Consider the following 56,437-nt stretch of genomic DNA (forward strand, 5'->3'; position numbering starts at 1 on the left):
ATGTATTTCTTGCCGGCAGGGAGACGTGTTTAAGTCGACAGGATTGATCTGAGATCAATCCGCTGAGATTCTCACGAAGGCCGTTTTTTGCTTTTCTTCAAGGATATGAAACATGCGATTGCCCTGGAGCGTCTCCCCTATCAGCCCGGATCGTCGACCAAAAACGCCGACAGGGGCGAATCCTCGACCAGCGAAAGGGCCTGGTCCTTTTCACTGCGGATGTAGGCGTCGACGGCGCGGACGCCCTTGTCCGGGTCCCGTTCGTGCAAGGCCTCGACGATGGTTTCGAAATAGCGGCAGTTGTTCTTCAGGGCGTCCTGGTTGTTTTTCAGCATGATGGCGATGTACTGAAGCCGCTGGAGGTTGGGCATGATGCTCATCACCACCTGGAAAAGCACCGTATTTTTCGTCGAGGCGATCCCGGCTTCGGTAAAATCCAGAAGAGCCCGGTAAAAATCCCGGTTGTCGAACCGTCCGGCCGCATCTTCCATCCGGTCCAGGGCTTCGATCAATGCCAGGCGATGAGCCTCATCGCAGGTTTCGATTCAGCGCCGGACCACATGGCCGAAAAGCAGGGCGAACACATCGCAGTAAGACTCGATGCTCTTTTTCGACAGACCCGTGACCCGGGCCCCGCAGCGGGGAACCAGTTCGACCAGCCCGGTTTTTTCAAGAATCCGGAAGGCCTCCCGCACCGGAGACCGGCTGACGCCCATTTCCTCGGCCACCTTCTGCTCGTAAATCCTCTCGCCCGGCGCGATGTCGAACCGGATGACCTTGTCGATCAAATGATCGGCAATCTGATCGGACAGATTTTTCGACAGGCTGAACCCCATGCCGCCCCCCGCTTTTCCCTGTACTGTGGTTGATAACCGGCAAGATCCCCCATGATGGGTGCACGTTTGTTTTATCCAATATCCCGGTAAAGATCAACACCGTTCACAGAACGGGGAGCCGGGCGTCAACGATGGGCCGCCCGGACTACCCCGTCGGTCTTTCGGAACGTATCGTACACGGTCACCGCGCGGACGGTCTTGGCATCGACGTCAAAATCAACCGGTTTTTTTCCTCATGATGGCTGATTATGATTTCAACCCCAAGGGGGGTGCGTATAATTGACGATCTCGTAAAAAGCATCACATGACGGCAAAGAAAAACGTTCGAGTTCAAGACGTCGCGAATCCGAAAGGATGATGGGTACTCAGGGTACGACGCAGTGACGAGGGATGAGGCGCAACGCTTAAAATCGGACGTTTTGCCAAGTCGCCGGCATGGGGCCGTAAGCCTGCCGATTTACCTATTTTTTTACACATATGAAAAAACCTGCTGAAAAAGTCCTTGACAGCCTGCGCCTGCCATGCCAAATTGTCGACAAAAGACAATCTACACAAAAAACACAATGCACGACCCGTTTGATCCGGCGCAGAAAATGGCCGCATCGCTGTTCTGTTGATGGGCGTCAACCACCATGAAGGAGCATGAGACATGAAAACACCTCGTTTTGAAGGGGAGTCCCAAGGGATCCGAAATGGCGGGTCCCACGACCTGTCCGCCGTCATCGCCGGTCTTCTGAAGGCTCGTGAAACACGGGGACTTGTGGCGGATGTGGTGCCGGACATCGTGGAGGCCTGGGCCGGTCAAAATCGGCTGAAAAGAAAAATCGCGGACCAGATCGAAGGCTTTGTCCGGAAAAAGATGAACGGCCATGGGCCGGGAGTCCATCCGGGCCTTGCCGAGCTGATGCAGGATGCGGCCTTCACCGGCTCTGCGACCCGGTTTCTCCCCTCGGTGCTGACCGTGACGGTTGAGGCCCTGAATGCCCTGACCGATCATCTGGAAACGGCCGGCGAGGAGGACCGGAAACGGTTCGTCTCCGAGTTGCTGGACAGCCTGGCCCAAAGCCGGCTCGGCGACAGCGTAAGCGTGATCCTGAAAACCCTGAACCGCTGCTACGAGGAAAACCCCGCCTTTCTGTCCGAAAAACTGGCCCCGGCCCTGATCCGCCGAATGGAGGAGCTGGACTTCGGGGAAATCAGGGATTTTCTCGATCTGTCGGCCGGCGACATCGGCATCCTGGTCAAAACTTCGATGGACACCCTTTACAGATACCCGTCCAAACTGGTGCTGGGCCTGAGTTTCATCGCGGACATCGTGAATTCCGCAACGTTTGTGTCTGCGGAATTCCTCGCCATGACCAACAAAATATCGCCGGATCTTCTGACCGACGTGGTGCTGTCCATCTTCCGCAAGGTGGACGGCAAAAAAACGGCCCGGCTCCTGAACCAGGTGTCCGAGATCGTCCGGAAGCTCCACACGGGCAGCGCCCTTCTCGGTGATCCGGGAACCAGCAGGCTGCCCGCGGATCTCATCCGCTTTCTGGAAGACTTCCTTTCCGTGTTCGACGGGGAGCTGATGTGGAAAGCCAAGGTGGCCTTCGAAGAGGAAAAGGAAATCGTGGCCCGGGTCTTCTACCAGGTGATGAAGGAAAACCCCGAGCGCCTGGAACGCCGGATCATCCGCTATTCGTCGCTCAAAAACGCGCAGATCAGAGCCCTTCTGCACCACATGTCCGCCATGACCCGGCTCCCCGAGAAGGACGTGGCCGATGCGGCGGAAAAAGGCCTCACGGCCGTAGAAACCCAGGACCTGGCCGAAGTGGTGAACCTTTTATTCCTTTTTATAAACAAAATCAGCGACCTCAAGCCCGACCTGATCCCCGGACTTGTCACCTCGTTCGTGGACGCCCTGGATCTGTACGAGGTAAGCGACGGGCTTTCGCTGTTTTTCGAGACCGTGGGCGAAGCCCTGATGCCCTTGGAACGGGTGCTGGTGCCCAAGGCGGTGAAACACCTGTGCGCGGTGCTCGAACCCCAAGACGACGATTACGAGCAGGAAGCCGCCGAAGCGCGGGCCATGCTGCGCACCCTGCTCCTTGGCGATGAGGAGGTGGTCTCATGATGGATGATTTTTACGATGCGATCACCCGCATCCAAAACCATCACCTGAAAGAGTGGAAGGCCGGGGGCGGAAAGGTGGTGGGCTACACCTGCTCCTACGTGCCGTCGGAAATTCTGCACGCCGCGGGAATTCTTCCCTACCGGCTCCGGGGCATCGAAACGGAAAGCATGGACATCGCCGACGCCTATTTCGGTCCGTACATCTGCACCTTTCCCAAATGTGTGCTTCAACTGGCAGGGAAAGGAAAATACGACTTTCTCGACGGGGCCGTCATCACCCCGGGCTGTGACAGCATGCGCCGCCTGGACGAATGCTGGCGAAAAGCAGGCGAGACCACACCGGGCATTGTGCCGCCTTTTTTCTATTACTTCGACGTGCCCCACAAAACCGAAGGACACGGTCTGAAGTGGTTCCAGGAGGAAATCGTGAACCTGATCACGGCGGTGGAGCGGCAGTTCGGCGTCCGTCTCACCGACGACGGGCTCCGGGAGTCCATCGGTCTGTACAACCGGGCCCGGCGACGTCTGAAGGAGCTGGAAGATCTGAGATCGAAAGACACCGTGGTGATTTCCGGCACCGACGCCTTTGCCGTGACCATGGCGGGCACGGCCATGCCCCGGGAGGTCTACACGGACCTTCTGGATACCCTGGTCGATTCCCTGAAAAAAAAGAAAGGAAAAAAAGACGGACGCAAGCGCATCATGCTTATCGGCAGCGTCAGCGACGACATCGGTCTGGTGGAGCTGGTCGAGCAGGAGGGACGGGCCGTGACGGTTTCGGAGAACCTCTGTTTCGGGGTCCGGGACGAGGGCAACGAGGTCGTGGAAACGGGCGACCCCATCGAGGCCCTGGCCAAAGCCTACCTGGGGGGTTCCACCTGTCCCCGGATGTACGGAAAGTACAAGGAACGGCTGGCCATTTTGAAATCCCTCATCGCTCGTGCCCGTGTGGAGGCCGTGGTCATGCAGAACATAAGGTTCTGCGACCTCCACGGATCGGAAAACGGCCTGTTCGAACGGGATCTGGAAAAAGAGGGCATTCCCTGTCTCCGTCTGGAACGGGAATACGGGCCCCTGGTTGAAACAGGACGGCTGAAGATGCGGCTCGACGCCTTTTTCGAAAGGCTTGAATCCCGCCCGGCCCAACAGGAAACACTCTGGGAGATGGAGGCGATATGAGACCGGAAATCAGGGAATACAACATGGACTGGATGCTTTTCAGCATCATGATGGCCGCGTCACGAACCGCCGACGGATCACGCAAGGAATACGAACGTCTTCAGCCCTATATCCCCTATTTCAGCGGGGTTCTGGATGCCATTGTCCAGGCGGGGAAACCGGGGGTCACCTTTCTCAAAATGCTCGCGGAATACCTGGAAAACATCGTCACCGCCCACGACAAAGGGAAAAAAGTGGCCCTCACCACCTTTTGTTTTTCCCCGTCGATTTTCTATTCCATGGACGTGGTGCCGGTAACGCTGGAGGTCCTCACCACCTTCGGACGCCTGATGTGGAAACGGGGCGTTGTCGATTACCTGGACTACTCGGTGGAGCTGGGCCTGACGGAGACGGCCTGTTCCGCCCAGCGGGGGTCTTTGGGAGCCTATCTGGCAGGCCTGGGGGCCCATGTGGACATGGTGGTCTGCGACACACCGGGGGTCTGCGACACCAACGCCAATTCCTTTACCTTCGCCGCCGCCTTTCTGGACAAACCCTATTTCCAGTTGAACTACCCCCAGACCCTGGGGGATGAACGGACGAACGCCTACCATCTGGAAGATTACATGGCCATGATCGACTTTCTCGAAGCGAACACGGGAAAGACGCTCGATCCGGACCGCCTGAAAACCATCCTCGATGAAATCAAAATCCAGGACCGGATCGTGTCCGACCTGGAAGACTACCACCGCATGGTTCCCACCCCTCTGCCCGTGGTGTTCAATCTGTTCATCTACGGGGGGCGGTTCATGTTCGCCGGGGAGCCGGTGTACACGAAGCTGTTGCAGGAAATGCTCGAGACGGCGGCCGACAAGGCGGCCAAAGGCGAATCGGGGCTCAGCTCCGGCAAGGAGAACCTGCGGGCCTTCATGTGCTACATCGACCACTACGCCATCAATCTTAATTTCTACGACTATCTGAACCAAAACGGCATCGCCCACCTGGGCGGTATCCTGTCCCGGACCTTCAATCTGGACTCACCCTACATGGACGGCCTGGAAGGCTCGGGCTACGGCATCGACACCTCGTCCATCGAAACCATGATCGACAGCATCGCCCAGATGAACGCGAGGATGCCCATGGTCCGCAGCATAAGGGGGCCCTATGACCGGCCCGGCATGTGGCTGGACGAGACCCTGGCCCTTTGCAAAATGTTCAAGGTGGACTGCGTGATCTACAACGGCACGCCGGGGTGCAGGAACACCTGGGGCATGGTGAAACCCTTTGCCGCGGATCTCGAAAAGAACGGAATACCCACCCATGTCATGAACGGGGACGCCTTTGACGAACGGGTGGAATCCTGGGAGGCGTCCCGTGAACGGCTAAGCGAATTTTTCAATGTAAGGGGGTTGTTATGACACTGGTCGCAGGCTGTGATGTGGGATCCCTCACATCCAAGGCCGTCATCATGAAAAAAAATGCGCTTGCGGGTGTCGGCGTGGTGAAATCCCTGTCCGATCCCCAGGCTTCGGCGGACGCCGCCCTGGCCCTGGCCCTTGAAAACGCAGGGGCCAGGGCATCGGATATCGCCTACTGTGTGGGCACGGGATACGGCAGGGAGAACATCAGCTTCGTCAACGAGGCAAAATCGGAAATCGCCTGCCACGGCAAAGGAGCCCTGTGGCTTGTGCCGTCGGTTCGTACCGTCATCGACATCGGCGGCCAGGACTGCAAGGTGATCCGCATCGACAAAAAAGGGGTGGTCGAAAAGTTCATCACCAACGACAAATGCGCCTCGGGCACGGGACGGTTTCTGGAGGTCATGGCCCGGGTGCTCGATATCAGCCTCACCGAACTGGGAGACCTCACGGAGAAAACCGAAACCCCCATCACCTTTGCCAGCACCTGCACGGTCTGGGCCCAGGCGGATGTGATCAAGTACCTGAACTCCGGCCACAGCGTGGAAGACATCGGCGCAGGCATCAACGCCGCCATGGCCAAACGGGTGGCCATGATGGCCGGGGCCGTAAAACCGGAAAAAGACGTGGTGATGACCGGCGGCGTGGCCAAGAACAAAGGGGTGGTGTCCACCCTCGAAAAGGTCTTGGGACTTCGGATCAGAAACGTCCGGAAAGCGGACCCCCAGATCGCCGGGGCCATCGGGGCCGCGCTTTTTTCACAGTCACGAATAAACGGAGGAGGTGCGGCATGATCGTTGCGGGGTGTGATGTGGGATCGCTCACGGCCAAGGCCGTGATCTTGAACGACGGCAAGATGATCGCCGGCGCGGTGGAACGGGCGGGGACCAAACCGAAGGAATCGGCGGAACGGGTGCTGGACAAGGCCCTCGCCATGGCGGGACTTACCCGGCCTGATATCGACTTCGCCGTGGGCACGGGCTACGGGAAAGACCGGATTCCCTTCGTGAACCAGTCGGAATCGGAAATCTCCTGCCACGCCAAGGGCGCCTGGCGGCAGATGCCGTCGGCCCGGATGGTCATCGACATCGGGGGTCAGGACGCCAAGGCCATCCGGATGGATGAAAACGGCAGCATCGTCCGCTATGTTTACAACGACAAGTGCGCCTCGGGCACCGGACGCTTCCTCGAAATCATGGCCGAGGCCCTGGGCGTGCCCCTGGAAGGCATGGGCGATCTTTCCGAACAGAGCACGGAAAAACTCACCATCTCCAACCAGTGCGTGATCTTTGCCGAAACCGAGGTGGTGTCCCTGATCAACGAGCGGAAAAAACCCCAGGACATCGCCCGGGCCCTTCACAAGGCCCTGGCCGGCCGGGTGGCCTCCCTGGCCAAAAGCATCGGCCTTGACCAGGACATCGTGATGACCGGCGGCGTGGCCAAGAACAGCGGCGTGTTCAAGGCCCTGTCCGAAGGCCTGGGACTGCCGGTCAAACGCCTGCCGGACATGGACCCCCAGATCAACGGCGCCCTGGGCGCGGCGCTGATCGCCGCGGAAAAAATGGCGTTATAAGGAATTTAAATGCCTCCGGCGGCCCTGCCGGGGGCCAAACTTTTGAAACGTTTGACAAACAGATAGGGAAAACGCCTGTGTGACGGTCACGCGCTCGCTTTGCCTTCTACAGCCTGTCCACCCCGTCCACCCCGTCCGTGCTCGTCCGTGCCCGTCCGTGAAAAACGGAAAACCGCCCTCACCGCTCCGTCGTAATCAGCTTCAACGCCAACAATCCGAAAACCGTGCCCGCCAGGCGGTTCATGATCAGCTGGGCCCGGACGGAGCGGGTCAGCCATTCGCCCAGGGCACCGGCCATCAGGGCGATGGTGCCGAACACCAGAATGGTGGCGACGATAAACACATTGCCGAGAATGATCATCTGGACGGTGATGGCCCCGCGTTTTGGATCGGCGAACTGGGGAAGAAAGGCCAGAAAGAAAATCGAGACCTTGGGGTTGGTGACGTTCATCACGATGCCCCGGACATAGAGTTTGCCCGCCGCCATCCGATCCTTGCCGCCCTCGCCCGGCGGGGTGGGCCGCGCCCGGAACGACAGCACGGCCAGATAAAGCAGATAGGCGGCGCCCACGGTTTTCAGCACCGCAAAGGCCAGGGCCGACGCCGTGAACACGGCTGCCACGCCGAAGGCCACGGCGGTGGTGTGAACCAAAAGCCCGGTACACAGGCCCAGGGTCACCAGAAGGCCAGACATCCTGCCGTGGACCGCCGACTGGGTCATCACGAAAATATTATCCGGACCGGGCACCAGGGCCAGCACCAGGGAGGCCATAAAAAAGGGAATCAGGGCGTCAAGGGGCATCATGATGCTATCCCCTGATCCGTGCATGACGGCTTTGGTCGGCGCGGGACGGGACGCCGGACATCAACACCGTCCCGTCGGTGTGAAAGTACCGGGAAATGGTTTCCCGATCGTTGACCCGGAGCACCCGAATCCCGGCCGGATCAAGCATGACGGGCTTTCCCGCCTTTTCCGAAAGAACATGCTCAAGGGCCGGAATATCCAGCTGAAGGATGGCCTGGTCGAGCAGCCCGGGGTCCTGTTCCCCGTTCAGGAGCTCGGCGCTGAAACGCCGCTCGGACGTGTAAATGCAGCCGGTGGTAAAATCCACGGCAAAGGCCACCACCCCCGGCAGAATACCGGGAATGAACAAAATGGCATCGAGAATGGCCACCCCGGGATCGATGTATCCCGACGTACGCCCCCGGCGTTCCGGATAGAGAATGAATCCGCAGGAAACCGTCTGAAGCAGAACGGTCAGCACAGCCAGTCCGGCCAGGGTTTTCAGAATCTTTTTTTGCAAAAGCATAAGGACTCCTTATTCAAGTCTTGGTCGACCCCAAGGCGCCGGAACGACGACAAGGGCCGCAAACATCACCACTATACCGATCACAGGCCCATGAGGCAATCCCCTTGAAACCCTTTGTGCCAACATTCCGACCCGGTTCCCCCCAACGCGAACCGGTCAGGGCCGCTCAGAACAGGCCCAGTTCCAGACGTTTTTGCATCAGGGTGAGATGTTTGGTCATCAGAGCCCGGGTCATGTCCCGGTTTTCCTCCTGACTGCGGGCGGCATGCTCCGCGTAGGGAATCTCGTCGAGCACCTTCACGCGGATAGGGTGAACCCCCAACGACAGCAGGCTGTTTTTGGGCAGGGCGTCCCGTGTCCCGCAGATAACCACGGGCAGCACGGGGACCTTTTGTTTTCCGGCAAGAATGAAGGCGCCGGGTTTGAAGGGCTTTATCGTTCCGTCTTCGGAGCGGGTGCCTTCGGGAAACAGAAGCACCGACGATCCTTTTGCCAGGGCCTCTTCGCAGTCGGCCATCATTTTCGAAATACTGTTCACATAGCCCCGCCTGATCAGGATGTAGCGGTTCAGGGCCATCTGCCATCCCAACAGGGGCACCCGGACGATCTCCGCTTTGGAAACCCATTTGAAATGGGTAAACAAAAGGGCCGTCATGACGATGTCGAGCTGGGACTGATGGTTGGCCACAATCACATAGACCGCATCCTTCCTGATCTTCTCCCTGCCCTCGACCTTGATCCGCCAGGTGGGCATGACAAAGGCCCAGAAGGCCAGACAATAGCAGGTGAAGCGGTGAAGCACCCGCCGGTTGGGATCAACGGGCGCCGTCAGGCACCAGAGCATCAGGGAAATCAGAAAAAAAACCGGGGCCGTACACACAATCAGGGCCAGCATCAGAACGGACAGAACAATACCGCCGAGGCGTTTGAGAACAGTCATGGGTGATTCCTTTTCACAGGGTTTCGGGAACGAAGGGCACCACCTCGTCGATGGTTGCTGCGTCGCAAAAAAGCATGATCAGCCGGTCCAGACCCAGGGCCATGCCTGCCGCCTCGGGCATGTAATCAAGGGCGTCGAGAAACCGGGACGGCAGCGGATAGACGGGTTTCCCCAGATCACGGCGAATCCGGTTTTCATCATCGAAGCGAAGACGCTGCTCATCGGAGGAGGTCAGCTCCGAAAAGCCGTTGGCCAGTTCAAGGCCCGCGATGTAGACCTCCACCCGTTCGGCCACAGACGGATCATCGGGTCTCAGGCGGGCCAGAGACGCCTTTTCGGCCGGGTAATCATACAGAAACACGGGACGGTCCCAGCCCAGCCGGGGCTCGATCTCAAGGCCCATGACCTCGTCGAAGGCGTTCACTGAAAGGGCGCCCGCCATGGTCATGGAGCCATAAAGATCGAAGGATTCCGCCACGCTGATACGGTCAAAGGGCCGGCCCAGGTCGATGCGGGCGCCCTGATAGGCAAGGGTGCTGCCGCATCCCAGATTCCGGGCCAGATCGCGCACCAGGGCTTCGGTATCCGTCATCAGATCCCGGTAATCGGCACCTGCGGCGTACCACTCGAGCAGGGTGAATTCCGGCAGGTGTTTCCGGCCCCGCTCGTGTTTTCGGAACACCCGGGCGATTTGAAACAGCCGGTCCAGCCCCCGGGCCATCAACTGCTTCATGCAGATTTCCGGCGAGGCCTGGAGGCAGGCCCCCTCGGACTCCACCGGATCGATATGAGCTTCGGGGATCAGGGCCGGTTGGCGGATGGGGGTGTCCACCTCCAGGTAGCCCCGATCATAAAAAAAACTGCGGACCAGGCGCATCACATGGGCCCGGGTCCGCAGGTGGGAAAAATCTCTGGTCACGTGTCGTGCTGTCCCTACCGTTGCTTGAAAACGACTTCGTGATACTCATCGTTCGGCCGGTCCTGAAGAAAGGCCCGGTCGTAAGGGCCTTCCGAGGCCTTTTCAAACCAGGCCCGGGCCGCGGCGTCACAGCGGGCACAGGCGTTCACGGGAATATGCACGCCCAGGATATGCTGGCCGGTGTCGGCCGAGGAATCGATTTTGAGCGCACCGGCACAATCGTCGCAGATCCTTATTTCATCTTTCTGCATTTCATAGATCATGTCCGTATCGTACATGATGTTCCGGCGCCGTTCGATGAACTCCCGTCCGCCGCGGATTTTCGCCTGCATCCCGTGCCGGTTGTTCCAGTTGTTCATCACCACCTCGCCGATGCGCCGGATGGCCCGGGTCACATCCTCGGACTGGCGGATGCGGGCCCCGTCGAAACCGGGTTCCACCACGCCTTTGTAATCCAGACCGGCCAGGGCCAGAATGATGCCGGTGTTCACGTAGGGCAGCGCCCCCTCGATGGAATAACCGCCCTCGAGGACGGCGATGTCCGGTTTCAGCATCCGGGTCAGGTCCGCATAGCCCTGGGCGGAAAAATTCATGTTGGTCAGAGGGTCGGTGAAATGATTGTCCTGCCCGGCGGAATTGATGATGATATCCGGCTTGAATTCATCCAGAATCGGCAGCACCACGTGCTCGATGGTATAGAGATAGCCTTCGTCTGAGGTGAGCGGCGGCAGCGGAATGTTCACGGTGGTGCCGTAGGCGTTGGGGCCGCCCAGTTCGTCTGTGAACCCCGACCCCGGATACAGGGTCCGGCCGTCCTGATGAATGGAGATGAACAGGGTGTTGGGGTCGTGCCAGTAGATATCCTGGGTGCCGTCGCCGTGATGGCAGTCCGTGTCCACGATGGCGACCTTGTTCACGCCGTAATGCCGCCTGAGAAACTCGACCAGAATCGCTTCGTTGTTGATGTTGCAGAACCCCCGGTTGCCGTGGACCACCCGCATGGAATGGTGTCCCGGAGGCCGGACCAGGGCGAAGCCCCGTTCGATCTGTTTTTCCATCACGGCCCGGCCCATGGTGACGGCCCCGCCGGCGCTGATGAAATGGGATTTGGTGGTCACGGAAAACACATCGGGCACACAGAAATGAACCCGTTTGATATCCATTTCGCTGACAATATCCGGCTTGTATTCGACGATGCCCTCGATATCGAGCAGGCCTTCCTCGAACACCTGGTCCTGGGTATACAAAAGCCGCTCTTCCCGCTCCGGATGGGTGGGATCGATGGCCCAGTCAAAGGCCGGGAAAAACACAAGCCCCGTTTTGTAATGCGCTCTCAGCATAAGGTCTCTCCGGTTCCCCTTTCCGGGGGTCAAATGGCTTTATAGCCCTCGATGAGCCCCGGCTTCACCTGGGCCCTGATCCTGATGTTCTTGCCTGTGGTTCGAAATCCCCGGACCATGTTGAACGACAGGCTCTCGACGATTTCGGTCTGGAGGTTTTCGGCTTCCGAGCCGTTTTTCACCGCTTTTTTCCGCAAGAGCTCAAAGGCGGTCTCCTCGGCGTCACGATACGAGTAGACGCCCCGAATGGCCTTGGTGTAATTCTCCTCCGGAGCCAGCACCACGCCTTTTTCGGTGTCCACAAACAGGTTGACCTCACAGGTGGTCCGGGCCAGCCCGGCGCCGATGGCATTGGCCACGCCCCAGCGGGGCACCGCTTCCACATCGGGTCCGAAGATCTTCTTCAGATGGCGGACAAAATACTCGGCCGGCCCGCCCAGAACCAGCACCCGGGACGGGGCCACGGTGTAGCCTTCGAGCAGTTCATGGACCGTATACACCGGCTTGCTGTTGATGTCCTGAACCAGGGTGGCCGCCGCCTCGATGATCATGGTGCAGGTCTTTTCGAAGATCCGTTCGGCGGCCTGCACGACGCCGATATTCAGCTTTCGCGCCAGGGCCTCGATGCCGGACCGGGCCGCCGCGGCATCGCCCCCTTCGATGTCTTCAATGACGAACAGGGCGTCGGTGGGCGTGGGAAAGGATCCGCCGTAGGCCATGGCCGGGCCTTTGCGCTGGGGGCCGATGATGATGTTGCCGTCGACGACCTGAACCAGGCTGTCGCCCCCCACCCCCATGGAATGGGTTTTCAGGGAACGGATCAGGGTTTTGTAAACGCCCAGGCTGATGCCCAGAGGCTCCAGAACCGGAGACCGGTTGATCAGAACGGCGATGTCCGTGGTGGTTCCCCCGATGTCGAGCACGACCACATCCCCCTTTTCCGGCGCGGCGCTGATCGACCCCATCACGCTGGCGGCGGGCCCGGAAAGGATGGTCTGACCGGGAAAGTCGATGGACGAGCTGAAACTCATGGTGCCGCCGTCGGCCTTGAGAATGTGAATGGGGATCTGAAGCCCCTTTTCGATCAGGGACTGTTTGACCGCATAAAAAAAATCCTTGTGAATCGGATACACGGCGGCGTTGAGGAAGGTGGTGGCGATGCGCCGGGGGAAGTTCAGGTTCCCGGAAATGCGGTGGCCCTGAAAAATCTTTTCGAAGCCGTAATCGGACAATATCTTTTCAATCCGGATTTCATGGGACGGGTTGCGTGTGGAAAACTTGGCCACCACCCCCACATGCCGAATGCCGTCGGCCTTCATCCGGGCCGCGATATCAAGAATCTGACCTTCATCGAGGCTTTCGATTTCACGGCCCCTGTGATCCACGGCGCCGGCCACGCTGTAATAGTGAGTACAGACCCGAAAGGCGTCAGGATCGATGCCCGGGCCGCCCACCACGATCATGCCCACGGCGTCGACCTGGCCGGTCACCATGGCGTTGGTGGTCAGGGTGGTGCTCAACACCGCCCGCTTGATGGCGGCGGTATCGATTCCCTCGGTAATTTTCTCCAGACCGGTCAGAACGGATTTAAACAGATTCGCGGTATCGGTCGGCACTTTCACTTCTCTGAACGGACCATCCGGGCCTATCAGGACCACATCGGTATGGGTCCCACCCACATCCAGTCCAATTAACATGGCATTCCCCATAAAGGTCAAATGGATTTCATCGAAAAAGGTCCGATCATCGATCGTTCCTTCGGTTGTCCGGACCGTCATGCCCGGACAATCGATGATCGATGCACGGGGAGGTCCGTCTGCTTCATGTCTCAAAGATGGTGAAGGTTTAAGGTATATAAAAACATCAGGCTTGTCAATGATATCGCTGGGCGTCCCGGGATAATCCTGTAGCGGCACAGCGCGCCGTGCCGCTGCATCGTCTCGCCCGGGACGCAGGGGATAATCGTCATGAAAAAATCTCTTGAGTCCCGCGCGGCCATACCTTATAAACACAGGATTCGAACAGAAGGCGCACCCGGCTTGCCCGGCGGCGCATGCGGTTACCCAAGACAACGACGAGGAAAAACATGGCACTTGTGGAATGGAAAAACACGAACGGCATCGCATGCGTCAGCATGTGCAACGGCGGCAATACCCATAACCTTGAATTTGCGACGGTCATGAACCGCATTCTCGACGAGATCGTCGAGGATCAATCGGTCAACGCCATGGTGCTGACCTCAACGGACCCCAAAAACTTCTGCCTGGGCATCGACGTGGACTGGATCAGCAAACGATTCCAGGACAAAGACTTTCAGGAGATCAAGGATTTCATGTACGCCATGAACACGATCTTCAAGAAACTCCTTTTGTTTCCCGTCCCTGCCATTGCCGCCGTCAACGGCCACGCCTTCGGCAACGGCGCCATTTTGGCCTGCGCCTGTGATTTCCGGTTCATGCGTGCCGACCGGGGATTCTTCTGCTTTCCCGAAGTGGACCTGGGCATCCCCTTTCTTCCGGGCATGGTGGCCTTCGTGACCAAGGCCGTGCCGCGCCCCCTGTTCAACGACATCTACCTGTCCGGCAGGCGTGTGGGTGCCGCCGAACTGGCCGAACACGGGGTCATCGTCAAAGCCTGCGCCGATGTGGAGGAACTGAACCGTGAGGCCATGGCCTTTGCCGCCGGCTTTACCAAGAAACGCGGGATCTTTTCCAAACTCAAGGAACGGCTCCACAAGAATATCGTCGCGGTTCTGGATACGGAAGACATCCCGGTCATCGAATCCCTGAAGCTGTTCATCACCGACTGATTCGAAGGCCCCGTCTTATCCGGGCGGGGCCTTCAAGGCGAAACGCCCATGAAGCCGATTCTTTTCCCCCGGTTCCAGCACCACCTTTTCCGGGCCGCACTCTGGCTGTCTCTTTGCGTTATCGTTTACCTGGCCTCTATCCGTATCGACGAGCCGCTGCCGGGGCATTTCAGCGACAAGGTCTACCACGCTCTCTGCTTCACCGTCCTGGCCTTTCTGACCGACTACGCCTACCCGAAAAGCGGCTTTGGTCCCCCAAAATACGTCCCGTTGATGCTCTACGGCGTCATGATCGAGGTGATTCAGTATTTTATCCCCTACCGGAGTTTCTCCACCGCCGATATGCTGGCCGACGCCCTGGGCCTGGTCGTTTACGGCCTTGCCGCCCGGCTTCTTTTCCGGGTCCGGGGCGGGGTTTCCGGCAGGCAGGACGGGCCTGACGCCTTTCGTTGAAACGACCCGTGTTTGGGTCCACAGACGTCGTCGGTGCGATTCCGACCGGTCCGGCAGGCAAAAACAATTATTGACATCCGATGAAAATTAAGAGTAGAAGGACTATTGTCCTAAAATGGACAGGAGTACGGTTGAAAGCATTCGGTAAAGCGATGGACGTGAACCATCCCGTCCATTTGATCATGTTTTTCATCACAGGGCATGGCTCGGCCCCAGAACGCGGCCATGCCCCACGTTCTATCCCGGTTGGGTTGTCGATCATCCGCTCCGGGTAAAATGATTAAGGAGGATAAAGTAAGTATGGCTGATGAAGCGATTAGAATCAGTGGAGATACCAAAAGTATCTTCAAGGACAAGGTGATGGAGATCCTGCCGGAAGGCGGGAACCTCAACGCCTGTCTGACGTGCGGCCTGTGCTCTTCCGGCTGCCCGGCCACCGGGCTGGCCGATATGGACCCGAGAAAGTTTCTCCGCATGGCGGCTCTCGGCATGGACGAAGAAATCAAGAACCACAAATGGGTGTGGATGTGCAGCATGTGCATGCGCTGCAACACCGTCTGCCCCATGGAAATCAACATTCCCCAGCTGGTGTTCAACGCCCGTAAACTGACTCCGCGGGAAGAACGGCCCAAAGGGATCCTCGGATCCTGCGACATGGCTCTCAAGGTCGATACCTGCAGCGCCATGGGCTGTACCCAGGAAGACTTCGAATTCGTTATCGAAGACGTTCTCGAAGAAGTGAAGGCCTCCCAGCCCATGTGGGAAGAACGCGACCTCCAGGCACCCATCGACAAGGAAGGCGCCGAGTTCTTCCTCAACCAGAACTCCCGCGAACCCATGACCGAACCCGAAGAAATGGTGCCGCTCTGGAAAATACTCAACCTGGTCGGTGCGGACTGGACCTACGGCAGCGAAGGCTGGGCCGGTGAGAACTACTGCATGTTCCTGGCCGACGACGAGGGATGGGAACACATCACCCGGAAAAGCGCGGAGAAATGTGAGGAGCTGGGATGTCCCGTCTTCCTCAACACCGAGTGAGGGCACGTTACCTTCTCAGTCCTGGCAGGACTGAAAAAGTTCAACATCAAACACGACTTCAAAGTGGATCACATTTACAACTACTACGCCAAATGGATCCGTGAAGGCAAACTCAAACCCAATCCGGACTGGAACAAGGATCTGAAGCTCAAGTTCACCGTGCAGGATCCCTGCCAGATCATCCGGAAAACCTTCGGCGACGAAACGGCGGATAACCTTCGCTTCGTGGTGAAATCCATCGTGGGTGAAGAAAACTTCGTCGACATGTATCCGAACAAATCCAACAACTTCTGCTGCGGCGGCGGCGGCGGCTTCCTCCAGAACGGATTCAAGGAAGAGCGCCTGGCCTACGGCAAGATCAAGGACACCCAGATCAAAGCCACGGGCGCCACCTACTGCGTTGCCGGTTGCCACAACTGCCACGCTCAGATCCATGAGCTTTCCGAGCACTACGGCAGCCATTACCACGTGGTTCATATCTGGAGCATCCTGGCTCTGTCCCTGGGCATCCTGGCTCCCAACGAGAGAACCTACCTGGGTGAGGAACTGCAGGACGTAAACGTTCCGGAATACATCGAACCCGAGTATTGATCGGTTTCGATCCCATCGTGTCATTCTTGAAGCCCCGGTTTTTCAAAAACCGGGGCTTTTCTTTTTTCTTAAACCGGCCCCACGCCGTGTTGACGCCCCCATAAAATCGTGTTATTTTTAGCCATCATTCATCCGCGTGCCGTGCGTGAAGCCATTTACTACCATCCCGTACAAAGGCACGTGCACGACGCGGAAGCCATGGTCAACCATCCGGACTTCAACAGAGGGGAGGCGTTCATTGCCACAGTGGAGGTACAGGGAAGAGCTGAGCCGCGCCAACAAACTCAGACGGTCTTACTACGAATTACTCCGTGACGATCTTGACCAGCTGGCCCTCACCTACGGCCTGGTGGATTCTTTCTACAATTTCAAGCGAAAGGATCTGCCTTTCCCCTTTGTGGAACGACGGGAGCTGAAACCCCGCGCCCGGATTCCCGGCACCGAATTCGACGACATCAACAGCTTTCTTCTGATTTTCGTGGAAGACGTGATTCCTGCGGCCTGCAAGAAATACATCCGCTTCTTCGACGTCAACAAAGCCACCAAAACCAACCTGACGGCTGCGGGGGTCCTGAATCTGTCCGATGATTTTGACCGAAACCAGAAGTACCTGGATTCCCTTCAGTTTAACGAATTTGTTCACACGCTCTTAAACGTGGACTACGCCCTTCTGATCCAGCGTGACGAATCGATCAAAGCCAGGGACCGCTACGGCATTTCCCATTTCCATGTGCGCATCGACTGGCCCATCGCCGATGCCGCCGAGGAACTGGCCAAGGATCTGCGCTACATCCTCAAGGACCTCTACGAGAAAGGCGACAAGTACGCCGAGGATGTGCAGAAAAAGTTCTTCGAATACTACGGCCTGCCCGTCATGGCCGGAGGCCGTCGCACGGCGGCCAGTGTGGCGGCCCAGTATTTGAAACGCATCCCCTGCATTTCGACGATCTACGTGTGCAGCAGCGAATCCCGCTGCCTGCTGCGGTTTTCCGAGCGCGGCCTGTCCAAAACCACCCTGATCCGGCTGACCCTGACGGAAATGCTGGCCATCGCCGAAGAAAACGGCATGAACCTGGACACCTTTTCCAAAAACTATCTGATCGACTATGAGGAGAAAGACGGGGTCTGCCTGTTCCAGGTCGTCTACGACCACACCCCCCAGGCGTCCTTTCCCAAGGACGGAAAACTCAGGGGACTGAAGCCCGACCAGTCCTGGATCACCATCAGCGGCCAGCAGATCCTGCCCCGGCCCGGAAGCTGGGACCTGAATCCCCTGTTGGTCAACATCGTCTATGCGAACTGACCGCATTTCTTCGGTCCAAAAACACTGGCGGTTTTTTCCATACCCTGCTACAAGAGTTTTTTTTATTTTTATCGTGAGGGGTCATGGGAAAAAAGAAGCGAAGAAAATATGCGGCAGCCGATCAGACGTCCAACATCATCTCCCCCCGGCTGATCGACCATCAACGGTTTGAATTCGAGTCGGTCTGGGATCCCTCATACTTCGGCAACGATCACACGGTGGTGGCGGAGCTGGGCTGCGGCAAGGGGGAATTTACCGTCAACCTGGCCCGGAAGCATCCGGAAAAGAATTTCATCGGGATCGACATCAAAAGCGACCGCATGCTGATGGGGGCCTGCGCGGCCCAGGCGGAGCATCTGACGAACCTGTGTTTCGTCCGGCTCCGCATCGAAGGCCTTGCGGCCTATTTCCCCGATCATTATTTTTCCGAAGGCTACATCACCTTCCCAGACCCCCATGAATCCACCAGCAACGGGAAACGGCGTCTGACCTCCGGACGGTTTCTGGCCCTTTACAAGCAGGTGTTCATCCCCGGAAGCCCGATCCATCTCAAGACCGACAGTGACATTCTCTATGATTTCTCCAGAGAAAGCATCCCGGAAAACAACGGGGTGCTTCACATCGTAACCGATGATCTTTACGCCGAAACCCGGGACCTCGGAGACATCACACGGATCCAGACCACCTATGAGAAACGCTACCTGGCCCGGGAAAAATCCATCAAATACATCGCCTTTTCGATCTAAGCGCAATCCGTCAGGCCAGGGACTCGGCAACCAGTTCCATGATATGCCGGACCCGGATATCCGACCCCTCCCGGGCCAAAAGATCCGTAAGCTGGAGCATGCACCCGGGGCAGGCCGTGACCACCTGGGACGCTCCCGAGGCCATGATGCCGCGAACCTTGGCTTTTCCGATGGAAAGCGACAGATCGTAGTGATCCAGGTTGAAACTGCCCCCGGACCCGCAGCACAGGCCCGCCCCGGCCGACTCCACATAGGTGTAGCCCGGCAGACGTAAAAGAAGCCCGCGGACCAGGGTCGGCACATCCCCCTTTCCTTTGAGATGGCAGGGATCATGCCAGGTCACAGGAATGGTTGACCCGGAACGGTTTTCAGCAAAAACCAGGGGGCGGCCCCGGGTCAGAATAAATTCGGTGATATCCGTGATCGGGGCATGAAACGACGGATCGGAAACGGGGGCCAGGGTCGGCCACAGGTCTCGAACGGCAAAGGTGCAGGTCGCACAGGCGGTAACCAGGGCGTCAAACGTGAGACGGCCCAAGGCATCGCGGTTCTGAAGGACCAGGGCCTGAAACCCCGCAGCGTCCCCTGCGGCCAGGGCCGGAAGACCGCAGCACACCTCATCGTCGATCAGACACACCGAGGCTCCGGCGGCTGAAAGAACCTTCATGCAGGCAAGCCCCACCTGGGGATACACCTTATCGATCAGGCATCCGGAAAAAAACACCACCCGGGGTTCACCGCCTGAAGGCGACAACAAACGACCCTGTTCACGAAAGGAAACCGCCGGAATCGTCGGCAAACGCCGGCCGTTCGAAAACCGGACCACACGGACCGCTCCGGCATCGGCGGCCCTCTTGGACAACAGCCCCTGACTCCTTGAAAGGGCGCGGACCAGAAGGCCGAACAGACGGGGATGGGTCAGAACCAGCCGAAACACCATTTTTTTGAGGGGAGAAAGCCCGGTATAGGCGGTGATGATCACGCGGGCCCGGATCAACAGATCGGTCAGGGGAACCTTTCGCGAACAGATCCGCTCACAGGCGCCGCAAAGCAGGCAGCGGTTCAGTCTCTCAAGGACCCTCTCGGGCCGGGTGAGGATCTCCCGGCTCAGCCCGTCGAGCAGGGCCAGCTTGCCCCGGGCCACATCGCCCTCGTGCCGGGTGACCTGAAACAGCGGACAGACCGACTGGCACATACCGCAGCGATTGCAGGCCGAACAGGCCGCCTCGATCTCTTTCAGGTGTTCAAGCAGCGTTTTAAGCGTCACGACCGGTCGTCCGTAAGCGGCTCGTTTTTCTTCAGGGTTTCAATGATTTCAGGAATCCAGATTTCCGCACGATGGGCGGGAAAACTGCAGGCCGCCGCACCGAAATGGCCCCCGCCGTTGTATCGGGAAAGCAACAGTCCGGCATTGACCCGGCAGTTCCGGTTGAAAATGCTGTGCCCCACACTGACGACGACCTGCCCGCGGTCGGCCTGGTCATAGCGTATTTTCACGCTGACCACCGCTTCCTTGAACAGAGAGTAGACCAGAAACCGATTGCCCTCGGGGGCCGTGTCGAGCGGTCTGAAATCCGTGACCGCCACCTCGGAGGTAACGGTGGTGTGGGCCAGCAGCCTGTCGTGGAAGATTCGATTTCGTGAAACGGCCTCGCGGCATCGGCGGGCGACCTCGGGATCGGCCATGACCCCGTCGACGGTTTTTTCACGAAGAAGGCCAACCAGCCTGTCCCAATAAAAGACATCGGCGCTGTTCCTGCCGCTGATGGTCATGGAAATCAGGACATGGGGATACCGTTCGGGATGAAGCACCTCGTCTTCAGTCAGATCCGCCGAATCGATCTTGTCGGCCTGGCGCACCAGTTCGGCAAAACGTTCGCCCAGCCTGTCCCGGTAATAGCCATAGACCACCCCGGCCGCCGATGGGGCGATGGCAAAAGCGCCGTCAAAGGTCGTGGGGGTCCGGTTGGTATAGTGATGGTCAAACCACAGGCTGCACCGGGGGTCGTAGGGAAGATTGGCCATGATATCACCCGGCTGGATCTCGGCGTCCTTTCGTTGCACCCGGCCCGGCTCGACCCAGTAGATGTCGCGGGCCGACGGTTCGGCTTCACGAAGAAGGACCGCACAGACAACCCCGTCAAAATCCGGTCGTGTCACGATGCGCATGGTTCTGCTCCTTTTCCCATAGCAGGGCAGGGTCAGGAATCGGATGATCCGGAGCCTGCCTTCATCCGGCACAAGATCACGCCCGCCTGATACACCGCGATCCCGGAGAAACTGCCCAGCACATCGAACAGAAAATCCGCCCGGTCCAGGGTGCGCGAGGGAACAAAAATCTGAATCAGTTCGTCCCCGCACCCGACCAGGGCCGACACAAACACCGCCGCCGGAACGGCCATGGTCGTCCCGAAGGATCCGGGCAGCGATCGAAGCGCCCGGAACACCAGAATCCCCAGAACGGCGTAGGCTGCAAAATGGAGGGGTTTATCCAGATGCCGGAGAGCAGGAATCATCAAAGGACACATGGACTGAATGAAAATCAGCAGACCATACACCCCGAGCGGCAGCCAGTACCTGACAAAATGATGTTTACGCATAAAAGGCTTATCACACCTGAATCAATTCGGAGCGCCTGTTTTTGATGTGTTCCAGGGCCTTTTCCATCAGCGACTCCTGTGAGACGCCGTAACGCACCGTGCCGTCCAGGGTCCGGACCGACAGGGTCCCGGCTTCCCGCTCCTTATCACCCACCGTGATGATCAGCGGAATCTGCTGAATCTGGGCTTCGCGCACCTTCTTTTTCAGACTCTCGGTGCGATCGTCCGTCTCGACCCGCAGACCGCCTTTTTCCATGGATGTGCGAACCTGTTCGGCATAGTCCGTCATATCGTCGTTCATCGGAAGAATCACCGCCTGGACCGGGGCCAGCCACAGGGGAAATTTCCCGGCATAATGCTCGACCAGAATGCCGAAAAAGCGCTCCACGGAACCGTAGATCACCCGGTGAATCATCACGGGGCGGTGTTTTTCATTGTCCGCCCCGATGTAACTGAGGTCAAACCGCTCGGGCAGGGACATGTCCAGCTGAATGGTGCCGCACTGCCAGGTCCGGCCGATGGCGTCCTTGATATGGATATCGATTTTGGGTCCGTAGAAGGCTCCGTCGCCCTCGTTGATCACATAATCCCGCCCGTAGGCGTTCAAGGCGGCTTTGAGGCCGTTGGTGGCCTGATCCCAGGCTTCGTCCGTTCCGATGGACTTTTCGGGACGGGTGGACAGTTCCAGGTGAAAACCGAGTCCGAAGGTGCTGTAGATCCTGTCGACCAGCCGAAGGACACCGAGAATCTCGTCCTGGATCTGGTCGGGCGTCATGAAGATATGGGCATCGTCCTGATGAAAGGCCCGGACCCGGAACAGACCGGACAGGGCCCCGCTGAGTTCATGGCGGTGAACCAGTCCGATTTCACCGGCCCGGATGGGCAGATCCTTGTACGAATGACGCCGGGTGCCGTAGAGCAGCATGCCCCCGGGGCAGTTCATCGGCTTGATGGCGTAGTCAAACTCATCGATGGTGGAGGTGTACATGTTTTCACGGTAGTTTTCCCAGTGCCCGCTCTTTTCCCAGAGGCTGCGGTCCAGCATGATCGGGGTCTTGGTCTCCACATAACCGGCGGCCCGATGCTCTTCGCGCCAGTAGTCCAGAAGGGCGTTCCATACGGCCATGCCCTTGGCGTGGAAAAACGGCATGCCCGGCGCCACGTCATGGAAGCTGAACAGGTCGAACTGAACGCCCAGTTTTCGATGGTCCCGTTTCCGGGCCTCTTCGAGTACGTGCAGATAGGCGGCCAGGTCCTTCTTGTCGAAATAGGCGGTTCCGTAAAGCCTCTGGAGCTGGGCCCTGGCCTGATCGGCCCGCCAGTAGGCCCCCGACGCCTTCATCAGCTTGAAGGCTTTGACCATGCCGGTGTGAGGCACATGGGGGCCCCGGCACAGGTCGGTGAAATCACCCTGGGTGTAAAGAGAGATGGTGCCGTCCGCCAGTTCGGAAATCAGCTCTTTTTTGTACGGATCCTCGCTGAAGAAGCGTAAGGCCTCTTCCTTGCTGACCATTTTCCGCTCAAAGGGCAGTTTTTCACTGACGATTTTCTTCATTTCCGCCTCGATGGCCGGGAAATCGTCTTCGGAGATCGGGGGCATGTCGATGTCGTAATAGAACCCGTCCTCGACCACGGGGCCGATGGTCAGCTTGGCGTCCTTGTGCAGACGAAGCACGGCCTGGGCCATGACGTGGGCGGCGCTGTGCCGCATGACCTCCAGGGCTTCCGGGTCTTTCACGGTGAGAAACCGGATCGAGGCGTCATGGTCCACAGGGCGGTTCAGGTCCATCAGGGCCCCGTCCACATCCATGACCACGCAATTTCTGGCAAATCCCTCGGAAATGCCCGTGGCGATTTCCATACCGGTGGGGGCCTGATCAAATTGCTTTATACTTCCATCGGGTAGTGTTATAGTAATCATCGTTTTTCCGTGCTCACTGCATGATGTTATCGTGAAAAGCGACATCCCGGGTTGTCGGACTGCCTGTGCCGCGTGCGCCAAACGCCTGTCATTCCTGGAAAGAGTCACTTGATGGTCAATTAAAGTGATTAATCTAAGTTAAATGCGGATACGGGTCAAGTCAAATCCTTGGAACCATTCTTTTTTGACAAAACCGCTTGATTTCCGTGTTTTTTTTTGTATAAGTCCTTACGTGCTCACGTTTTTCCGTGCCCGGAGCCCGGCCGGAAAACCCGCCCCCGGTCATTGCGGCCCCGGGGTTCATTGACAGGCCGATCAGAAAGACAGGTGGAATGGCAGACTATTTATTTATCGAAAACGAAGGGGATCTGAAAACCATCGCCGAGGCCTTCGAACAGGCCGATCACATCGCCGTGGATCTGGAAGCGGACTCGATGTTTCATTTCAAGGAGAAGGTCTGCCTGATTCAGATGGCCTCCGACTCACTGACCGTGGTCATCGATCCCCTGAAAATCGACGACATGTCCCCCCTCAAACCCGTGTTCGCCGACCCCGCCATCCGAAAGATCTTCCACGGCAGCGATTACGACGTAAGGTCCCTCAACCGTGACTATGACATCGAGGTCAACAACCTGTTCGACACCGAACTGGCCTCCCGTTTTCTCGGCATCACGGAAACGGGCCTGGGATCGGTGCTCGAAAAACGGTTTCAGATCCAGCTTGACAAGTCATTCCAGAAGAAAGACTGGTCCCGGCGCCCCCTGCCCCGGGAAATGATCGAATACGGGGCCGGAGACGTGATCCATCTTCTGGCCCTGGCCGATATTCTCGACGCCGAACTCAAAGCCAAACACCGGGACGAGTGGGTCAAAGAGGAATGTGAGCTGCTCAGCCGGGTGCGCTGCCCCCAGCCCAACGAGGATCCCCTTTTTCTCAAGATCAAAGGGTCCGGACGGCTGGACCGGCGGAGCCTTTCGGTCCTCGAACACCTGCTTCGTTACCGCCTTGTCGTGGCCGAAAAAAAAGACAAGCCCCTTTTTAAGGTGTTCAGCAACAGCAGCCTTTTGGAACTTTCGAAAAAAAGGCCCCGGACCATGGACCAGCTGGGCGAAGACAACCTGTTGAGCCGGCGCCAGATCTCAACCTTCGGCCATGATCTTCTTCGTGAAATCCAGGCCGGGCTGGCCGTCCCCGACAAGGATCTGCCCCTTTACCCGAGAAAGAAAAAACCGGCCATCCGTCCCGAGGTGCCCCGGCGCATCGACCGGCTCAAGGAATGGCGGGATGTCCTGGCTCAGGAACTCTGTATCGATCCGCCCATCCTTCTCAACAAGGCTCTCATGACCGAACTGGCCGTCACAAACCCTCTGACGCCGGAGGCCCTGGCCTCGGTGTCGGGCATGAAAAACTGGCAGATCCGGGAATTCGGCGACCGGATCATCGCCCTTTTGAAAACCCTGACATGACCGAATAAGGCCGGCTCCATGGAAACACCCTGCACATTCCCATCCGACGTCCTTCAACTCGAGGGCCTCCTCGATCAGGGGCCACAGGACCGGGCCGTGATCATCACCCACCCGCACCCCCTTTACGGCGGCGACATGCACAATCCCGTGGTCGACACCGTCCGGCAGGCTTACCGGGACCGGGGATTTGCCACCCTCCGTTTCAACTTCAGGGGAACGGGACAAAGCGAGGGTTCCCACGATCAGGGTCGCGGAGAAGTCCGTGACATCCTGGCCGCCCGCAGCTTCCTGACCGGACGGGGGTACTCCGTCGTCGACCTTGCCGGCTATTCCTTCGGGGCCTTTGTCAGCCTGACGGCCGTCGCCCAAAACCCCAGAGATTTCAGCCGTCTTGTGCTGATTTCCCCTCCGGTTGACTTCATCGAATTTGCTGACCTTTCGGGCATCGAGGCCCTGTCTCTGGTCATTTCCGGCGAGCACGATGACTATGCCTCGCCCGCCCACATTAAAAAGCTGTTGAAAAATTGGAACAAACACGCCATATTTATAGAAATTCCCGGCGCGGATCATTTTTATTCAGGTCATTTGGGGCGGGTAGGGGAAACCCTGGCAGGGCAACTCTAAACCCCTTTAATCCCTATAAAAAGGGAACGCGTTTTTTGATATGTTTTCAAAGAAGTTGTAGACGAAAAGCGGCGGCCTGTGATAGATGTTTTGGGGTGAAAACATGAAAACGCGGCGAAACGCCGTATCCTGCCGGGATGATCAGGGGTTTTGAACCGTTTCCTGATTGCTGGTTTCACTGTGAACTGCCATACTAACCGATACCTGAAAGGTCTTTCATGCATATCTCATGCTGGGGGTCAAGGGGCTCCATACCGGTTTCCGGTAAAGAATTTACCAAATATGGTGGCGATACCACCTGTGTCGAAATCCGAACGTCGAGCGATGATATCATCATTGTCGACGCCGGCACGGGTATCCGTCGGCTGGGCAACCATCTGGTCAAAGAGAAGCGGTTCAACTACAATATCATCTTCACCCACGCCCACTGGGATCACATGATCGGCTTCCCGGCCTTCAAACCCCTTTTCATGGACAACATCGAGCTCAAGGTCTACCGCTGCCCCTTTCCGGGAAAATTCATCGAAAACATGCTGGCCACCGTGATGAGACCCCCGAACTTTCCTGTCCGATACTCGGACGTCCGGGCCGAAATCCATTATGTGGACAGCTGCCCGGCCACCTTCGACATCGGATCGGTGACCGTGGAATCCATTCCCCTCAACCACCCGGACGGCGGCTGCGGTTACAAATTCACCGAAAACGGCCGAAGTTTCGTGTTTCTGACCGACAACGAGCTGGACTACAATCACCCGGGCAGCGTAAGCCGCAACGATTATCTGGAATTCTGCCGGGACGCGGATCTTTTATTCCACGATGCGGAATACACCCCCGACGAGTACCGGACCAAACGGGGCTGGGGCCATTCCCTTTACACCGATGTCCTTGACCTTGCCATGGCGGCCGGCGTCAAACACCTGGGGCTCTTCCACATCAATTCCGAACGGACCGACGACGACATGGACCGCATCGTCGACGAGTGCCGGGCGATCATTGACCGCAACCGATCCCCCCTGAACTGCTTTGCCACGGGGTATGCCACAACCTTCACCCTCTAAGCCATGGACGATTCCCTTCAACGCTGCGCGGATATTCTGTCTTCGGCCCGAACCGTCGTCTGCCTGACCGGGGCCGGCATTTCCGTTGAAAGCGGTATCCCCCCCTTCCGGGGACCGGGGAGCCTCTGGGAAACCTTCGATCCCATGGAATTCGCCCACATCCAATCGTTTCTGGAAAACCCGAAACGGGTCTGGGAGGGATTTCTCGTCGGCATGAAGGACATGCTCGACCGGGCCCGGCCCAACCCGGGCCACACCGGACTGGTCGCTCTCGAAAAACTCGGCCGCCTTTCGACCATCATCACCCAGAACATCGACGGACTGCACCAGATGGCCGGAAGCAGCGATGTCATCGAATTTCACGGCACCTTCGCCGTCCAGCGCTGCCTTGCCTGCGACACCCGCACGCCCTCCCGGGACACGGACCTTTCGACGCTGCCCCCCCGCTGCGCCTGCGGCGGCATCCTCCGGCCCGACTGCGTCTTTTTCGGAGAAATGATCCCCGACGACTGCCTCACGCGCTCCCGTAGGCTGGCCGCGACCTGCGACGTAATGCTGGTGGTGGGCACCTCCGCCACGGTCCAGCCCGCAGCCATGATCCCCGTCATCGCCCGGCAGCGCGGCGCCGTCGTCATCGAAGTCAACCCCGAACCCACCCCCCTCACCTCCGCCGGCAGCGACCACTTCCTCCGCGGCCCCGCCGGGAAAATCCTCAGCGCCCTGGCCGAGGCGGTGGCAAGGCGGCTGGGGTAAGACAAATCAATTGCCGATTGCTGTCTGGCCATAGTACGATCTTATTCACGCATTAATGGAAAAACACCTACAGCAGGATGATTCACCTCACACCATCGATCTTTATGCTACGGATTGGCATTGACGCATGCTAATTCATTGAAGGCTCAGGCAGAAGGATTATGCTTGGATTGTATGGCGGGAGGGAATATAGGCTCAAAAGAATCTGATCTGTCAGAAGAAAAAAGGGCTGAGACAGAGCCTTGCACCGCCTCAACCCATAAATCGCTTTATGTTTTTTTCTTTTTCGGGACGCTGCGAACCCAAGCAGACCTGAACCCAAAAGAATCAACGTGGCCTGTTCGGGTACAGGAGCATCACCGTTTTTATAGCCCTTTAACAGGATGAGCATCCGGTTGTCGGGTTTCGTTCCTCAACCCGACCTACGATGGGCGGGCGTTTTTGCGGGGCGGTGATGAGGGGATTTGGGACAATCTGCGTTAATCCCTGCCAAGGATGAAGGGTATTTGGTGGGGCACAGCCCACAATGGATTTGCGCATGGGCGGGGATGTGTTGAGGGATGAAGGGCGTTTCCAACCTAAGGCCCTACATCTTGACCACCAGAACGGCCATGCCTTCCAGGGCGCGGACCAGTTTGATGCTCACGTCGCCGAGTACGAATTCTTCGGCTTTGGACATGCGCTTGCGGCCGATCATCACCATGGTGGGTTTGAGCTGCTGAGCCTGGTCGATGATGCCGTCGGCGATGGTGGGATACGGTTCGGTGACCAGATGGATTTCGATGTTTTCGGGAAACAGGCCTTTTTCGACCAGCTCGTTTTTGGCGTCTTCGAGAATTTTTTTGTATTTGGCGGGCTGCTGGTTCATGTATTTCTTGCCCATCAGTTCCTCGCCGCCGGAAGGCTTGCGAAACACGTGAAGCAAAATGACGCGCAGGTCGTCCGGGCAGAGGGACAGCCTGATCAGATAGTCGAGCACTCCCCGTGAACTCATGGAATCATTCAATGCCACCAAAATTGTATTACCCATGCCATACCCCCGCGTATCAAATAAATATAACCTGAAGACCGCGACTCCCGCTGTGGCGGCCCCGTCGTTTCCGGCTGATCAGAGCCCCTTGACCATTCGAAGGGGCAGATTGCCCATGATGGCCCGGACTTCATCGAGAAAATTTTTGAGCCCGTTGTTTTCGATCACCAGGCCGAACTGCTCGGCCAGAATGTTGATCGAATCCCGGTCCTCATCGTGGATCATCCAGTTCTGGTCGTTGTAAAGCTTGAGCAGACCGACCACGTCTTTCCGATGCTTGATGGGAAACGACAGCATGCAGACAATGCCTTCCTTCTTGATCGACTCCCGGTGGGCGACCCGTGGGTCATTGGCGAAATCCTGAAAAAACACCGGCCGGCCGGTCACGAATTCCTGAAGTTTACCCTCTTCGTATTCGGGCTGCTGCCTCAGATACTCCTCGCTCAGGCCGTGGCTGCACACATAATACAGGCGTTTTTCGCGATCGTCGAAAACCAGAACCGTGGCGGCCTTGATATCGAAACTCCGGCAGATGCTCTCGACGATATGCCGTCCCAAAAGAACCACGTCTTCATAGGTGGAAATGGCATGGCTGATCGCCCTAAATTGGGCCAGATTGATTTTTCGTTCCGGAACATACCCCATGATCGAACCTCCCTTGACTGACATGCCGTTCGGCACACGGCGCGACGCCTGAAAAAAACAAAGGCACCGGCAGGAACCGCGTGCCGCAATAGCCGCGGACCCTTGCGGACCCTGAACACGGGTCGCGGGCCGGGCTGTGGTAAAGGTATCATCGACGACGCTGATGCGATAATGATGGTGCACATGATGTGAAAACCTGTTTCAATCTAACCCATCGCCTGCGATCGAGTCAAACAGAATCTCGGGGCTCAGTCCGGTGCAATGCACAGATGGACCAGATAACGGGCGTCGAGATCCCCGGCCTGAACGGTACCGTATTCGCTCTCAAGGTTTCGGAACAGGGCTTCAAGGGTCGATCCCATGCGCCGGGATATTTCCTCTTCCGTAAATCCGGTTCGCAGGGCCAGCCAGGTCAGCATGGCCTGCTTTTCCTCATCGCGAATCCGGCCCAGGCCCCGATCGACGCCCCGGGGACCAGGGGTCCACAGACGATCGAACCAGGCCCTGACATCCGTCATGGGCACCGGTCCTTCGGTATGTTCAGGCTTTCCGCTTGAAGCATGGACCCAGAGGGTCAGAAGCAGGCGGTCGACGGTCAGGCGGTATCCTGAAAAGGCGTCCAGCCGGGGCGCCATCATGGACAACAGCTCGTCGTAGCCTGTGATGTCGTCAAGCCGCCGTTCCGTGGCCAGAATGTCTGCAAGGCTCTGAAAATCCCGGTACAGGCTGCCGGCGGTGTAATTGTCGTAATAAACGGGTTTATCGACCAGAAGACCCCCAAGGACCCCCAGTCCCGCCTCGCCCCAGAAGGCCAGTTTCAGATCGTTCCGCCCGAACCAGCTGTCCCGGACCAGGCGTCCGGCACGGTGCTTGAGGCCCATGATCCGCCCTATCCCCACACGAAACAGCTGCTTCATGGCATACCGATCGATCAGGCCGCAGCGCGAGGCGTCATCGACGTCACCCTGTCCTTCGAGCAGCACCTCCATCCCAAGACTGATGGTGTACGAGGCTTTTTTGGCGATATGGGCAAGGGTTTCCCTGCTGCGGATGATCGTCTGGTCGGCGGCGATCATCTGGTTGCACAGCGAGGCGAACTCCAGCTCCAAATCTTCCAAATCCCACCTGCCCTCCCACCGTTCAAGGCTTTCGGTGAACAGATTCGGGTCGGAGATGGCCTGGGCCGGAGCAATGGGCGCCGTCACCCCCTCGGGTTCGAAAGCCTTACACGTCGGTTTTTGGGGACGGACGGGCTCAAGCCGGTCGGGCGACAGGGGGCTGTAGATTTCCATGGCTTCATCAAAGGGCAAAAACCCCTTTTCCGCCAGCCGGACATTCCGGAGCCTGAAATGTTCCTCCTCCGTTTCAGCCGGAATCACGCTCACGGCTTCGAGCATGATCGCCTGGTAGAGGGTGTAATCCAGCTCCAGAATCTGATCGATGAGGGCATGGATCACCTCGTCGAGTTCCTCCTGACGCACCGGTTCATCCCCCTCGCGAACGATCAGGGGATCGGGCTTTTCCTTGATGCGGATATAAAAATAATCATCGACGGTGAAAAAACCGTCGGGAAACTCCGACGGGTCCTGGTTCTCTTCTCGGATGATCACCTCGATGTTTCTGAACAGGTAAAGCTCCAGAAAAGCCGGCCGTTCGGTGATCAGCCACCTGACAAGCCGCTTCCCGTCTGCAAGAAAAAGGACCTTGAACCAGTGGGTGACCGCGTCGGTTTCCATCCGGTCCCGGGTCCAGGTTTCCACATCGATCATGTAGCCCCACTGGTCCGAATGGGCCAGGGCCAGAACCGGCAGGGCATCGGACAGGCCGATATCATGAACCAGAAGGTAAAGATCCTGCTCGGAAAACGACTGAACCAGCTCGGCGGGAAGGGGGGCCGACAGAATTTCGTCCAGGGCCTTCTCCGGCGGCATGGCCATGATGGCCTTTCGTTTGTCCCGAAGGACCAGATGTTTTCCGGCCCGGTTCTGCAGAGGGTACTCCTGTGTCATAGCATGTCCTGTTTCACGGTTCATGACGGGTATCGTCCCGGCCACACGCAGCCAATATAATCACGGGTTTTTACGATGACCAGTCGATATTCAGATTTTTTCCACGGCCAGACGTTTTCCCGCCAGCACCACCAGAACCAGCACGGGGGCGCCGACGAGGGCCGTGATCAGAAAGAAACGTTCATAGCCCAGCGCGTCCACCATGGTCCCGGCATACCCGCCGGTGATTTTGGGAATCAGGGTCATCAGGGAGCTGAACAGGGCGTATTGCATGGCTGTGAACCTTATATCGGTCAGGCTGGACAAAAACGCCACAAAGGCCGCCCCGGCCAGCCCTCCGGCAAGGCTGTCCGCCGAGATCACCAGGTAAAGCAGTGTCAGATCATGACCCGCCCCGGCCAGAATCATGTACAGAAGATTGGTTGCCGCGGACAAAAGAGCACCCGCGAACAGAATGCGGATCACCCCGAACCGGACGGACAGAATACCGCCCACAAACCCGCCGAAAAGGGTCATGACCAGCCCGAAGGTTTTGGATACGGCGGCAATTTCGGTTTTCGTGAACCCCAGATCCTGGTAGAACACATTGGAAATCACCCCCAAAACAATGTCCGAAATCCGGTAAAGGCCCACCAGGGACAGAATCAGAACAGCCGCCCCCCGGCCGTAACGCTGGAAAAAATTGGCGATGGGATCGATATAGGTTTCCCGAACGATCTCGGGGGCCACCAGGCCCAGTGCGATACACAGCCGGGCGACGACCCCTGCCGACGCAACCCCGGCCGACAACCGGAGTCCCTCAATCACGACGGCCGTAAGACGGCCGTTCATCCATGATCCGGCAAGACCGGCCTTAAGGCTCTCCAATGGACCGCCGGAGGCCGTGTAGGCCGCCACACACCCCGTGACGGCGAACACAAACAGGAGCACGAAACGCAGGTAATCCTCGGCATGCCGAAGGGCGGTGGTTGCCTTTCGGGCCTTGGGTTCGGGCATGGCCAGGGTGGTCACCACACCCACCGACATGCCGGCGGCCATGGACAGATAGGTCCACTGCCAGGCCCGGTAGACGTAGTCTCCGGCCGACGAACCGAACCGATCGGCCAGAAACAGAGCCCCCGCCCCGGCCGTGATCATGGCGATGCGGTAGCCGGCCATGTAGGTGGACGCCATCAGGGCCTGATACTCCGGTCCGGCGGATTCGATCCGGTAGGCATCGATGACGATGTCCTGGGTGGCCGAGCAGAACCCGAGCGCCACGGCGGCAACGGCCATCATTGTCACCCGCGAGGCCGAAAGGGCCGGATCGATGCATGCCATGGAGACGATGGCCCCGGCCACGGAAAGCTGGGACACCAGAAGCCAACTCCGGCGTCGTCCGAGCAGACGGGTCAGGATCGGCAGAGGCAGACGGTCGATCAGCGGCGCCCAGACAAATTTGAACGAATAACCCAGGGCCGCCCAGCTGAAGAAGGTCACGGTCGATCGCTCGATTCCGGCCTCGCGCAACCACAGGGACAGGGAGGAAAAGATCAGGAGGATGGGCAGCCCGGCGGAAAAACCCAAAAACAGCATGATGATCACCGGAGGGCTGAAAAAAGATAAAACGGCTTCCCGCCAGGAATGGCGCTGAGGATCGCAACATCCGCCGTCCTGTTCACCGTGTCTGATCATTCATCGATCCTTTGAGGTCATGGCGTTTACACGCATTCGCCCGAAGGCTTTGGGGAAAAAATTAGGTTCATCATTCATCCCCGGCGCCTTTCAGGCAATTTATTTTTTTCTTGAGACCCTTACCCGGAATTGCCCGATCTTAGACCATGGGCAGGCTGATGTACAGTGCTTAAACAAAATAAAAAAGGCCCAAAACGGGCCTTTGTCGGAGTCAGACGATGATGTGGTGAAATATCAGCGAAGCGTACCGATGAAACATCCCCCGCCGCCGGCCTGGGCACCCATGATCCGGCTCACGGCCTCGGAAGTATCGACCACCTTGCCGATGGCGTCGGTCCGGGGCAGATGGGCCGACTGGACGGTGTCGGAAAAATCACTGGAATTGCCGCAGGCATTGAAGGCCTTGACGGCATAATTGTAAACCCGGCCGTCTTCGGCGTCCTTGAGTTCTACAAAGGTCAGGTCAGAGGGGATTTCCATGCTGTTCTCTTCGGTGAAATGATCCGGGTCGGTGCTCCAGTAGACCACATAATAATCGGCGTCGGCGTTTTCATCCCATTCGAGGACGGCATCGGCCGCATATACGGTCTGCGTGAGAAGAAAAAGGGAACCCAGCACGAGCATGATGCGTTTGAACATTGTCTCCCCCCTGCCTGTTTCAGTGATCAGCCGGCCAGAACCCCCACGATCCCGACCTTCAGCATTTGCCCATCATCATAGCCAGTTTTGTGCCAAGGAATCAGAAAACATGTAAAAACGATAGTTATCAAGATTTTGCGTAAAAAACAACCATCACGTCCCGCGTCCGTCAGGCCGTCCGTCGGCCCTCACCTGGCGATATGTCATCAAACAGGCGCCATTTCGCCATCAACCGGTCTGTCCGGCGATCAAGGATCGGCCGGTCATGGCCTCTGGCTTGTCCAGACCCATGACCGCCAGCACCGTCGGGGCAATGTCGGCCAGACAGCCAGGGTTCAGCGTGACCTGCCTGAGCGTTTCCGACACCAGAATCAGGGGCACCGGATTCAGGGTATGGGCGGTATGGGGTTTCCCGGCGGCATCGACCATCTGTTCCGAATTGCCGTGGTCGGCCGTGACAATCACGGTGCCGCCCCGTCGAAGAAATTCAGGCACCACACGACCCACACAGGCGTCCACCGTTTCCACCGCTTCGACGGCCGCCGCCGTCACGCCGGTATGACCCACCATGTCCATGTTGGCGTAATTGACGACAATCAGGGCGTAGTCGCGTTCATGGATCCGCCTGATCAGCTCATCGGTAATCTCACAGGCGCTCATCTGAGGTTTCAGATCGTAGGTGGCCGCATCCCGGGGAGATGGAATCAGACAGCGATCTTCGCCGGGGAAGGGGGTTTCCTCTCCGCCGTTGAAAAAATAGGTCACATGGGCGTATTTTTCCGTCTCGGCAATGCGCAGTTGCGAAAGCCCCAGGCGACTGACCACCTCGCCGAGCAGGCCGGAAAGACGCAGGGGCCCAAACGCGACGGGAAGATCGAACTGCTCGTCGTACTGGGCCATGCACACGTAATCGCAAAGATGGGGCAGGCGGGTTCGGACAAAGCCCTTGAACCGGTCTTCGGTGAAAGCCCGGGTGATCTGGCGGGCCCGATCCGCCCTGTAATTGAAAAAAATCACCCCGTCGTGATCGCTGATCAGGCCCTTTTCCGTATCGAAAATCATCGGCTTGACAAACTCGTCGGTTTCACCCCGGGCATAGGCCTTACGAACGGCCTCCACCGGGTCGGTTTCCGGCAGCCCCTCCCCTTCCGTATAAAGCCGAAAGGCGGTTTCGGTCCTGTCCCATCGGGTATCCCGATCCATGGCGTAATACCGACCGCAAATCCCGGCGATCTGCATGGACGGCCGCCCCCCCATGTGGGCGCAAAGCTGCTCGACGAACCCGGCCCCGCTGTCCGGCGGCGTGTCCCGCCCGTCAAGGATCACATGGATGCGGATGTCCTTAAGCCCTAAACCGTCGGCCATGTCCAGCAGGGCGAACAGGTGGGCCATCTGACTGTGTACCCCGCCGTCGGAAACCAGGCCCATGATGTGAAGGACCGAAGACCGGGATTTGACGGCCGTCATCACCGCAGTCAGAGCGGGGTTGGTAAAAAAGGACCGGTCTTCGATGGCCCGGTCGATCCGAAGCAGGGTCTGGTAGACGGTCCGGCCGGCTCCGATGTTCAGATGCCCCACCTCCGAATTGCCCATGATGCCTTCGGGGAGTCCCACCGAAGGGCCCGAACAGACCAGTCGGGTATGGGGAAAAGTGGCGAACAGACGGTCAAGATGGGGGGTTTCGGCCATGGCCACGGCATTGTTTTCAACCGAGGGATTGATGCCCCAGCCATCCAGAATCATCAGCATTACAGGTGTCGGCGTATCCATGCTCCTTCCTTTTGTCAGTGCGGTCATCACCCGGTCACGTCGATGCGTCGGGCATCGGCCCAGAGGCCCTCCAGGTCGTAAAACCTCCGCGTTTCCTCATAAAAAATATGAATGATCACATCCCCGTAATCCAGGAGGACCCACTTCCCCTCTTCAAGCCCGTCGACACTGAACGGTTGAATTCCCCTCTTTTTCATTTCACTGCGGATATGTTCACCGATGGCCGAGACCTGACGGTTGGAACGGCCCCCGGCGATGATGAAGGCATCGGTATAGGAGGTCAGCGCCCGAACGTCCAGGGCCACCACATCCTCCGCCTTTCGTTCGGCAAGCACCTCAAGAAAGGGTTTCACCACGTCATCGTTTGTGTCACTCATGCATACAGTCCTTTGTTGTTGATATAATCCAATACGTCTTTCTGAAGCCAGGGCGAAACGTCCCGGCCCGTTCTGATGCCCTGCCTGATTTCCGTGGACGACACGGGATACGGGGTCCCCCGAAACAGGTAGACGGCTTTGTTCTTCGGATGCGTGAAGCAAAAGGCGTCATCGTTCCATACATACCCGTCTGTCACGGTGCGGGAAAGATAAACAGAGGCCTGGTCGATCACGGAATGATGCGGGTCCCGCCCGATCCCGGGGCGAACAATCACAATCAGGGGGACAGCCTCGAGAATCCGATCGAATGCCCGCCAGGTGTGAAGCTCAAAAAAAGCGTCGGAGCCCAGAATCATCGACAGGCCGGCGTCCCTGCCCAGTTCGCCGGCAACCGCAGAAAGGGTGTCGACGGTGTAGGACGGGCCCTGCCGCCTGAGTTCCATGTCCGACACCTCAAACCCCTCCCGCCCCTCAAAGCACAGACGGACCATATACAGCCGGTCACGGGAATCGGACACGGCCGTGACGGGTTTATGGGGCGGTACCGACGAGGGCATGACAATGATCCGCGACAAGCCAAAGGCGGCTTTCACCTCATCGGCCACATGGACATGACCCAGATGCACCGGATCAAAGGTCCCCCCAAACAGACCGACCCGGTAAACCGCGGGGCCGGGTCGGTGGGGATCGTTTATGTCGGTGTGTAACGCCACGTCGGCCCTAAGAGTCTCCTGTAATGACGGGGGTCGAAAAAATCATCCGCGTACCTGTCCGGCTCCGAGAACCACAAATTTGGTGGTGGTCAGTTCCTCGAGCCCCATGGGCCCGAAGGCATGCAGTTTGGAGGTGCTGATACCGATTTCCGCGCCCAGACCCAGTTCCCCGCCGTCGTTGAAACGGGTGGAGGCATTGACCATCACCGCCGACGAATCCACTTCCCGCACGAACCGCCGGGCCCTTTCATAGTCGCGGGTCACGATGGATTCGGTGTGATGGGAGCTGTGGGCGGCAATATGGGCCATGGCGTCATCGATGGAGTCGACCACCCGGACGGACACGATCAGGTCCAGATACTCGGCGTCCCAGTCCGCGTCGGTGGCCGCTGCCGCTCCGGGCACCCGGGCGCAGGTTCGTTCGCAGCCCCTTATTTCAACTCCGGCCGCGTCAAAGGCCGCCGCCATCCGCGGCAAAAACGTGTCCGCTTCGGCCGCGTGGACCAGAAGGGTTTCCATGGCGTTGCAGACACCGGGCCGCTGGGTCTTGGCGTTGAGGCAGATCGCCTCGGCCATGGCCGGATCGGCGCCTTCATCCACATACACATGGCAAACCCCTTTGTAGTGCTTGAGCACCGGAATCCGGGACTGCTCGACCACGGCCCGGATCAGGCTTTCGCCGCCCCGGGGAATGATCAGGTCGATGTACTCCTCCTGCTTGAGCAGGATGCCCACCGCCTCCCGGTCCCGCATGGGGACAACCTGGGCCGCCGCTTCGGGAAGGCCGCAGGCGGCCAGGGATTCGGCAAGGATGGCGGAAAGGGCCTGATTGGAATATAGGGCCTCGGACCCGCCCCGAAGGATGACGGCATTACCCGCCTTGAGGCACAGGGCCGCCGCATCGATGGTCACATTGGGCCGTGATTCGTAGATCATGCCGATGACACCTAAGGGGATCCGCATCCGGGAGACCTGAAGCCCGTTGGGCCGGGTCCAGGTCCGGGTGATCGAGCCCACCGGGTCCTCCAGGGCCATCACATCGTAAAGCCCCTGAATCATGGATTCAATCACCGTGTCGGACAGGGTCAGCCGATCGATCATGGCATCGGACAGCCCCATCTCACGGGCCCGTGCAAGGTCCTTGCTGTTTTCGGACTGGAGATGGTCTTTTTTGGCGGACAGGCGTTCGGCAACGGCACCGAGAACCCGGTTCTTTTCACCGGCCGACAGCCTGGCCATGATGACGGATGCACTGCGGGCCCGACTCGCCATGTCCCGGATAATGGTTTCAACAGACATGAAATGGTCTCCATTCGAGGTGCCGGTCAACCGGGAAAGGATCAATCGCAGGTCAGGGCGAAATTGTCCCGGTGAATCACCTCATCGTATTCCTTGTGTCCCAGCCGGCTCTCGATCTGACCGGTCTTGAGGCCCTTGATCCGATCGATGTCCTGGGAACTGTAATTGACCAGCCCGATGCCCAGCACCGTGCCGCAAAGGCCCCGGAGTTCCACGGGGGCGCCCACCGAAAAATCGCCCTCAACCCGGGCGATACCGCTGGGCAGAAGGCTTCTACCGCCGGTGAGCATGGCGCTTTTCGCCCCGTCATCGATAATCAGGGCACCGGCGGGCCGGGCGTTGAAGGCGATCCAGCTTTTTCGGCTGGTCAGTTTCTCTGTTTTCGGGGCAAAGAACGTGCCCTTGTCCGTTCCGGCGAACAGGTCGTCCAAAATGGCGTCGTCCTTGCCCGAGGCAATGATCATGGGAATGCCGGCGGCCGTCACCTTCCGGGCGGCCCGGATCTTGGTCAGCATGCCCCCGGTGCCCACGGCTCCGGGAATATCGCTGGCCATGGCATCGACGTGCTTGCCGATCCGGGAGAGAACGCCGATCCGCCGGGCATCGGTATGACGCCGGGGATCCTTGTCGTACAGGCCGTCGATGTCCGTCAGATTGATCAGAAGATCCGCCGAAAGAAGCAGAGCCACCCGTGCGGACAGACTGTCGTTGTCGCCGAATTTGATTTCCTCGACGGCCACCGTGTCGTTTTCGTTGATGATGGGCAGAACGCCCCAGGTCAAAAGGGTGTTCAGCGTGTTCCGTGCGTTCAGAAACCGTTTCCGGTTGCTCAGATCATCATCGGTCAGAAGGATCTGGGCCACATGTTTACCGTAACGGGCGAACACTTTTTCGTATTCCAGAATCAGACCGGCCTGGCCGATGGCGGCGGCGGCCTGTTTTTCCGGCATTTTATCGGGACGCCCCGGCAGTCCGATTTTTTTGACACCTGAAGCCACGGCCCCGGAGGACACCAGGATCACATCCCGTTTCAGATCCATCTGGGCGCTGATCTGGCGGGCCAGCGAGGCAATGACGTCAAGATTCAGACCCAGGTCCTGGGTGAGGACACCGCTGCCCACCTTGACCACCAGCCGCTTGACGGACGGAAGTCGTCGGGGTTCATTGTTCATGACCAATCACCATTTGGGCCAGCCTGGCCTTGAGTCGGTCAATCCCCCGCGTGGTGGCCGCGGAAATCCGCATCACCGGAAGGTCTCCCAACGCATCCTGAAACAGATCGGCTTTTTCAACCGTTCCCGGAATATCCATTTTGTTGAGCACCACCAGCTGCTCTTTTTCCGCCAGAACCGGACTGTACAAGGCCAGTTCCCGGTTCAGGGCCTGATAGGTTTTCAAGGGGTCGGCGGGATCGATGGCTGAGGCGTCGATCAGATGCAGCAGAAACTTGTTGCGTTCCACATGCCGGAGGAACTGAATGCCCAGCCCCACGCCTTCATGGGCACCTTCGATGATGCCGGGAATGTCGGCCACGGCAAAGGGTTCGCCCCAATCGTGAACAACCATGCCGATATTGGGGGTCAGGGTTGTGAAGGGATAGTCGCCCGTTTTGGGCCGAGCAGAGGAAATAACGCTGATCAGAGTGGATTTCCCGGCATTGGGGAAGCCGATGATCCCGACATCCGCCAGCAGTTTCAACTCCAGTTTCAATTCCAGCAGTTCACCGGGTTCTCCGGGCTGCGCAAATCGCGGGACGCGGTTCCTCGATGTGGCGAACCGCTTGTTGCCGCGCCCGCCCATCCCGCCGCAGGCCAGAACGAACTCTTCGCCCGCTTCCGTGAAATCATGAATGATTTCACCCGTTTCGACGTTAGTCACCACCGTACCGACCGGAAGGTCGACGATGACGTCGGCCCCATTTTTACCGTGCTTCTGCTGTCCTGAACCCGATCCGCCGTCCTCGGCCTTGATCTGTTTGCGGTAGCGGAACTCGTAAAGGGTTCTCAGGTCGGCGACAGCTCTCAGGATGACGCTGCCGCCGTCACCACCATCGCCGCCGTCCGGTCCGCCGCGCTCGATAAACTTCTCGCGCCGGAAGCTGACACAGCCTCTGCCTCCGTGACCGGACTGGGCAGTAATGATTGCTTCATCGATGAATTTCACGCCGCATAAACACTCACCTTTTTGCGCTTGCGGCCGAAACGTTCATAGGTGACAACGCCGTCAATTTTTGCAAAAAGAGTGTAGTCCTTTCCCACACCCACATTGTTACCGGGATGAATGGACGTGCCCACCTGGCGCACCAGGATGTTGCCGGCCAGCACCGACTCTCCACCGTATCGTTTGATTCCGCGTCGTTGGGCGTTACTGTCGCGACCGTTTTTGGTACTCCCGCCCGCCTTCTTATGTGCCATCTTGAGAACTCCTTTAAAATCCTGTCATTCACGCCGAACCGCCCCGTCCGGGTACGGCCCATGGAAACGGTCTAAGCCTTGATGCTGTCGATTTTCACCGCGGTGAACATCTGGCGATGCCCCAGTTTCCGGCGGTACCGTTTGCGTTTCTTGTACTTGAAAACAATTATCTTCTTCTCTTTACCCTGCTCAACAATATGTCCACTGACCAGCGCCCCTTCGATCACGGGCCGGCCCAGGGAAACAGTCTCCCCATCGGAAAACATCAGAACGCGATCAAAGGAAACCTCGGCCCCCACATCACCTTCCAGCTTCTCCACATGCAGGATCTCACCTTCCTGGACTTTATACTGTTTTCCGCCGGTTGCTACCACAGCATACATCATCTTTAATCTCCCGTTTTTGCTAAGTATCAGGCCGATTACGCCTCGGATTTAAAAACCTAACTATTTTAGACTGTTTTCCCCGATTGTCAAGAAAAAATACTGGCCCGTTTCAAAATGCCGCCCGGCCCTCACCCCAGGGGTTTAACCAGCTCCGAGGCGTGTACCAGCCGGACCTTTTTCCGGAATTCCGGCAGTTCATCCCGAAGGACCTCGTAGGTCTCGGCATGGGGATGGCCGATGCCGATGGCCTGGCCGTTTCGCCGGGCGACCTCGATCAGGGCGCCAACCTGCTTGCGGATCGTAGCCCGGTCCAGACTGTGATCGAGAAACACGTCCCGTTCTCCGAACGCGATCTGGAGCAGACGGGCCGACGGCTTGCACAGGGACTGGGCCGAGGTCCTGCTGTCGATAAAAAACAGATCTTTTTTCTTGAGCACCGTAAAAATCTGGTACATCCGGGTGGACACGGTCGTCAGCCGCGAGCCCATGTGATTGTTCACCCCGACCGCATAGGGCACCTCTTCCAGATGGTCGTAGAGCAGATCGATCATCCGGTCCACCTCCATGGACACCAGAAGGGCCCCCGGACCGGGGTTGACCCGCGGGTACTCCATGGGCTCCATGGGCAGGTGCAGCATGATCTCGAGACCTTTCCCATAGGCCTCGGCCGCAATCTCCCGGCAGTGGGGACTTTGCGGCAGGACGGAAAAGGTCAGGGCCCGGTCCAGATCAATGAGTTTCCGGGCGAGCACCCGGTTGTAGCCGATATCGTCGATAATCACCGCCACCCGGGGCAGGGCGGGCGGGCGATCCGGAAACGGCAGCACGGTCACCTGCCGGTCCTCGGGCTCTTCATCGGGAAAGACCTCGTAGGTCGGACGATCAGGCGGCGATTCGGGAACCCCGTCACCGCCCGGTCCGTGCATCACCCAGCCGATCGCCGTCCCGATGAGCAGAAGAAAAACCATGCCGAACAGGGTCGGCAGCACCCGACGCAGACCGGACGGCGCCTGAGCCCCCGGTTTCTTTCCTTTTTCCTTCGAAGCCGGGGGCCGTTCTCCGGACGCCCGGCGGGACCGCTGCGTTTTACTTTTCGGGTTTCGGCCTTTGGTACCGGCCGGGCTCGCATTATCTGTCTGTCGTCTGCTCATTTGAAACCATGCCGCCTATTCGCGTTCGGGAAACATGGTTTTACAGTACCCGATATCATTTTTCAACCTTAATCACCTTAAAAAACGCCCGGCGTCATCCGCCGATACCGGAAAAAATCCGGTGGCTGATCAGAAGCTCCAGGGCCCGTTTCACCTGGTTGTCGAGCAGAAGCTTCTCCCGGACCAGCACGCCGAATTCATCGGACACGCTGTCATCGGTTTCGAGCAGCAGATCCGATTCAAGGGCCCGGATGTAGCCGGTGTCCCCGTCGTGGTTGATCTTCAGCCAGTCGTCGCCCATCTGCTCGAGAACCTTGATACGCGTGCCCCGGGTCAGCGTCTTGATCCGGGCCCCTGCGGCTTCGGGGGTTTTTCTCATGGTCAGGGACTCCCGCCTGACGATACCGGTATCCGGTTCCAGGGCATCCTGATCGGGTTGGACTCCGACGGTTTCCGGCATTCCGGAGCTGAGATGATTTTTCAGGTCCTTTTCCTTGATCGACTGAACGGCCTTCTCTTTCTTGAGGCGGGCAAAGGCCATCTCGATGTCCGGCCGGATGCCTTCGGCCTGGATGGACCGTCCGCTGGGGGTATAATACCTGGCCACGGTCAGTTTCAACGCCGAGCCGTCGCCCAGGGGCTTGATATTCTGAACCGACCCCTTGCCGAAGGACCGGGTCCCCAGAATCAGGGCCCGTTTATGATCCTGCAGGGCCCCGGCAACAATCTCCGACGCGCTGGCGCTGCCGCCGTTGATCAACACCACCATGGGGCAGTCCCGGACGTGTTTGCCGTCACCGGCGCCCCAGACCTGGGGTTCCCGCCCCTCCCGGCCCCGGATGGACACCACCGTGCCTTCCCGGAGAAACACATCGGCCACCGCCACGGCCTGCTCGAGAAGGCCCCCAGGATTCCCGCGAAGATCGAGAATCAGACCGGCCAACACCCCGCCGCGCTCGGCTTCCCGCTCATCCAGGGCTTTGATCAGATCCCGCGACGTATTTTCATTGAAATTGGAGATGGCCACATAGGCGTTCCCGTCTGGAAGAAGAATGGATTTGACCGATTCCAGGGGGATGTCGTCCCGTTCCAGTTCGATATCGATGGGGTCGCCGCCCCCTTTCCTGAGAATGGTCAGGGTCAGACGGCTGCCCTTGACGCCTTTGATGCGATTGACGGCTTCGTTGATCGACATCTCGTAGGCCGACTCACCGTTGATCCGCACAATCACGTCGCCGGCCCTAATCCCCGCCCGGTGGGCCGGCGTGCCTTCGATGGGGGAAATCACCGTCAGGATATCGTCCTTGATGGTCAGCACCACGCCGATCCCGGAAAACTCGCCCTTGGTGTCTTCGGAAAGCGCGTCGTATTCATCCTGACTCAGATAGGCCGAATGGGGGTCCAGACTGCGAACCATCCCCTGAACCGCTTTTTTGATCAGCACGTCCGTCGTCACCGGATCCACGTAATTTTTTTCGATCTCGCCGATCACATCGGAAAAAATGACGAGATTCCGGTAGACCTCATCGGTTTCACCGCGGACCGAAAGGGGAGAAAACAGCACGACCACGGCCAGGCCCAAGGCCGGCAAGGTTCTTCGGACAGAACAGGCAAACTTCTTCATCACGGTTTCATCCTTTCAATCAGCAGGTTCGGGGAGGAGGTCAGCTTTTCTTGAACCAGGCCATGGGGTCCACCGGATCACCCCGGTGACGGATCTCGAAATACAGGGCCGGGCCCGACAGGGAACCGGTATCCCCCACGGTGGCGATGACCTCCCGGTCCTCGACCCGGTCCCCTTTCTTTTTGAAGACTTCTTCGGTGTGTCCATACAGCGAGTAATAGTTGTCGCCATGATCGATGATAATCAGGTTTCCATACCCTTTGAGCCAGTCCGAAAACAGCACGGTACCGCTTCCGACGGCCTGGATGGGCTCCCCGCGGTCGGCCTGGAGCTTGATCCCGGTGTGGAAGGTTTCCACGTTGAAGGTTTTGTCTTTGGTCTTCCCGAAAAAACTGACCACATCACCCGTCACCGGCATCTTCAGCACCCCTTTTCGTGCGGTGAACGGCAGGTCGCCGGCCACACCCCGGTGGGACCGCTCAAACCCCTGATCCAGGGAACGGATGGTCTGGTCCAGTTCCCGCGCCGCCTCTTCCAGGGACTGGATGGCCGCCATCCCCAGGCTTTTCTTTTTCCGGATCTCGTCGAGCAACGCCGTTTTCTTGCGGCGGTTGCTTTCGATGACGGCGATCTGACGGCCGTAATCCTCGGTCAGGGAAAGATTCACGCTCTTTTGTTCGGACAATCGGGTTTTCAATTCGGTCAGACGGGAAACATTGGCCAGATGATCACTGAGCACCCGGTCATCGGCCGTGAGAATGAATTCCATGGCCCGCCTTCGGTTGATCAGTTCATAGACCGAATCGGCCGAGGCCAGGACATTCATTTTCCCGACCTGATTGAGCTTGTAAAGGGCCGCAAGACGACGGGCGATGTACTGTTCATTGGCCGCGATGACCCGGTTCAAATCGTCCAGGGCATGGGTGTTGATCCGTATTTCAGCCTCCAGCCGGTCCAGTTCGTCTTTGGTGGCCGAAAGCTTTCTGCGGGAGGCATCGAGGGTCCGGTCAAGGTCGTTGAGCCCATTGAGGATCACGGCTTCTTTCTCGGTATACGCCCTGATGTCGTTCCGGTGCTGCTCAATTTTCGAACCGATGGCCTCGATTTCCCTGGACCGCTGTTCGATTTCCCGTTCCACGCTGCTCGGCGTGTCCGAAGGGGCGGTCACCGCCGCAGCCGTCCGGACCTTCTGCTTGGTCTTTTCACGGAAAAGGCGGATGTAGCGTTTCCGGTTCCGGACAAAGCCCCGCATTCCGTCCAGATCGACCTCCAGCCATCCGTTGCCGGTATGCCGGACAATCCGGATCACCTGGTCCTTCTCAAGAACATTCAGGCTGTCGCTGTCCTTGTCCGGTTTCTCCCGGACATTCAGATACCGGGGCACCACCACGCCCTTTTCCACGGCCCCCTCGTCGGCGAGGGACGCACCGCAGGAAAGCCCGACGAGGGCCAGGACGACCCAGACGGCTAATAGCTTTTCAGAAACTGTTTTAGCGAAAGAAAGCATCCCAACCATCCGACAAAAATGCTGTACAGCAGAATCCACAGAATCGCCTTACCGGAAAGAAAGCGGATCGTCACCACATAGGAGGCAAAATTCTGCTCGATATTGGCCGAAATCGCCAGATAGGAAATAAACAGGATCAGAAGGCCCATCAAGCCGCCCAGGCCGCCCTGAATCAGTCCGGCCATGTAGGACGGTATCTTGATAAACGCGTCGGTGGCGCCGACCAGACGCATGATCTCGATTTCCTCCCGCCGGGAATACAGGGCCAGACGGATGGTGTTGGCGATAATGAACACGGTCACCATGAAAAACAGAATCCCCATGGTGGCCCCGATAAACTGGAACAGGTTGAAGATATTTGCCAGTCGCCCCAGCCAGGCCTGGCCGTACTCCACATCGGTGACCGTTGCCAGGGCCTCGACATGGGCCGCCAGGGTTTCAATTTTCTCCCAGGTCTGCCCCGACGGTTCCATCTGGATCTCAAAGGCGTCGGGCAGCGGATTCCTGTCCAGATTCTCGATCAGGGAGATCTGCCGCTTCATCTGCTCCTTGAGTTCGTCCAGGGCCTCCTCCTTGGAGATGAAGCGGACCGATTTGACGCCGTTCATGGCCTCGATGGCCCGACGGGCCTCGGACAGCTCCTGTTCACCGGAAAGGGGGCTCACGTAGGCCATGATACGGATGCCCGTTTTCCAGCCGTCCATCACATCCCCGGCATTGGAGAACAAAAGGTAGACGGCACTGGCGATCAGGATGGACAGGGCGATGGTGATGATGGTCACCACATGGAGAAAGGGGTTGTCGGCCATATCCTTGATGGCCCGCTTGAAAAAAAAGATCATCGGTCCCTCATGCAACGATAGGTAAACGCGTTCAGGGCGACCCGGACCATCACAGGGTCACCACCTTGGGGTCGGGCGCCGTCACCCGTCCGTTTTCCAGGCAGATGACCCGCCGTCTTGTGGATTCAATGATTTCCTTGTCATGGGTTGCAATTATAATGGTGGCCCCCCGGGCATGAAAGCCCTTAAGCAGATCCATGATAATCTCCGCCGATTTGGAGTCCAGACTGCCGGTGGGTTCATCGGCGAGAATGATTTTCGGATCACCCACGATGGCCCGGGCCACGGCCACCCGCTGCTGTTCACCGCCGGACAGACTCGGCGGATAGTTGTTCATCTTGTCTTCCATGCCCGCATTTCGAAGGACACTGTTGACCTTCTTCCGGATCATCGCGGGTTTTTCGCCGATCACCTCCAGAACCAGAGCCACGTTTTCAAAGGCGGTCTTGGTGGGGATCAGCTTGAAATCCTGGAAGATCACGCCGAATTTCCGCCGAAGCATGGGGACCTGGCGGGAGCCGACCCTCAGTAGATTGGCCCCGTCCACCAGAATCTGGCCCTCGGAAACGCTTTCTCCCCGGTACAGAAGCTTAAGCAGGGTGGACTTCCCGGCCCCCGAGGGACCCGTGATGAACACCCATTCGTTGGCGTCGATATCCAGCGTCACATCGGCCAGGGCGTGCTTGGCCCCATACCGTTTGTGGACATGGAACATTCTCACAATGGGATTCGTTTTCTGTATCTTATCCATATCGGCCTGGTTCTTCAATCAGTTGTCGGACGATCGCGGCGGTCTCACCGGAAAAGGACGTCTGGCGCATCCCCTCCCCCGAAGGATGTTTAGGATTGACCTGCTCTGTTATTGCTGATATGGGCTCGTGTGTCAAGGAGTGCCGCCATCGGTTTTCCTTACACGAAACCTCCACTGAAATCCCATAACAGGCTTCTTCCTTCAGTGGAGGTTTATACTCTTATCATAACAAAATCAACCTATTCTTTGGAACAGGGGCCGAAATCAAACCAAAAATTTTCAGGAGTTCTTTCATGAAACAGGAACTGATTCGAATTTTGTGCGAAAAATCCTTCAAGTATTCCGACACGCCGTCGTTCAAACTGGCCTCGGGGAAAATGAGTCATTTTTACGTGAACTGCAAACCGACGATCCTGAACCCCCGGGGCATGTTCCTGACAGGTCATCTGGTCTACGAAGCCATCTGCGACCTGAAGGTGGCCGGCGTCGGCGGACTGACCTTCGGCGCCGATCCCATCGCCGTGGCCGCCGCCTTTGCCTCGGGCCTCAAAAACGACCCGGTCAACGCCTTTTCGATCCGCAAGGAGCAGAAGGATCACGGCATCATCAAGTGGGTGGAAGGGGATATGAAAAAAGGGGACCGCGTGGTGATCATCGATGACGTGGTGACCACCGGAGGATCGACGATCAAGGCCATCGAACGGGCCCGGGCCGAGGGCCTGGTGGTGGAACGCGTGGTCTGCCTGATCGATCGTCAGGAGGGAGGCGTGGAGAATATCAAGGCGCATGTGACGGACGTGGTGTCCATCATCACCCGGGATGAACTGATGGCCGCACGCAACGCCGGATGATTTCTTTGGAGTCGGGGACTGGGAAAATCAGTTTTTCCGGTCCTTGTTCCAGGCTTCAAAGGTTTTGATCTGGGCGTCCACCAGCCACTCCCAGTAACATCCCTTGGGTTGTTTCCTGTCCTTACGCTCATTGTCGCTTTTGCCGCTTTTCGATTCAAATGCCATGCACACCACCCCCGGTATCCTTACTCATGTGATATCAGACGTCTGATCAATTCCTGTTTTTGTTAGGATTATGTTTATTTGTTTCTTAGCACCCGACACTTTCCGGGTCAAGCGGGAAATTGTATCTGATAAATTCGATACTTAAGAGATTGCCCGAGAAAAACCCCGGGGCAGGGGTGGTCGTCTGTTCTAATTCAGCCTCTGGTTTCCGCAAAAAACGAACAGTCGTTCGGGACCACCCCGGCAGACCAGTGCCATGTCAAGCCGCTTAGCCAGGGCCACCGCCGTGGCCGTAGGCCGGGACACCGCCGCGACAACCGGTATACGAGCCATCGCTGCCTTTTGAACCAATTCCAGGCTGATTCTCGACGAGAGAACCAGAAAGGCGACCCGACCCAATTTTTTTTCAAGAAGCGCTTTGCCGATCACCTTGTCCAGGGCATTATGCCGTCCCACATCCTCCGCCGAAGCCAGAACCTGCCCTTCCCCGTCGAACAGCGCCGCACCATGGGCGGCCCGGGTAAGGGTTCGCACCGGCTGGAAATCCGGCAGCGCGGAAAGTCCCGTGAACAGCAACCCCAGATCGAGAGGCGGCGTCGGGCCGATGGGAATCACGGTCCTGTGATCCGCCCGAAGCCCCCCTCCGGCCTGACCGATGTGGGGCACGGCATCGTTTTGGGGAACCGGTCGACCGGGAGAAAGGGACAGGTCCACCGTATCGGTGCCGTCCGCGCCGTACGACAGGGCCTCGATGTCCTCCGGGGAAGAAAGCAGGCCTTCGCCCAGACAAAACCCCGCCGCCAGGGCGATCTCGTCACCGGGGGTCCGCATGATCACCGTATGGGGCCGTCCCTGTATCCGGAGGGTCAGGGGGGCTTCGACGATCAGGTCCAGAGTTTCTTCGACGGATTCACGGAGGCCCGCCTGACGGATCTCATGCCTGATATGGGGCTGCATCACCTTCATTTAGTTCATCTCCCGTCCGGGTGCATGTTCGTCCACATAGCGGGAGATGGTCTCCCGGACCATGGCCGCGGTATCCTCGACGCTCAGATGCTCAAAAGCGGCATAGGGAATCTCGTCAAGAACACGGATACGCAGATGATGCCGCCCGTGAAAATTCACGCTGTTCTTGGGCAGCGCGTGCTTGGTGCCGTTGATGGCGATGGGCAGGACAGGCACTTTCATTTTATGGGCCAGAATGAAGGCCCCGGGCTTGAAGGGTCTCATCACGCCGGTTTCGGACCGGGTTCCTTCGGGGAAAAAGTAAACCGAACTGCCCCGGGCCAGAGTCTGTTCACACAGGGCCATCATCTGCCTGACGCTTTCGCCTTCTCCCCGGTACAGTTTGATGTAGCGGTTGAGGACCATGTTCCAGCCGATGAAGGGCAGCTTGAACACTTCGGCCTTGGACACCCATTTGAACGGGAAAAACAAGCTGAAGGCCATGAGGATGTCAAGCTGGGACTGATGATTGGACACCACCACGTAGGTCGCCCCTTTCCGGATTCGGTCCCTGCCCTCCACGGTGGTCGTCCAGGCGGGCATCACCCACAGATACATGGCGGCCCAGAACGAAGAGAACTGGTGCAGCAGAACCAGCCGCCGATCGAACAAGGCGGTGAGAAGGTAGACACACAGGGCGAGCAGAAACATCAGGGCCGACGTGACCGCGATGAAGGTCAGAAAACTGATGGAAATGATTTTGTTGATCATGAAGCCTCCCGTCCGGACGGACTGTTTTCGAATGGTTTTACTTGCCATAATCTCTCCAATCTTTCAAGTCTCTCATTTTTAGCCTGTCGCAGGCGTAACGTTCATGGTATAACCGCTGTGTTTCCACGTTTTATGATTATGACTCAGGATACTGCGATGAGCATCCAATGGTACCCCGGCCACATGAAAAAGGCCCGGGACGAAATAACCGAAGCCATGGGCCGGATCGACGTGGTCATCGAAATGCTCGATGCCCGTCTGCCCGCCTCGAGCCGGAATCCGGTTCTCGACGACCTGCGTCGGGACAAACCCTGCATCCGGCTGCTCAACAAATCCGACCTGGCGGACCCGGCGGTCACGGCCCTGTGGATCGGGTCCATGGAATCGGACCGGTCCGTCCGGGCTCTTTCGGTGGAAGCCCATGACCACACCCTGTCCCGCTTTCTGCCCGTGATGTGCCGTGAACGGGTTAAGATCCCGCCCAAAAGGCCGGTCCGGGTCATGGTGGTGGGCATACCCAACGTGGGTAAATCCACGCTGATCAACACCCTGGTCGGCAAACGCCTGGCCAAGGTGGGCAACCAGCCGGCCGTCACGCGCCGGCCCCAGACGGTCCGGATCACCGTGGACGGAGACGCCATGGACGTATTGGACACCCCCGGCATTCTCTGGCCCAATCTTGAAAATAAAAAGGGCGCCTACCGCCTGGCCGCCGGGGGCGCCATCCGGGACACGGCCATGGATTACGAGGATGTGGCCGCATTCACCGGGGCCTTTCTGCTGGACCGTTACCCCGGGGCCCTCATGGACCGGTATCGGTTCAAACAGCTTCCCGACTCGGCCCAGGCCCTGCTTGATGCCGTGGGACGCAAACGGGGCTGCCTGATCCGGGGCGGCCGGGTGGATCTTCACAAGGCCGCCCTCGCCCTGATGCTGGATCTCCGATCCGGCAAAATCGGCCGCATCAGCCTGGAAGAACCCCGTGATTGGGAATCCGATTCCTCAAACGCCCCGGATGCGGCCGACAAATAACTTGATTTTTGTATGGATTTCATGGTTGTTTAGACATTATCAACGCCCTTTTCCCATGACCTAACACGAAGGATGCCGAGGAATGGTTCACGCACAACATGATGCCAAATCGACGAAAATGACGGTGTCAGCCGCCACAAGCCGGCTGATCTCCATCATCCTGAAAATGTCTCCGGGCGAAATCATGGACCTGCTGAAAATCGTCGAGGAAAAAGAGCACGAAAAAAAGCGCCGTGCTCCCCGCGTCAGTTATTTCATGGCGGTGGATTACGTGGTCGGCGACAGGGTCTACAACGGCTACATCAACAACATCAGCTCCGAAGGGGTCTTCATCGAAACACGGGAACCGTTCTCCGAAGGCTCGGAGATCACCCTCACCTTCGCCCTTCCCAATTCCCAGGGGCACATCCGGGTCACCGGAAAAATCGTCCGGAAGGAAACAAACGGCATCGGCGTGGCCTTCGACATGGACATTCAGTCGATCCTCGAAAACCGCAAGGCCAAAGATGCCTCAGCGGGTTCATCCCCATTGCTCAAATAAAGTCTATCGCCCCACGGCTTTTCCCCAGAAACGAATGCCAGACACCTGTTTGACTGCGGATTTCGAGCAGGGTCACCGGCAGATCGGCCAGCATGGCCTCCACCGCCCTCGCCTGGGTTCTCAGAAGACCGGACAAAATAAAATAGGGTTTTTCGAGAAAGCCCGGCTCGTTCAGAATTTTTACCATGACATCGAAATGGATGTTGGCGATCAGAAGGTCGGCTTTCATGTTCACCATCTCTTCGGCCAGCCCCCGGACCGGCAGGATCCGATGATCCAGCCCGTTTAGCAGAACGTTGCGCCAGGTCGTTTCTACCGCCAGGGCGTTGAAATCCACGGCCAGGATGTTCCGGCAGCGCAGCCGGGCCGCCGCCAGGGACAAAAGCCCCGTGCCGCAGCCCAGATCCAGAACCCGCTCGACCCCCCGGGGAGGCAGAACCGCCTCCATCAATTCCAGGCAGTCCCGGGTGGTCGGGTGGGTCCCCGTTCCGAAGACCACCCCGGGGTCCAAAACGATATGACGGGCTCCGAAACCCGGCAAAAGCAGGCGATTAACCGAAACCCAGGGCGGCGACACGGTGAACGATCCGATATCAAAGGGGGTCGGAATTTCCCCCAACCATTCCTCATAGCCCATGGTGTAGCGATCCAGGAGAACCAGCTCCGGCTGTCCGGCCGTCACCTGGGCGACCCGGTCATCGGCGCTTTGGGAAAAAAACAGGAACGAAAAGCCGTCTTCGACCCAGTTGCCGATAAAATCCGGGCCCATGGCCTGATCCGCGGTCCGTGCGCAGCCGCTCAGGTAATAGATATGAAGACGGTCGTAGGGACACAGACCGTCCGGCGGGTGGTTGTCCTCGCTCATGGCCCTCGTTGTATTCACCGTTTCAGTCAATCCAGAGACCGGGCCGCTTCGTCGATCTTGCGACTCAGGGCCGCTGTCATGTCGGCGATCTCTTCTAAAAGAACCGCTGTTTTTTCCATGCCCTGGGCCCGGGCCTTGAGCGCCCAGTCCGTATAGGTCCCCGCATGGCTGTCGTTGTGACGGACCCAGTGTGCAAACAGGGTCCGCAGCTGCTGATCAAAGGGCATGGCGCCGGACGTATGGCTATGGACGCAGGTCGGGGCCTCGCCGCCGTGGTCATGGGCGTGGCCGTGATCATGGTCATGATCATGGGGGTGATCGTGCACATGACTGTGGTCGTGGGCCTGATCATGGGTGTGGTCATGGCCGTGATCGTGAAGATGTTCATGGTCGTGGGGATGGGCATGACGGTGTTCATGGGGATGGCTGTGGCCGTGGTCATGGCCGTGCGCATGGCCGTGACGGTGTTCGTGGGCATGGTCGTGGCCGTGATGGTGATCATGATCGTGATGGTGTGACATGGAAACACTCCTGGCTCAGGGTTATAGAGACTAAATCGGTTGGCTGGTGCAACAGACCTTAAATTCGTCACGTTTGAACAAAAAAGTCAATATATCTTGATTTTTTGTAAACTCCTTGTAGACTCCAAGCATGCCGCCGTCCGGTGTGCATGCCCATTCATACCATACCGATCCATGATCAATTGAAGTGAAGGAGGAATCATGTCTGTCCGTTTTTTTCGAAAGGGAGCCATCATCCCTGTTGCCCTTGCAGCTGTCGTTGCGGTCCTTGTCCTCGCTCCGGTGAAAACCGCCCTGGCTGAAACCAACACCCTTCTGGTTCTCGACGCCTCGGGAAGCATGCGCGGGCGCATCGACGACACGGTCAAGATGGACATGGCCAAGGATGTGCTCTGTGATTACATAGAAACCCTGCCTGCGGACATGAATGTGGGCCTCGTCGCTTACGGCCATCGTCACCGGGATGACTGCAAGGATGTGGAGTACCTGGTCCCCCTGGGAAAAAACAACCATGACCTCCTGGTCCGCACCATCCGGAACCTCAAACCCATGGGGAAAACCCCCATCACACTGAGTCTGGAAAAGGCGGCGGCCATTCTCGATAAGAAGCCCAACGACAGCAACAGCATCATTCTGGTCAGCGACGGCAAGGAATCCTGCGACGCCGATCCCTGCGCCCTGATCACCGCCTACATGGCTCAGGGCAAACCCTTTATCAGCCATGTGATCGGTTTCGACGTGGACGCCCGTGCCCGCAAGGAACTCGAATGCATCGCCGCCGCCGGGAAAGGCACCTACCAGCCCGTCGACGACCTGGGCGCTTTCAGGACCGCCTTTCAGAATGTCAAGAAAACCGTGCCTCCGGCACCGACGGCGGCGAAAGCCCCGACCCGGCTGAAAAGCGGGGCCCTGTCGCTCCAAAAAAACAGTTTCACCTCCGGAGAACGGATCTGGGTCCATTTCAGCACCCCGGATGCATACTCGGACAACGCCTGGATCGGTATCATCCCCTCCCATGTGCCCCATGGGCGTGAGGCGGTCAACGATGAGCACGATGTATCCTATCAGTATCTGAACAAGGCCCGGACCGGCGATCTTGAATTCTATGCTCCCGGCACCCCCGGGTCCTACGATTTCCGGATGCACGACACCGACGAAAACGGGGTGGAGGTGGCTTCGGTCAGCTTTCAGGTCACCCGGGGAGCCGCCACCCTGACCCTTCCGAAAACCGACCTGATCAGCGGGGAAGTGTTCCAGGTTCATTTCACGGCCCACACCCCCCTCACCGGCAAGGCCTGGTTGGGCATCGTGCCGTCTGAGATTCCCCACGGCAGCGAGGAGAGAAACGACGATCACGATGTGGCCTATCAGTATCTGGACGGCAAGCCCATGGGTACGCTGACCTTCAACGCGCCGACCCGGCCGGGCAGCTACGACATGCGACTCCACGACAACGACGACAAGGGGACGGAAATCGCCTCGGTCACGTTCACGGTCGCCCCGGCATCGGGCAGCGTGACCCTCGCCAAGACAACATACCGGAGCGGAGAAAAAATCAGCGTCACCTTCAGCACCCCGCCCAATCTCAGCCCCTCGGCCTGGATCGGCATCATTCCCTCGGACATCCCCCACGGCAGCGAGGCGAGAAACGACGAGTTCGATGTCACCTATCAGCATCTGTCGGGCAAGTCGTCGGGCGTGCTTGAGTTTGTCGCCCCCGCCGCACCCGGATCCTACGATTTCCGCCTGAACGATTCCGACGACGACGGGAACGAACTGGCATCGGTCTCGTTTACCGTGGTCCCGGCCACTGGAAGCCTCGTTCTCAACAAAACCCGTTTCGCCCGGGGTGAACGGATTTGGCTGACCGTCAAGACCTCGGTGCCCTTTGCCTCGAACGCCTGGGTGGGCATTGTCCCCGCCGACATCCCCCACGGCAGTGAAGAAAGAAACGACGACAACGACATCAGCTATCAGTATGTCCAGGGAAAAACCGAATTTGTTCTGGAATTCACGGCACCGGACCAGCCGGGCGCCTACGATTTCCGCCTGAACGATTCAGACGGGGGCGGCAACGAAATCGCCTCGGTCGCCTTCACGGTCAACTGATGTGATTCTTTTCGTGCCGGGGGCGCCTTCATCGGGAGGCGGCCCCGGCCGACCCGATGATGGCCCCGCGCTCATCCAAAGCCGGATAGGGACGTTTTTTCTTTCGGTAAAAGGGTGCCAGCCTCGGATACCCCCATTCAAACAACAAACGCGCAAAGGTGGCCTCATCCATGTGACGGGTGTCATACAGACCCGCAGCCATCCGCTGGCGCTGGGCCTCGTAGAGAATCAGGGCGCCGGCCACGGACACGTTCAGGGCCTGGATCATCCCCAGCATGGGCACCATGATGCTGCCGTCCGATCGGGAAAGGGCCTCGCCTGAAATCCCTTCCAGCTCGGCCCCGAGCACGATGGCCGTGGGCCGCGTGTAATCCACCGCCCTGAAATCGACGGAAGCGTCATCGAAATGAGCGCAGAGGATCTGCATACCCCGCTCTTTCAAGGTGTCGATGGCGCCTTCGAGCGAGCCGTGGGTTCGAATGTTCACCCATTTCCGGCTGCCTGCGGCGGCCCTCTGGCGAAGTTCGATGCGCGTCATGTCGGTCACCGCATGGGCCTCGAAAATCCCCACCGCATCACAGGTCCGGGCGATGGCCGCCAGATTGTGCGGGGTGCCCACATGCTCCATCAGCACCGTCAGATCCATCTGGCGTCGGGATAATACCTCTCTGATTTTTTCAAAACGTTCCGGTGTCATATCGTCTCACATTTCCTACAATGTCGAATTGCTGTCTCACCTTACTGCGGCTTGACAGGCCGACCCCGTTTTCCTATAGTCGTTTTTTTTAATCGTACAGCCTTTCCACATTCAATGCCAAGGAGGTCCACCATGATGCCCCAGGATGTTCTGTCCGACGTCAACGCCCTTCTCGATACCTGGACGGACAATGAGCAGCAGACCAGAAAAGCCTTTATCGAACTCAAGGATCATCTCGCGATGATGAACGATGTGACTTACGCCTTCAAAGGCCGGGCCGGAGTGAGTTATTCGCTTCGGGCCAGGCATGCCGGCCAGAAGGACCGGGACCTGTTCGTCATGCTCGATGTGATCGACGATGACCCCGACGCACGCTGGCTGTCCATCTGTTTTTACGAGGATCTTCTGACCGACCCGGAAGAACGGGGAGACCTTATTCCCCAGGGTCTGGGCGGCGATGACGGTTACTGTTTCGATCTGGAGGAATGGGACGAAGACGTGGTCACCTACCTGAAAGCCCGTCTCGATGAAGCCTGCAAAAACGCCTCGAAATAAACAACCGGCTCCGGCCGGCGGATCCGGGCTCCTTTTCAGTCTTCACGGACGGGAACCCGGATACGTCGTTTTTTCACATCCCGGTGGCGACGGTAAAAAATGGCGATATGACCGATGATGCCCACCAGTTCGCATCCGGTTCTCTCTTCGATGCCTTTTGCGATCTGGTCTTTCTGCTCTTTCTTCTTGAATTCGATGAACTTCAGTTTGATCAGCTCATGGGCGTCGAGCGCCTCGTTGATCGATCGTTCCACCGCCTCGGTAATCCCGTTCTGGCCGATATAGACCACCGGTTCGAGGGCATGGGCCAGCCCCTTGAGAAATGTCCGTTGAAACCCTTTTAACTGTTGCACATCAAACCCCGCCATTTAGGTGTTCCCGGTTGTTTCCACCCAATGCGGAAACGTCAAAAAATATTTTTTGATATTACCCGTTCTCCGGGGGATATGCAACCTTGACGGCTTCGTAAAACGTCCGATTTCTGCGTTGCGATTCATCCCTCGTCACTGCGGCGTACCCTAAGTACGTCTCATTCCTCGGGATTCGCGACGCCGTAAGCGCGAACTTTTTTCTTTGCCGTCATGTGATGACGTTTTACGAGTTCATCAACCTTATAGATCGACAGGCACCGGTCACGGCAGGGCAATCGCATGTATGGTCTTTAAAACACATGAGCCTCTTCCTGCGGAACGGATCATGCCGTTCACGTTTACGGTCACGAGCACGAGCACGTTCACGATGGTTGCCGGCACACCTGAACGCAACCGTCTGATGATTCAACCGGCACGGGATGGGACGGTCGAGCCGGTCTCGACCTGCCGTGCTCGTGCTCGTAAACGTGAACGTAAACGAATAGTACATGCGATTGCCCTGCCGGTCACGGGGAATGGTCTTGATATGGGTCGGGTTCTCTGGTATGATACGTGAAACGTTTAACATGTCCGGCATCGACACCTCGCGTGCGACCCCGATCGCGGCACGTGTCTGACACTGACGCTCCATGCGTTTTTTTGGCGTTTCGAGACGGCAGCGCCTCCCCATCGCAATAAACGATCGTTTTCCTGTCCATCATGATCCGAGTCCGGCATGTCATATCCGGGAGTTGAGGGCGTTTCAGGCGCGTCACCATCATGGTCCGACAACACAACAGGACGGTTCTTATGTATGCGAATTCAAAATTTTCCAAACTCAAGGAAGGCGAGCGCGAGGCACGCAAGGAAATTCTGATCGACGCCGCCCTGGATCTTTTCAACAAAAAACCCTTCGATGAAATCGGGGTACGCGACATCGCCGCGGCGGTGGGGGTGTCCCCCGCGTCCATGTACCGGTATTTCCCCAGCCGTGAAGATCTTTTCGTCGAGGCCTTCATCAAGGACCTGACCACCATCGAACAATGGCTGGAAAAAACCATGGAGGGGCCCGGGGAGTTCACCATGGAATCCTTCGCCACGGCCCTGGTCAGCCATTTGCTTAAAAGCGAACCGACCTTCCAGATGATGAGCTACCTGATGATCAAGGGTAAAATGAGTCCGGATCTGCTCAAACGATACAACGAGGTTCAGCGGTCCCTGCTCAAC

General features: G+C 58.1%; 59 protein-coding genes (1 of these 59 cut by a window edge). 21 read left to right on the forward strand and 38 right to left on the reverse strand.

The genetic code is table 11. The features are described from left to right. Positions 1-140: 140 nt before the first annotated feature. Together ACYQ11_RS08325 and ACYQ11_RS08330 are read right to left on the reverse strand one after the other, a co-directional pair. On the reverse strand, positions 141-545 hold the full coding sequence (locus tag ACYQ11_RS08325) for an FCD domain-containing protein (protein ID WP_459923455.1): 405 nt from the start codon (positions 543-545) through the stop codon (positions 141-143). After that, a complete protein-coding gene (locus ACYQ11_RS08330; protein ID WP_459923315.1) occupies positions 546-836 on the reverse strand; it encodes a GntR family transcriptional regulator in 291 nt (96 codons plus the stop codon). 649 nt (positions 837-1,485) lie between these two features. On the opposite strand from ACYQ11_RS08330, the gene ACYQ11_RS08335 reads away from it, so the two are divergent. Genes ACYQ11_RS08335 through ACYQ11_RS08355 form a run of 5 tightly spaced genes read left to right on the forward strand, consistent with a single transcriptional unit; the run spans position 1,486 to position 7,106 of the window. Next, complete coding sequence (locus ACYQ11_RS08335) at positions 1,486-2,958, forward strand: hypothetical protein (protein ID WP_459923316.1); 1,473 nt, start codon at positions 1,486-1,488, stop codon at positions 2,956-2,958. Next, positions 2,955-4,136 carry a 2-hydroxyacyl-CoA dehydratase subunit D gene (locus ACYQ11_RS08340; RefSeq protein ID WP_459923317.1) on the forward strand — a complete coding sequence of 394 codons (1,182 nt, stop codon included), beginning with the start codon at positions 2,955-2,957 and terminating at the stop codon, positions 4,134-4,136. Before ACYQ11_RS08335 ends, ACYQ11_RS08340 begins: the two co-directional genes overlap by 4 nt. Further along, on the forward strand, positions 4,133-5,533 hold the full coding sequence (locus ACYQ11_RS08345; protein WP_459923318.1) for a 2-hydroxyacyl-CoA dehydratase subunit D: 1,401 nt from the start codon (positions 4,133-4,135) through the stop codon (positions 5,531-5,533). Before ACYQ11_RS08340 ends, ACYQ11_RS08345 begins: the two co-directional genes overlap by 4 nt. Next, complete coding sequence (locus tag ACYQ11_RS08350) at positions 5,530-6,327, forward strand: acyl-CoA dehydratase activase (protein WP_459923319.1); 798 nt, start codon at positions 5,530-5,532, stop codon at positions 6,325-6,327. The genes ACYQ11_RS08345 and ACYQ11_RS08350 overlap by 4 nt, the downstream gene beginning before the upstream one ends. Then, a complete protein-coding gene (locus ACYQ11_RS08355) occupies positions 6,324-7,106 on the forward strand; it encodes an acyl-CoA dehydratase activase (protein WP_459923320.1) in 783 nt (260 codons plus the stop codon). Before ACYQ11_RS08350 ends, ACYQ11_RS08355 begins: the two co-directional genes overlap by 4 nt. Before the next feature lie 178 nt (positions 7,107-7,284). Here ACYQ11_RS08355 and ACYQ11_RS08360 read toward each other — a convergent pair whose 3' ends face one another. The 6 genes from ACYQ11_RS08360 to ACYQ11_RS08385 form a co-directional block, all read right to left on the reverse strand. Continuing rightward, positions 7,285-7,911 (reverse strand): LysE family translocator, encoded by a 627-nt coding sequence (locus ACYQ11_RS08360; protein ID WP_459923321.1) that lies wholly within the window; start codon positions 7,909-7,911, stop codon positions 7,285-7,287. A 4-nt stretch (positions 7,912-7,915) separates the two neighbouring features. Further along, positions 7,916-8,416: a hypothetical protein gene (locus ACYQ11_RS08365; RefSeq protein WP_459923322.1), complete on the reverse strand. Its 501-nt coding sequence runs from the start codon at positions 8,414-8,416 to the stop codon at positions 7,916-7,918. A 166-nt stretch (positions 8,417-8,582) separates the two neighbouring features. Beyond that, on the reverse strand, positions 8,583-9,356 hold the full coding sequence (locus ACYQ11_RS08370) for a lysophospholipid acyltransferase family protein (RefSeq protein ID WP_459923323.1): 774 nt from the start codon (positions 9,354-9,356) through the stop codon (positions 8,583-8,585). 13 nt (positions 9,357-9,369) lie between these two features. Continuing rightward, the gene (gene epmA, locus ACYQ11_RS08375; RefSeq protein WP_459923324.1) at positions 9,370-10,275 is read right to left on the reverse strand and encodes an EF-P lysine aminoacylase EpmA; all 906 of its coding nucleotides are present in this window, start codon (positions 10,273-10,275) and stop codon (positions 9,370-9,372) included. A gap of 14 nt (positions 10,276-10,289) precedes the next feature. Continuing rightward, entirely contained in the window at positions 10,290-11,615 is a 1,326-nt protein-coding gene (locus ACYQ11_RS08380) for a histone deacetylase family protein (RefSeq protein WP_459923325.1), read from the reverse strand. Positions 11,616-11,644: 29 nt separating this feature from the next. After that, on the reverse strand, positions 11,645-13,312 hold the full coding sequence (locus tag ACYQ11_RS08385; protein ID WP_459923326.1) for a hydantoinase/oxoprolinase family protein: 1,668 nt from the start codon (positions 13,310-13,312) through the stop codon (positions 11,645-11,647). Positions 13,313-13,701: 389 nt separating this feature from the next. Between ACYQ11_RS08385 and ACYQ11_RS08390 the strand changes: the two genes are divergently transcribed. The 5 genes from ACYQ11_RS08390 to trmB all read left to right on the forward strand — a co-directional run bounded on the left by ACYQ11_RS08390 (position 13,702) and on the right by trmB (position 18,555). Then, positions 13,702-14,424, forward strand: a complete 723-nt coding sequence (locus tag ACYQ11_RS08390; protein WP_459923327.1) for an enoyl-CoA hydratase/isomerase family protein — start codon at positions 13,702-13,704, stop codon at positions 14,422-14,424. 48 nt (positions 14,425-14,472) lie between these two features. Then, positions 14,473-14,877 (forward strand): VanZ family protein, encoded by a 405-nt coding sequence (locus ACYQ11_RS08395; protein ID WP_459923328.1) that lies wholly within the window; start codon positions 14,473-14,475, stop codon positions 14,875-14,877. 300 nt (positions 14,878-15,177) lie between these two features. After that, a complete protein-coding gene (locus tag ACYQ11_RS08400; protein ID WP_459923329.1) occupies positions 15,178-16,506 on the forward strand; it encodes a (Fe-S)-binding protein in 1,329 nt (442 codons plus the stop codon). Between the two features lie 238 nt (positions 16,507-16,744). Further along, positions 16,745-17,809, forward strand: coding sequence for a hypothetical protein (locus ACYQ11_RS08405; protein ID WP_459923330.1), 1,065 nt, complete (start codon positions 16,745-16,747; stop codon positions 17,807-17,809). Between the two features lie 83 nt (positions 17,810-17,892). Then, the gene (gene trmB, locus ACYQ11_RS08410; RefSeq protein ID WP_459923331.1) at positions 17,893-18,555 is read left to right on the forward strand and encodes a tRNA (guanosine(46)-N7)-methyltransferase TrmB; all 663 of its coding nucleotides are present in this window, start codon (positions 17,893-17,895) and stop codon (positions 18,553-18,555) included. A gap of 10 nt (positions 18,556-18,565) precedes the next feature. Here the strand turns inward: trmB and ACYQ11_RS08415 are convergent, their stop codons facing one another. From ACYQ11_RS08415 to thrS, 4 genes are read right to left on the reverse strand one after another with little or no spacing between them, the layout of a single operon-like run. Continuing rightward, entirely contained in the window at positions 18,566-19,822 is a 1,257-nt protein-coding gene (locus tag ACYQ11_RS08415) for a (Fe-S)-binding protein (protein WP_459923332.1), read from the reverse strand. After that, positions 19,819-20,724, reverse strand: coding sequence for an exopolyphosphatase (locus ACYQ11_RS08420; RefSeq protein WP_459923333.1), 906 nt, complete (start codon positions 20,722-20,724; stop codon positions 19,819-19,821). The genes ACYQ11_RS08415 and ACYQ11_RS08420 overlap by 4 nt, the downstream gene beginning before the upstream one ends. 32 nt (positions 20,725-20,756) lie before the next feature. Further along, entirely contained in the window at positions 20,757-21,155 is a 399-nt protein-coding gene (locus ACYQ11_RS08425; protein ID WP_459923334.1) for a VanZ family protein, read from the reverse strand. A 10-nt stretch (positions 21,156-21,165) separates the two neighbouring features. Then, positions 21,166-23,076 carry a threonine--tRNA ligase gene (thrS, locus tag ACYQ11_RS08430; RefSeq protein ID WP_459923335.1) on the reverse strand — a complete coding sequence of 637 codons (1,911 nt, stop codon included), beginning with the start codon at positions 23,074-23,076 and terminating at the stop codon, positions 21,166-21,168. A 332-nt stretch (positions 23,077-23,408) separates the two neighbouring features. On the opposite strand from thrS, the gene ACYQ11_RS08435 reads away from it, so the two are divergent. From ACYQ11_RS08435 to ACYQ11_RS08450, 4 genes are all read left to right on the forward strand, one after another. Then, on the forward strand, positions 23,409-24,542 hold the full coding sequence (locus ACYQ11_RS08435) for a ribonuclease D (protein WP_459923336.1): 1,134 nt from the start codon (positions 23,409-23,411) through the stop codon (positions 24,540-24,542). 18 nt (positions 24,543-24,560) lie between these two features. Continuing rightward, positions 24,561-25,166, forward strand: a complete 606-nt coding sequence (locus ACYQ11_RS08440) for an alpha/beta hydrolase (protein ID WP_459923337.1) — start codon at positions 24,561-24,563, stop codon at positions 25,164-25,166. A gap of 218 nt (positions 25,167-25,384) precedes the next feature. After that, positions 25,385-26,224 (forward strand): MBL fold metallo-hydrolase, encoded by an 840-nt coding sequence (locus ACYQ11_RS08445; RefSeq protein ID WP_459923338.1) that lies wholly within the window; start codon positions 25,385-25,387, stop codon positions 26,222-26,224. 3 nt (positions 26,225-26,227) lie between these two features. Continuing rightward, positions 26,228-26,977 (forward strand): SIR2 family NAD-dependent protein deacylase, encoded by a 750-nt coding sequence (locus ACYQ11_RS08450; RefSeq protein ID WP_459923339.1) that lies wholly within the window; start codon positions 26,228-26,230, stop codon positions 26,975-26,977. Positions 26,978-27,107: 130 nt separating this feature from the next. Here ACYQ11_RS08450 and ACYQ11_RS08455 read toward each other — a convergent pair whose 3' ends face one another. The 19 genes from ACYQ11_RS08455 to ftsE all read right to left on the reverse strand — a co-directional run bounded on the left by ACYQ11_RS08455 (position 27,108) and on the right by ftsE (position 45,808). Further along, on the reverse strand, positions 27,108-27,368 hold the full coding sequence (locus ACYQ11_RS08455; RefSeq protein WP_459923340.1) for a PEP-CTERM sorting domain-containing protein: 261 nt from the start codon (positions 27,366-27,368) through the stop codon (positions 27,108-27,110). Positions 27,369-27,563: 195 nt separating this feature from the next. Further along, positions 27,564-28,007 carry a universal stress protein gene (locus ACYQ11_RS08460; RefSeq protein WP_459923341.1) on the reverse strand — a complete coding sequence of 148 codons (444 nt, stop codon included), beginning with the start codon at positions 28,005-28,007 and terminating at the stop codon, positions 27,564-27,566. Positions 28,008-28,085: 78 nt separating this feature from the next. Then, positions 28,086-28,652: a GAF domain-containing protein gene (locus tag ACYQ11_RS08465; RefSeq protein ID WP_459923342.1), complete on the reverse strand. Its 567-nt coding sequence runs from the start codon at positions 28,650-28,652 to the stop codon at positions 28,086-28,088. A 248-nt stretch (positions 28,653-28,900) separates the two neighbouring features. Beyond that, on the reverse strand, positions 28,901-30,661 hold the full coding sequence (locus ACYQ11_RS08470; protein WP_459923343.1) for a DUF6178 family protein: 1,761 nt from the start codon (positions 30,659-30,661) through the stop codon (positions 28,901-28,903). Between the two features lie 90 nt (positions 30,662-30,751). Beyond that, a complete protein-coding gene (locus ACYQ11_RS08475; RefSeq protein WP_459923344.1) occupies positions 30,752-32,335 on the reverse strand; it encodes an AmpG family muropeptide MFS transporter in 1,584 nt (527 codons plus the stop codon). Between the two features lie 234 nt (positions 32,336-32,569). After that, positions 32,570-32,974: a hypothetical protein gene (locus tag ACYQ11_RS08480; RefSeq protein ID WP_459923345.1), complete on the reverse strand. Its 405-nt coding sequence runs from the start codon at positions 32,972-32,974 to the stop codon at positions 32,570-32,572. Between the two features lie 228 nt (positions 32,975-33,202). Continuing rightward, the gene (gpmI, locus tag ACYQ11_RS08485; RefSeq protein WP_459923346.1) at positions 33,203-34,744 is read right to left on the reverse strand and encodes a 2,3-bisphosphoglycerate-independent phosphoglycerate mutase; all 1,542 of its coding nucleotides are present in this window, start codon (positions 34,742-34,744) and stop codon (positions 33,203-33,205) included. A 26-nt stretch (positions 34,745-34,770) separates the two neighbouring features. After that, a complete protein-coding gene (rsfS, locus tag ACYQ11_RS08490) occupies positions 34,771-35,121 on the reverse strand; it encodes a ribosome silencing factor (protein WP_459923347.1) in 351 nt (116 codons plus the stop codon). Next, positions 35,118-35,834: a nicotinate (nicotinamide) nucleotide adenylyltransferase gene (nadD, locus tag ACYQ11_RS08495; RefSeq protein ID WP_459923348.1), complete on the reverse strand. Its 717-nt coding sequence runs from the start codon at positions 35,832-35,834 to the stop codon at positions 35,118-35,120. The genes rsfS and nadD overlap by 4 nt, the downstream gene beginning before the upstream one ends. Positions 35,835-35,876: 42 nt before the next feature. Further along, positions 35,877-37,133 (reverse strand): glutamate-5-semialdehyde dehydrogenase, encoded by a 1,257-nt coding sequence (locus ACYQ11_RS08500; RefSeq protein WP_459923349.1) that lies wholly within the window; start codon positions 37,131-37,133, stop codon positions 35,877-35,879. Positions 37,134-37,174: 41 nt separating this feature from the next. Further along, positions 37,175-38,305, reverse strand: coding sequence for a glutamate 5-kinase (proB, locus tag ACYQ11_RS08505; RefSeq protein ID WP_459923350.1), 1,131 nt, complete (start codon positions 38,303-38,305; stop codon positions 37,175-37,177). After that, positions 38,295-39,296, reverse strand: coding sequence for a GTPase ObgE (obgE, locus tag ACYQ11_RS08510; RefSeq protein ID WP_459923351.1), 1,002 nt, complete (start codon positions 39,294-39,296; stop codon positions 38,295-38,297). The genes proB and obgE overlap by 11 nt, the downstream gene beginning before the upstream one ends. Further along, positions 39,293-39,547: a 50S ribosomal protein L27 gene (gene rpmA, locus ACYQ11_RS08515; protein ID WP_459923352.1), complete on the reverse strand. Its 255-nt coding sequence runs from the start codon at positions 39,545-39,547 to the stop codon at positions 39,293-39,295. The genes obgE and rpmA overlap by 4 nt, the downstream gene beginning before the upstream one ends. Positions 39,548-39,618: 71 nt before the next feature. After that, entirely contained in the window at positions 39,619-39,930 is a 312-nt protein-coding gene (rplU, locus tag ACYQ11_RS08520) for a 50S ribosomal protein L21 (protein ID WP_459923456.1), read from the reverse strand. A gap of 131 nt (positions 39,931-40,061) precedes the next feature. Then, on the reverse strand, positions 40,062-41,084 hold the full coding sequence (locus ACYQ11_RS08525) for a divergent polysaccharide deacetylase family protein (protein WP_459923353.1): 1,023 nt from the start codon (positions 41,082-41,084) through the stop codon (positions 40,062-40,064). Between the two features lie 94 nt (positions 41,085-41,178). Further along, positions 41,179-42,708: a S41 family peptidase gene (locus tag ACYQ11_RS08530; protein WP_459923457.1), complete on the reverse strand. Its 1,530-nt coding sequence runs from the start codon at positions 42,706-42,708 to the stop codon at positions 41,179-41,181. 40 nt (positions 42,709-42,748) lie between these two features. Then, positions 42,749-44,215: a peptidoglycan DD-metalloendopeptidase family protein gene (locus ACYQ11_RS08535; protein ID WP_459923354.1), complete on the reverse strand. Its 1,467-nt coding sequence runs from the start codon at positions 44,213-44,215 to the stop codon at positions 42,749-42,751. Further along, complete coding sequence (gene ftsX, locus ACYQ11_RS08540) at positions 44,176-45,057, reverse strand: permease-like cell division protein FtsX (RefSeq protein ID WP_459923355.1); 882 nt, start codon at positions 45,055-45,057, stop codon at positions 44,176-44,178. Before ftsX ends, ACYQ11_RS08535 begins: the two co-directional genes overlap by 40 nt. Positions 45,058-45,106: 49 nt before the next feature. Next, the gene (ftsE, locus tag ACYQ11_RS08545) at positions 45,107-45,808 is read right to left on the reverse strand and encodes a cell division ATP-binding protein FtsE (protein ID WP_459923356.1); all 702 of its coding nucleotides are present in this window, start codon (positions 45,806-45,808) and stop codon (positions 45,107-45,109) included. A 293-nt stretch (positions 45,809-46,101) separates the two neighbouring features. On the opposite strand from ftsE, the gene pyrE reads away from it, so the two are divergent. Further along, positions 46,102-46,659 (forward strand): orotate phosphoribosyltransferase, encoded by a 558-nt coding sequence (gene pyrE, locus ACYQ11_RS08550; RefSeq protein ID WP_459923357.1) that lies wholly within the window; start codon positions 46,102-46,104, stop codon positions 46,657-46,659. 27 nt (positions 46,660-46,686) lie between these two features. Here pyrE and ACYQ11_RS08555 read toward each other — a convergent pair whose 3' ends face one another. The 3 genes from ACYQ11_RS08555 to ACYQ11_RS08565 all read right to left on the reverse strand — a co-directional run bounded on the left by ACYQ11_RS08555 (position 46,687) and on the right by ACYQ11_RS08565 (position 48,588). Next, positions 46,687-46,824 (reverse strand): hypothetical protein, encoded by a 138-nt coding sequence (locus ACYQ11_RS08555; RefSeq protein WP_459923358.1) that lies wholly within the window; start codon positions 46,822-46,824, stop codon positions 46,687-46,689. 189 nt (positions 46,825-47,013) lie between these two features. After that, positions 47,014-47,790, reverse strand: coding sequence for a formate dehydrogenase accessory sulfurtransferase FdhD (locus ACYQ11_RS08560; protein WP_459923359.1), 777 nt, complete (start codon positions 47,788-47,790; stop codon positions 47,014-47,016). After that, entirely contained in the window at positions 47,791-48,588 is a 798-nt protein-coding gene (locus ACYQ11_RS08565; protein ID WP_459923360.1) for a lysophospholipid acyltransferase family protein, read from the reverse strand. Positions 48,589-48,696: 108 nt separating this feature from the next. Here ACYQ11_RS08565 and ylqF point away from each other — a divergent pair, with 108 nt between their 5' ends. Further along, positions 48,697-49,572, forward strand: coding sequence for a ribosome biogenesis GTPase YlqF (gene ylqF, locus ACYQ11_RS08570; RefSeq protein WP_459923361.1), 876 nt, complete (start codon positions 48,697-48,699; stop codon positions 49,570-49,572). A gap of 82 nt (positions 49,573-49,654) precedes the next feature. After that, complete coding sequence (locus ACYQ11_RS08575; protein ID WP_459923362.1) at positions 49,655-50,113, forward strand: PilZ domain-containing protein; 459 nt, start codon at positions 49,655-49,657, stop codon at positions 50,111-50,113. On the opposite strand, the gene ACYQ11_RS08580 is transcribed toward ACYQ11_RS08575, so the two are convergent. Both ACYQ11_RS08580 and ACYQ11_RS08585 read right to left on the reverse strand, forming a co-directional pair. Beyond that, positions 50,106-50,978 carry a 50S ribosomal protein L11 methyltransferase gene (locus tag ACYQ11_RS08580; protein ID WP_459923363.1) on the reverse strand — a complete coding sequence of 291 codons (873 nt, stop codon included), beginning with the start codon at positions 50,976-50,978 and terminating at the stop codon, positions 50,106-50,108. The two genes, ACYQ11_RS08575 and ACYQ11_RS08580, sit on opposite strands and share 8 nt — an antisense overlap. A gap of 26 nt (positions 50,979-51,004) precedes the next feature. Further along, a complete protein-coding gene (locus ACYQ11_RS08585) occupies positions 51,005-51,205 on the reverse strand; it encodes a DUF8180 domain-containing protein (RefSeq protein ID WP_459923364.1) in 201 nt (66 codons plus the stop codon). 12 nt (positions 51,206-51,217) lie between these two features. Here ACYQ11_RS08585 and ACYQ11_RS08590 point away from each other — a divergent pair, with 12 nt between their 5' ends. Together ACYQ11_RS08590 and ACYQ11_RS08595 are read left to right on the forward strand one after the other, a co-directional pair. After that, on the forward strand, positions 51,218-51,496 hold the full coding sequence (locus tag ACYQ11_RS08590; protein ID WP_459923365.1) for a hypothetical protein: 279 nt from the start codon (positions 51,218-51,220) through the stop codon (positions 51,494-51,496). Positions 51,497-51,700: 204 nt separating this feature from the next. Next, on the forward strand, positions 51,701-53,608 hold the full coding sequence (locus ACYQ11_RS08595; protein ID WP_459923366.1) for a vWA domain-containing protein: 1,908 nt from the start codon (positions 51,701-51,703) through the stop codon (positions 53,606-53,608). A gap of 28 nt (positions 53,609-53,636) precedes the next feature. Here the strand turns inward: ACYQ11_RS08595 and trmH are convergent, their stop codons facing one another. Beyond that, a complete protein-coding gene (trmH, locus tag ACYQ11_RS08600) occupies positions 53,637-54,305 on the reverse strand; it encodes a tRNA (guanosine(18)-2'-O)-methyltransferase TrmH (protein WP_459923367.1) in 669 nt (222 codons plus the stop codon). A 132-nt stretch (positions 54,306-54,437) separates the two neighbouring features. On the opposite strand from trmH, the gene ACYQ11_RS08605 reads away from it, so the two are divergent. Then, entirely contained in the window at positions 54,438-54,860 is a 423-nt protein-coding gene (locus ACYQ11_RS08605; RefSeq protein ID WP_459923368.1) for a hypothetical protein, read from the forward strand. Positions 54,861-54,895: 35 nt separating this feature from the next. On the opposite strand, the gene ACYQ11_RS08610 is transcribed toward ACYQ11_RS08605, so the two are convergent. Then, the gene (locus tag ACYQ11_RS08610; RefSeq protein ID WP_459923369.1) at positions 54,896-55,213 is read right to left on the reverse strand and encodes a YhbY family RNA-binding protein; all 318 of its coding nucleotides are present in this window, start codon (positions 55,211-55,213) and stop codon (positions 54,896-54,898) included. Positions 55,214-56,020: 807 nt separating this feature from the next. Here ACYQ11_RS08610 and ACYQ11_RS08615 point away from each other — a divergent pair. Beyond that, positions 56,021-56,437 carry the 5' portion of a TetR/AcrR family transcriptional regulator gene (locus ACYQ11_RS08615; protein WP_459923370.1) on the forward strand. Its footprint extends 264 nt past the window's final position, so only the first 417 of its 681 coding nucleotides appear in the window; it begins with the start codon at positions 56,021-56,023; its stop codon lies off the right edge, out of view.

It is taken from the genome of Desulfatiferula olefinivorans (assembly GCF_054657895.1).

Excerpts from the sequence above, each read along its gene's own strand:
- ACYQ11_RS08475 (WP_459923344.1), bottom strand. The coding sequence starts at position 32,335 with ATGATCAGACACGGTGAACAGGACGGCGGATGTTGCGATCCTCAGCGC.
- ACYQ11_RS08590 (WP_459923365.1), top strand. The coding sequence starts at position 51,218 with ATGGCTATGGACGCAGGTCGGGGCCTCGCCGCCGTGGTCATGGGCGTG.
- ACYQ11_RS08535 (WP_459923354.1), bottom strand. The coding sequence starts at position 44,215 with ATGCTTTCTTTCGCTAAAACAGTTTCTGAAAAGCTATTAGCCGTCTGG.
- ACYQ11_RS08455 (WP_459923340.1), bottom strand. The coding sequence starts at position 27,368 with ATGCTCATCCTGTTAAAGGGCTATAAAAACGGTGATGCTCCTGTACCC.
- ACYQ11_RS08395 (WP_459923328.1), top strand. The coding sequence starts at position 14,473 with ATGAAGCCGATTCTTTTCCCCCGGTTCCAGCACCACCTTTTCCGGGCC.
- ACYQ11_RS08335 (WP_459923316.1), top strand. The coding sequence starts at position 1,486 with ATGAAAACACCTCGTTTTGAAGGGGAGTCCCAAGGGATCCGAAATGGC.
- rpmA (WP_459923352.1), bottom strand. The coding sequence starts at position 39,547 with ATGGCACATAAGAAGGCGGGCGGGAGTACCAAAAACGGTCGCGACAGT.
- ACYQ11_RS08345 (WP_459923318.1), top strand. The coding sequence starts at position 4,133 with ATGAGACCGGAAATCAGGGAATACAACATGGACTGGATGCTTTTCAGC.
- ACYQ11_RS08580 (WP_459923363.1), bottom strand. The coding sequence starts at position 50,978 with ATGAGCGAGGACAACCACCCGCCGGACGGTCTGTGTCCCTACGACCGT.
- ACYQ11_RS08370 (WP_459923323.1), bottom strand. The coding sequence starts at position 9,356 with ATGACTGTTCTCAAACGCCTCGGCGGTATTGTTCTGTCCGTTCTGATG.
- ACYQ11_RS08440 (WP_459923337.1), top strand. The coding sequence starts at position 24,561 with ATGGAAACACCCTGCACATTCCCATCCGACGTCCTTCAACTCGAGGGC.
- ACYQ11_RS08530 (WP_459923457.1), bottom strand. The coding sequence starts at position 42,708 with ATGAAGAAGTTTGCCTGTTCTGTCCGAAGAACCTTGCCGGCCTTGGGC.
- ACYQ11_RS08595 (WP_459923366.1), top strand. The coding sequence starts at position 51,701 with ATGTCTGTCCGTTTTTTTCGAAAGGGAGCCATCATCCCTGTTGCCCTT.
- rsfS (WP_459923347.1), bottom strand. The coding sequence starts at position 35,121 with ATGAGTGACACAAACGATGACGTGGTGAAACCCTTTCTTGAGGTGCTT.
- proB (WP_459923350.1), bottom strand. The coding sequence starts at position 38,305 with ATGAACAATGAACCCCGACGACTTCCGTCCGTCAAGCGGCTGGTGGTC.
- ftsX (WP_459923355.1), bottom strand. The coding sequence starts at position 45,057 with ATGATCTTTTTTTTCAAGCGGGCCATCAAGGATATGGCCGACAACCCC.
- ACYQ11_RS08565 (WP_459923360.1), bottom strand. The coding sequence starts at position 48,588 with ATGGCAAGTAAAACCATTCGAAAACAGTCCGTCCGGACGGGAGGCTTC.
- ACYQ11_RS08425 (WP_459923334.1), bottom strand. The coding sequence starts at position 21,155 with ATGCGTAAACATCATTTTGTCAGGTACTGGCTGCCGCTCGGGGTGTAT.
- ACYQ11_RS08525 (WP_459923353.1), bottom strand. The coding sequence starts at position 41,084 with ATGAGCAGACGACAGACAGATAATGCGAGCCCGGCCGGTACCAAAGGC.
- ACYQ11_RS08450 (WP_459923339.1), top strand. The coding sequence starts at position 26,228 with ATGGACGATTCCCTTCAACGCTGCGCGGATATTCTGTCTTCGGCCCGA.
- trmH (WP_459923367.1), bottom strand. The coding sequence starts at position 54,305 with ATGACACCGGAACGTTTTGAAAAAATCAGAGAGGTATTATCCCGACGC.
- ACYQ11_RS08605 (WP_459923368.1), top strand. The coding sequence starts at position 54,438 with ATGATGCCCCAGGATGTTCTGTCCGACGTCAACGCCCTTCTCGATACC.
- ACYQ11_RS08390 (WP_459923327.1), top strand. The coding sequence starts at position 13,702 with ATGGCACTTGTGGAATGGAAAAACACGAACGGCATCGCATGCGTCAGC.
- trmB (WP_459923331.1), top strand. The coding sequence starts at position 17,893 with ATGGGAAAAAAGAAGCGAAGAAAATATGCGGCAGCCGATCAGACGTCC.
- ACYQ11_RS08340 (WP_459923317.1), top strand. The coding sequence starts at position 2,955 with ATGATGGATGATTTTTACGATGCGATCACCCGCATCCAAAACCATCAC.
- ACYQ11_RS08585 (WP_459923364.1), bottom strand. The coding sequence starts at position 51,205 with ATGCCCTTTGATCAGCAGCTGCGGACCCTGTTTGCACACTGGGTCCGT.
- ACYQ11_RS08500 (WP_459923349.1), bottom strand. The coding sequence starts at position 37,133 with ATGTCTGTTGAAACCATTATCCGGGACATGGCGAGTCGGGCCCGCAGT.
- ACYQ11_RS08460 (WP_459923341.1), bottom strand. The coding sequence starts at position 28,007 with ATGGGTAATACAATTTTGGTGGCATTGAATGATTCCATGAGTTCACGG.
- ACYQ11_RS08465 (WP_459923342.1), bottom strand. The coding sequence starts at position 28,652 with ATGGGGTATGTTCCGGAACGAAAAATCAATCTGGCCCAATTTAGGGCG.
- pyrE (WP_459923357.1), top strand. The coding sequence starts at position 46,102 with ATGAAACAGGAACTGATTCGAATTTTGTGCGAAAAATCCTTCAAGTAT.
- ACYQ11_RS08445 (WP_459923338.1), top strand. The coding sequence starts at position 25,385 with ATGCATATCTCATGCTGGGGGTCAAGGGGCTCCATACCGGTTTCCGGT.
- ylqF (WP_459923361.1), top strand. The coding sequence starts at position 48,697 with ATGAGCATCCAATGGTACCCCGGCCACATGAAAAAGGCCCGGGACGAA.
- ACYQ11_RS08360 (WP_459923321.1), bottom strand. The coding sequence starts at position 7,911 with ATGATGCCCCTTGACGCCCTGATTCCCTTTTTTATGGCCTCCCTGGTG.
- ACYQ11_RS08420 (WP_459923333.1), bottom strand. The coding sequence starts at position 20,724 with ATGCGCATCGTGACACGACCGGATTTTGACGGGGTTGTCTGTGCGGTC.
- ACYQ11_RS08470 (WP_459923343.1), bottom strand. The coding sequence starts at position 30,661 with ATGACACAGGAGTACCCTCTGCAGAACCGGGCCGGAAAACATCTGGTC.
- ACYQ11_RS08385 (WP_459923326.1), bottom strand. The coding sequence starts at position 13,312 with ATGTTAATTGGACTGGATGTGGGTGGGACCCATACCGATGTGGTCCTG.
- ACYQ11_RS08575 (WP_459923362.1), top strand. The coding sequence starts at position 49,655 with ATGGTTCACGCACAACATGATGCCAAATCGACGAAAATGACGGTGTCA.
- ACYQ11_RS08480 (WP_459923345.1), bottom strand. The coding sequence starts at position 32,974 with ATGTTCAAACGCATCATGCTCGTGCTGGGTTCCCTTTTTCTTCTCACG.
- ftsE (WP_459923356.1), bottom strand. The coding sequence starts at position 45,808 with ATGGATAAGATACAGAAAACGAATCCCATTGTGAGAATGTTCCATGTC.
- ACYQ11_RS08560 (WP_459923359.1), bottom strand. The coding sequence starts at position 47,790 with ATGAAGGTGATGCAGCCCCATATCAGGCATGAGATCCGTCAGGCGGGC.
- ACYQ11_RS08355 (WP_459923320.1), top strand. The coding sequence starts at position 6,324 with ATGATCGTTGCGGGGTGTGATGTGGGATCGCTCACGGCCAAGGCCGTG.
- ACYQ11_RS08380 (WP_459923325.1), bottom strand. The coding sequence starts at position 11,615 with ATGCTGAGAGCGCATTACAAAACGGGGCTTGTGTTTTTCCCGGCCTTT.
- ACYQ11_RS08435 (WP_459923336.1), top strand. The coding sequence starts at position 23,409 with ATGGCAGACTATTTATTTATCGAAAACGAAGGGGATCTGAAAACCATC.
- ACYQ11_RS08350 (WP_459923319.1), top strand. The coding sequence starts at position 5,530 with ATGACACTGGTCGCAGGCTGTGATGTGGGATCCCTCACATCCAAGGCC.
- ACYQ11_RS08330 (WP_459923315.1), bottom strand. The coding sequence starts at position 836 with ATGGGGTTCAGCCTGTCGAAAAATCTGTCCGATCAGATTGCCGATCAT.
- rplU (WP_459923456.1), bottom strand. The coding sequence starts at position 39,930 with ATGTATGCTGTGGTAGCAACCGGCGGAAAACAGTATAAAGTCCAGGAA.
- gpmI (WP_459923346.1), bottom strand. The coding sequence starts at position 34,744 with ATGGATACGCCGACACCTGTAATGCTGATGATTCTGGATGGCTGGGGC.
- thrS (WP_459923335.1), bottom strand. The coding sequence starts at position 23,076 with ATGATTACTATAACACTACCCGATGGAAGTATAAAGCAATTTGATCAG.
- ACYQ11_RS08365 (WP_459923322.1), bottom strand. The coding sequence starts at position 8,416 with ATGCTTTTGCAAAAAAAGATTCTGAAAACCCTGGCCGGACTGGCTGTG.
- ACYQ11_RS08555 (WP_459923358.1), bottom strand. The coding sequence starts at position 46,824 with ATGGCATTTGAATCGAAAAGCGGCAAAAGCGACAATGAGCGTAAGGAC.